A 56,949-nucleotide genomic window follows, 5' to 3' on the forward strand; every position below is an offset into this window, starting at 1 on the left:
CCGACACCGCCTGATCCCTGCCCGAATGGGCGGCATTGGGACCGGAGTCCCGGTTCGGATGGGGACCGCAGGATCTAGTGCGGTCGGCCCGAAACCCCGATTCTTTATCCAGGGTCTCCGGCCACGGCTGGAAGACAGAGGGTCGCGCCGGTCCGGCGGCGCGGCCCTCCTCTGAACTGCGTCAGCCCTCGTCGAAAGAACCGTCCCAGGCCCACGCCAGGGCGCGGGGGAGACCCCAGTGCCCGAGCGGCGTGAGGCGCCGGTGCTGGTCCAGGGCGCCGAGGGCCTCCCAGACGGGGACGATCAGCTCGAACCCCTGCTCGACCGGTTCGCGGTCGTCCGGGTCGTAGGAGCCCTCGATCTCGGGGCAGCCGTCCGCGTACCCGAACAGGTCCGAGGGCCGGGCCGGCGCGCCGACGCCGGCCCTGGCCAGGCCGATCACCGCGCCCGCCCAGTCGGCGTGCTGGAGGTTCATCAGCGCGCTCTCCTCGTGGGTGCCCAGCCCCGACTCGCCGTTCATGGCGATCAGCGCCCCGGCGGCCTGGGTCCACAGGACCTCGTCGTCCGCGGGCGGCCCCCCGCGCCAGCCGGCGGCCGTGGCCAGGTGGCGGTAGGGCCACTCCTTGAGCGCGCCGCGGATGCGTGCGGCGGCCGGGCGGAGGTGCTCGGCGGGAACGGCGGTGGCCACCACTTCGGGCAGTGCCTCCCGTAGGATCTCCACCGCCGCACGGTCGGCCTCCTGCCACTCCCGCAGGAACTCGTCCGCGTCGAATTCGAGGAGGTCGTCGTATCCCTCGACCTCGCTCGTCGGGAGCCGTGTGACGTTGTCGTCCTTGTCGCTCACGACACCGAGGGTATAGGCGTTCGCGAGCGCTGATCGCCGGTTGCGGAAGTCGCCCGCGCCCGGCGCCGGTCCTACGACCCCGGCCGGAGCAGCGGGAAGGTGATCGTTTCGCGGATGTTGCGGCCGGTCAGCGTGATGAGCAGCCGGTCGACGCCCATGCCGAGGCCGCCGGAGGGCGGCATGCCGTACTCGAGGGCACGCAGGAAGTCCTCGTCCAGGTCCATCGCCTCGGGGTCGCCGCCGGCCGCCAGCAGGGACTGCTCGGTGAGGTTGCGGCGCTGGACGATCGGGTCGATGAGCTCGGAGTACGCCGTGCCGAGCTCCAGGCCGAAGACGATGAGGTCCCACTTCTCGGCGAGCCGCGGGTCGTCCCGGTGCGGGCGGGTGAGCGGCGAGGTGGCGGCCGGGTAGTCGCGGACGAAGGTCGGCGCCTGCAGCGTGTGCTCGACCAGGCACTCGAACAGCTCCTGGACGAGTTTCCCCTGCTCCCACGATGGGTCGTAGGCGAGGCCGACCCGGTCGGCGTGCTTCTGCACCGTGCGCAGTGAGGTGCCCGGAGTGACCTGCTCGCCGAGCGCGTCGGACACCGAGCCGTACACCGTGATCTCGCGCCACGGCTCGCCGAAGTCGTACTCCACGCCGTCGCGGACGACGACGGTCGAGCCGTTCGCCGCGAGGGCCGCGTCGGTGACGAGCTCGCGGGTGAGGACGGCCATCGTGTCGTAGTCGCCGTACGGTTCGTACGCCTCCAGCATCGTGAACTCGGGGTTGTGTCGTGGGGACACGCCCTCGTTGCGGAAGTTGCGGTTCAGCTCGAACACCTTGCCGGCGCCGCCGACGAGCAGGCGCTTGAGGTACAGCTCGGGCGCGATCCGCAGGAAGAGGTCCATGTTGTAGGCGTTCATCCTGGTGGTGAACGGCCTGGCCGCCGCGCCGCCGTGCACCGGCTGCAGCATTGGCGTCTCGACCTCCAGGAAGCCCTCCTGCCGCAGGCGGTCGCGCAGGGCCGTGACGACCTCGCCGCGCATCCGCAGCATGCGCCGGCTCTCGTCGTTGACGATCAGGTCGACGTACCGCTGCCGGACCCGGGACTCGTCGGACAGGGCCTTGCCGGGGCCGCTGAAGCCGCTGGGAAGGGGGCGCAGGCACTTGGCGGTGAGGGTCCAGAAGGAGGCCAGCACCGACAGCTCGCCCGTCCGGGACGTCACGATCTCGCCGCGCACGCCGACCTGGTCGCCCAGGTCGATCAGCTGCTTCCACGCCCGCAGGGCCTCGGCGTCGATGACGTCCGCGGCGAGCATCACCTGCAGGTCGCCGGTCTCGTCGCGCAGCCGAGCGAAGATCAGCTTCCCGTGCTCGCGGGCGAGCATGACCCGCCCGGCGATCGCGACCTCCTCGCCGGTGCGGGTGTCCGGGGCCAGGCCGCCGAACCGCTCCCGGACCTCGGCGGCGGTCGCCGTACGCTCGAAGCCGAGCGGATAGGGCTCGATGCCGGCCTCGCGCAGCCGGTCGAGCTTGGCGTGGCGCACCCGCTCCTGCTCGGACAGGCGCCGCGCCGGTATCCGGGCGGCGTCCGCGGACTCCTCGATCTGCTTGATCCGTTCGACCAGCGCCGGGGAGGGGGTCGGCGTGTCGAGGCGGGGCCCGAACGGCGTGGGCAGGAACCCCTCGGCGCGGGCCATGGCGAGGCCGATCCGGATCAGCTCGCGGTTCTGCTCGAAGCACACGAAGCGCGGGGTCCAGACCGGGTTGTACTTGGCGTTCGCCAGGAAGAGCGACTCCAGCTGCCAGAACTTCGAGGCGAAGGACAGCAGCCGGTACGCCAGCCGGCTGACGGGCCCGGCGCCGATCGCCGAGCCGCGTTCGAACACCGACCGCAGCATGGCGAAGTTCAGTGAGACCCGGGTGACGCCGATGACGGCGGCGTTCTCGGCCAGCTTGGCGACCATGAACTCGTTGAGGCCGTTCTCGGCGTCGCGGTCGCGGCGCATCAGGTCCAGGGACAGGCCGGGGCGGCCCCAGGGCACGAAGCTGAGCAGGCCGCGCCGCCGCCCCACGCCGTCGAACGCCTCGACCATGACGCAGCGCTCGTCCGTCGGATCGCCCAGGCGGCCCAGCGCCATGGAGAACCCGCGTTCGGTGTGGCCGTCGCGCCACCGGTCGGCGTCGGCGATCAGCTCGGCCATCTCCTCCGGGTCGATCGCCCCGTGCCGGCGGATGCGGACGGTGTAGCCGGCCCGCTCCACGCGGCGGACGGCCTGGCGCACCTGCCGCATGTCGCGGCCCTCGAGGTTGAACTCGCGCAGGTCGAGGATCGCCTCGTCGCCGAGCTCCAGCGCGTCGAGCCCGCACCGGCCGTACGCGGCGGCGGCGCGCTCGCTGGCGCCGATCACGCCGGGGATCCAGGCGTGCGCGCGGCACTCGGCGAGCCACTCCTTGATGGCGGCGTCCCAGGCCTCCGGGTCGCCGAGCGGGTCGCCGGCGGCGAGGGAGACCGAGCCCTCGACCCGGTAGGAGATGCCGGCCCGGCCGTTCGGGGAGAAGATGATGTCCTTGTCGCGGCGGAGCGCGAAGTAGCCCAGGGAGTCCTGGTCGCCCCACTCGGCGAGCAGGGAGCGGGCGGGCAGCTCCTCGTCGGGCGTGAGGACGGCGTGGCGCTGACCGGGCCGGAACAGCGCCCACACGGTGACGACGAGCAGGCCGCTGCCGAGCACGCCGAGGATGCCGTCGACCCAGCCGGGGACGTCGACGTTGAGCTCGTGGCCGCTGACGCCCGCGCCGAGGAGCGTCTGCAGGCCGGCGTACACCAGGTGCGTCCACTCGGCGCCGCGCGGGTCGCGGTCGGTGAGGAAGACCAGGCTGGTGCCGACCACGCCGCCGACGATCAGCAGCCCGGTGAACACCAGGAGGGCGAGCCGCCGGTTGGCACGGTCCGGCAGGGCGGAGAACTGCCCGCGCGCGGCGACGAGCACCACCACGATGATGCCGAACGCGGCGGCCGTGGCGAGCTCGCCCCCGCCGCCGGCGGTGCTGGCCAGGGCCCAGACCGCGAAGAACAGCAGGAAGAAGACCACGCTGATGCGCCAGGCGGCCCTCTTGCGCCGGCGGACGCCGACCGACAGCAGGATGAGCAGCAGGCCGTACGGGAGGCTGGAGTACCAGCCGAAGTAGTTGATCGAGCGCAGCACCCAGATGCCGGACAGCCACTGGATCAGGCCGGACGACAACCAGGCCAAAACGGACAAAACGCCCGAAACCCGGAGATACCAGAAGAGGGCCGTGGGTACGGCCTCGACGACCCGCTCCCATCCCCGGGCCACCGTGGTCTTCATCGCACCCCCGTCGTCATGCCGCACATTCTTTCTTTGTACCGGGGATTAGGTGAGCGTCAGGCCAAATGAACGCTCCGCCTGTCGGTATCGTGCATGGACTATGCCGGAAAAACCCCTTCTTGCCCAGCGTTACCGCCTGCTCACCGAAGTGGGGCGTGGTGGCATGGGGACGGTCTGGCACGCCCGCGATGAAGCGCTCGGCCGGGACGTCGCCGTCAAAGAGGTGATCCTCCCGCACGGGTTCTCCGACGAGGAGCGGGAGATCCAGCACAAGCGGACCTTCCGCGAGGCGCGCACCGCCGCCCGGCTCAGCCATCCCGGCGTCGTGACCGTCTTCGACGTCGTCGAGGAGGACGGGCGGCCCTGGATCGTCATGGAGCTGATCCGGGCCCGATCCCTCGAGCAGATGATCAAGCAGGACGGCCCGCTCTCGCCCCGGCGCGCCGCCGAGATCGGGCGGCAGATGCTGAGCGCCCTGATGACCGCTCATGAGGCCGGCATCCTCCACCGCGACGTCAAGCCGAGCAACGTCCTGGTCATCGACGGGCGGTCGATCCGGGCCGTGCTGACCGACTTCGGCATCGCCCGGGCGCAGAGCGACGCGACGCTCACCCAGACCGGCATGCTGATCGGCTCTCCGGCCTACATCGCCCCCGAGCGGGCCAAGGGCCGCCAGGCCGTGCCCGCCTCCGACCTGTGGTCGCTCGGCGCGACGCTGTACGCGGCCGTGGAGGGCAAGTCGCCGTTCGAGCGGACCGAGGCGATGGCGAGCCTCGTCGCCGTCCTCACCGAGGAACCCCCGCCGGCCCCGCACGCCGGGCCGCTGGCCCCCGTCATCGCCGGTCTCCTCCGCAAGGACCAGGAGACGCGGCTGACCGCCGCCGAGGCCGGGGTCATGCTCGACCGGATCCTCATGGACACGTCCGGCTCGACCCGGGTGATGGAGACGGCCGGCGCTCAGGCCGCGAGCACCCGGACGGATTCCGGTGATCCCGCGGCCATGCCGATCACCGGCCAGGTCATGACCCCGGCGGATCCCGGCGAGACGGCGACCGACGACCCGGCGGCCCGCGACACGCCGGTCGACCACGCCGGATACGATGCGGCGGTCGCCGAGGACGGACGGCCGGTCTGGCTCTCGGGCCGGCATGGGAATCTGGCGATCGCGGTCGTCCTCGCCGTGATCGTCATCGGCCTGATCATCCTTACTCTCGTGCGGTAACTCACGGCAAACGGTGCCGATCCGTCATCTCCGATCGGTATCGTCCTCAGCTATGCCACTGGGGGAGGGTTCCGTACTCGGCCGTCGTTACCGACTGCTCTCGCACATCGGGCGAGGCGGCATGGGCACCGTATGGCGTGCCCATGACGACCTCCTCGCGCGCGACGTCGCGGTCAAGGAGGTCCTCTTCCCGCCCGGACTGACCGACGACGAGCACAAGGTGCTGTACGAGCGCACGCTCCGCGAGGCGCGCTCGGCGGCCCGGCTCAACCATCCGGGGATCGTCACGGTGCACGACGTCGTCGAGGAGGACGGCCGGCCGTGCATCGTCATGGAGTTCGTACGGGCGCGCTCCCTGCAGGAGGTCATCGACGAGGAGGGCCGGCTCCCGCCCGCCCAGGTCGCCGAGATCGGCGCGCAGGTGCTCGCCGCCCTGCGCACCGCGCACGCCGCGGGCATCACCCACCGGGACGTCAAACCGGCCAACGTGCTGCTCGCCGGGGACTCGGACGAGCCGATCTCCCGCTCCACGCGCGTCGTCATCACCGACTTCGGCATCGCGACGATGGAGGGCGACTCGACGCTGACCCAGACCGGCCTGATCATGGGGTCGCCCGCCTACGTCGCCCCCGAACGGGCGCGCGGCGACAAGGCCTCGCCGGCCTCCGACCTGTGGTCGCTCGGCGCGACGCTGTACGCCGCAGTCGAGGGACAGTCGCCGCACTACCGGCCCGAGGCGATGGCGGCGCTCACCTCGGTGATCTCGGAGGAGGCGCCGCCGCCCCGCCATGCCGGCGCGCTCGCGCCGGTGCTCATGGGCCTGCTCGACAAGGACCCGGCGCGGCGCCTGACGGCGGACCAGGCCGCGGAGGGCCTGACCCGGGCCGCGCAGAGCACCAGACTGCTGCCGACCCCCGCGTCCCCGAACGGCGAGGGATCCGCGACCGGCGACCGGACCGCGGCCGACGACGGAGCGACCGGCGACGAGCCGGGCGATGGACACGACCGGCCGGCGCCTCCCTGGCGCCTGACCGCCGACCCTCCGCCGCCGCATCATCCCTCGGTCGCCATGGCGGAGCCCGGGGCCGGCGGGTGGCCGTACGGCCCGGCCACGGTACGGGATCCGGCGCCGTCCGGCTCCGGCCGTCCGGAGCCGAGCGGACCCGCCCCGTCGATGCCCGGCCCGGCCGCCGGACCGCCGTCCGGACCCGCGCCGTCGATGCCCGGCCCGGCAGGTGGCTCGCCGCCCGGCCCGGCAGGCGGTCCGGCGGGTCCCACGCGCTCCGTCTCCGGCGCACAGGACGAGGCGTGGATGCGGACCTCCGGCCAGCCCGCGCAGGCGACCACCGCGCCCGTGACGGGCGCACGGAGGGGAAGGGCGGTGGCGATCGCCCTGATCCCCGTCCTCGTCGCGGCCGGGATCGCCGTGGCGGCGGTGATCCACAACTCCGGCGGCGGTGGTCGGCCGGCGCCGTACGACGCGGCGACGAAGCAGTCGACCCCGACGCCGCGCCCGTCGCCGACCAGGAGCCCGGCTCCCACCGTTCCGGCGGGCTACCACAAGGTCACCGCACAGGACGGGGCGACGCTCGTGGTGCCCAAGGGCTGGGAGCACCAGACCAACGGTCCTCAGTCCGAGCTCTGGATCGATCAGGCCACCGGGAACCGCGTCGAGGTGGACACGATCCCCTGGGGCACGTCCGACCCGGTGCAGCACTGGGTGAAGTGGGGCCACGACGCGCCGCAGCACCTCCCGGGGTTCCAATGGGTCAGCTCGCCGACCTCTGTGACGGAGCGCGGCTGGAAGGCGGGCGACGCCGAGTACAGCTGGAACGCCGGCAGCCACGGGAAGCTGTACGCCATCGACCGGGGCTTCACCGTCAACCGCACCCAGTACGCCATCATGGCCGCCGCCGGCAGCAGATCCGCCGCCGGCACCTACTTCGGTGCGGCGTTCAAGTTCTTCCGGCCCGCCCCCCGGTGACGCGTACCCGACGATCTGGCCGCCATTTTCCTTACAAGGAGTAATCGATCACCACTCTCTGTCACGATGTAAGGCGCAGATGACGCGAGAGACTTCGTGGAGGGAGTTCCCGTGCATACGACTGTGCGGGCGGCCTATCCGGCGGACCGCACCGCCGTGGCGCAGGCGCGCCGGTTCGTCCGGGACACGCTCACGGCGTGGGGGGCCGAGGACGCGCTCGACGACGCGGTGCTGCTGACCAGCGAACTGGCGACCAACGCCATCACGCACGCGGGAACCCCCTTCGAGGTGATCTGCCGCGTGGACGACTCCTCGGTGCAGGTCGAGGTGGTGGACCACGATCCGGCGCGGCTGCTCCCCGCCCCCAGCGAGGCGGACGACCTCAGCGTCAGCGGGCGCGGACTGCTGATGCCCCTGCTGCTCGCCGCGGCCTGGGGGGTGACCTACGCGGCCGGCTCCAAGACGGTCTGGTTCCGCCTGGCCACCCGGTCGGCGTCGGCCTGGGCGCCGGCGCCCTGCGGCTGCGCCACGCCGGTGCGCTGACCGGCTTTCCGAGCCGCCCTCGCCGCCCGCCGGCCGGAGTCGGTCGGCGCGTCGCCGGGCGGCGCCGCGCGGCGCCGCCCGCCACGAGGTCCTACTGCAGCCATCCCGGCTTGACCAGGCCGGTCTCGTACGCCATCACCACGAGCTGGGCGCGGTCGCGGGCGTGCAGCTTCACCATGGTCCGGCTCACGTGCGTCTTGGCGGTCGCGGGGCTCACGACCAGGCGTTCGGCGATCTCCTCGTTCGACAGTCCCTCCGCCACCAGCGCCATGACCTCGCGCTCCCGGTCGGTCAGGCCGCGCAGTTCCGCCGCGGACCGGGGCTTCCTGGCCTTCGCGGCGAACTCCGCGATGAGGCGCCGTGTCACGCCGGGTGACAGCAGCGCGTCGCCGGAGGCGACCTCCCGTACCCCGCGGATCAGATCGGTCGGCTCGGTGTCCTTGACCAGGAAGCCGCTGGCCCCGCCGCGGATCGCCTCGAAGACGTACTCGTCGAGCTCGAACGTCGTGAGGATGACGACCCGGGTGCCCGCGAGCCGGTCGTCACCGACGATCTCGCGGGTCGCGGCCAGCCCGTCCAGCACCGGCATCCGGATGTCCATCAGCACGACGTCGGGCCGCTCGCGCCGCGCCAGGCGCACGGCCTCGGCGCCGTCTCCGGCCTCGCCGACGACCTCGACATCGGGCTGTGCGTCGAGGAGCGCCCGGAACCCCGCCCGTACCAGGGCCTGGTCGTCGGCGAGCAGTACGCGGATCAATCGTGCTCCTTGTCCCCGGCGGGCATCCCCGCCTCGTCGTGAGCGGAGGTCTCCGCCTCGTTCCGAGCGGGTGTTCCCGCCTCGTCGTGAGCGGCCGTCCCCGCCTCGCCTTGAGCGGGGATCTCCGCCTCGTCGTGAGCGGCCGTCCCCGCCTCGCCCTGAGCGGAGGCCTCCGCCTCCTGAGGAGGGGCCTCCATCGTGTCCCGGCCGGGAGCTCCCGCCCTCGTCGCGTCCGCGGGTACCGGGAGGGTCGCGCGGACCCGGAAGCCGTCGGCGCCCGGCCGCGGCCCCGTGACGATCTCACCGCCGAGGGCGGTGACGCGTTCGCGCATCCCGGGGATGCCGTCGCCCCCGCCGGGCAGGTCGCCGGGGGCGCCGCGTCCGTCGTCCTCGACCTCCAGCCGGAGCTCGCCGGGCCCGTACGCGACGCGCACGGTGGCGGTGACGCCCGGCCCGGCGTGCCGTGTCACGTTCGTCAGCCCCTCCTGGAGGATGCGGAACGCCGCCAGGTCGACCCCCGCGGGCAGTGGGTACGGCCGCCCGGTCACGCGGGTCCGGACGGTGATGCCCGCCGCGCGCGCCCGGGAGACCAGGTCGTCGAGGCGGGCCAGGCCCGCGGTGGGCGCCCGCGGCGCGTCCTCGTCCACCTGCCGCAGCACGCCGAGCACGGAGCGCACCTCGGTCAGCGCCTCCTTGCTCGCCTCCTTGATGGCGGCCAGGGCCGTACGCGCCTGCTCGGGGCGTTCGTCCATGAGGTGCAGGGCCACGCCCGCCTGAACATTGATCATCGAGATGTTGTGCGCCAGGACGTCGTGCAGTTCGCGGGCGATGCGGAGCCGTTCCTCGCTGGCCCGGCGGCGTTCCTCCTCCGCGCGGGTGCGGCGCGCCTCGGCCGCGCGTTCGCTGCGGATGCGGGCCAGTTCGGCCCCGGTGAGCACCAGCAGCAGCCAGGTCAGCGTGACCAGGGCGTGCGTGGCCGACCAGGTACGCAACCGGAACGGTCCGAACGGCGCCAGCTCGCCCAGGAGGGCGAGAAGGCCGGACCCGACACCCGTGGCGATCCAGGCGCCGACGCGACGCCCGGCGCCCACCGCCGCCACGATGGCGACGACCACGCTCAGGAAGACCGGGCCGAAGACGTACCCGCGAAGGACGTAGCAGCAGGTCACGGCGAGCACGACCGCGAGGACGGCGACCGGGAGACGCCGCCGCGCGAGCAGGGCGAGCGGCCCGGCGACGAGCAGCGCGTACGCGAGCGCGTCCAGGTGCCCGGCCTGGTAGCGCATGTGGACGTCGGCGCCCGTCGAGCCCATCACCTGGATGAAACCGACGACCGGCGGAACGACCCACACCGGCAGCGCGCCGGGCCGCCATCGCGTACTCACAAGGGGGACTTTAGGATGCGGCCGCGCGGCAGGCATCCGGTCGCGGTCGGCATCCCGCGTACGCCCCGGGGAGTACCCGTTCCGCTGCACCTGGGTTTACCGGCCGATAGCCATCGAGTCCCGATACTGGCTCGGGCCCGCCTGTTTTGCGCGGTTCTGGCAACTTTTTCGGTGCCTCAGGCATCTTGTGATTAGGGAGTGCGGGTTCGCCGATACCGTAGTCGGCTGAGCGCGGCATTGCGCGATGCTGAGAGCTCGATGAGTTTCAGGCACGTTCCGTCGGCGGACGAGCCGGATCTGAGAGGACACCCAGTGGGACTGACGAGCGGGGGCTTCTTCGGTTTTCTGATCGTGGTGGCCGTGGCGGCGACGGCCGTGATCATCTGGTGGTGGCCGAAGTTCGCCGGGTCCGGCATCGGTCCGTTCCTCGCCCGGATCGGGCTGTTCCTGACCGCCCAGTTCGCGCTGATCCTGGTGCTGCTCGCCGGGGTGAACAACTACTTCCTGTTCTACGCCTCCTGGTCCGACCTGATGGGCACCAACAACCAGGGCGTGAACGTGCAGCTGAACAACAACAGCAGCGGCCCGAGCAGGCCCCAGGGCGCCGGTCAGCCCCTGGCCCGCCAGGTGACGACCATCGGCCAGAAGAAGAAGGCCGACCCCGCCAAGGACGGCCAGATCGAGCAGGTGGAGATCCGCGGTGACCGCACCGGGCTGACCACCCAGGCGTACGTCTACCTGCCTCCGCAGTACTTCCAGAAGAAGTTCGACAAGCGCCGCTTCCCGGTGATGTACGACTTCACGGGCTTCCCCGGCGTCCCCGAGCAGCTCATCACCCGGATGAACGTCCCGGCCACCGCCACCCGGGAGATGAACGCCGGCCAGGTGCAGCCGATGGTCATCGTGATGCTGCGCCCGACGCCCACGTCGCTCATGCCGAAGGACACCGAGTGCACGGACGTGCCCGGCGGCCCGCAGGTGATGTCCTTCTACTCCCAGGACCTGCCCGAGCGCCTCATGTCCACCTACCGGGTGGCGACCGGCGACCACAGCTGGGGCGTGATGGGCGACTCGACCGGCGGGTACTGCGCGGTCAAGCTGGCCATGATGCACTCCGACCGGTTCACCGCGGCGGTCTCGATGGCCGGCTACTTCTACCCGCGGCAGGACTGGCAGACCGGCGACCTGTACGCCGGCAACAAGCAGGTGAAGTCGGACAACAGCCTGATCTGGCGCCTGCAGCACCTGCCGCCGCCTCCCATCTCCGTGCTCGTCACCACCAGCCCGGATGGTGAGAAGGACTACGGCGAGGCGCGCAAGTTCCTTCAGCTCGCCGCGGCGCCCATGGCCACGGACAAGATCCTGGTCCCCGGCGGCGGCCACAACCCGCACACCTGGAAGCGGGTCACGCCGAGCGCCCTGCAGTGGATGAGCGCCCACCTGACCCACGAGGGCCCCTGACCCGCCACAGGACGTACGGAGGACGGCCCTGAGCGCCGCAACGGGGCACGCGCGGCCCCTGAGCGCCGCACAGCCTACGAGCGGCCCCTAGCGCCGCAGGAGGCACGGAGCCGACCCCGACCGCGCGCTCGACGCCTCTTCCGGGCCTCCTACGCGGAGCGCGTCCCGAACGCCTCGGGCGCGCGGCCGCGCGGCTGCCAGCGGATCGGCAGGTGCGTGATGCCGTTGTGGACGCTCGACCGCAGCCGCCGGGCGTCGCCGGCCGGCTCGATCGCGTCGAACCGGTCGAGGACGGCCGCGAACATCGCGCGCATCTGCATCCGGACCAGGTGCGCGCCCAGGCAGGCCCGCGGCCCGCGGCCGAGGGCGACGTGGTCGTTCGGCGCGCGCCCGACGTCGAACCGCGCGGGCTCCTCGAAGACCGGCTCGTCGCGGTTGGCGGAGGCGAGCCAGACGACGAGCCGCTCGCCCTTGCGGACCGGAACGTTGCCGACGACGGTGTCGGCGGTGGCCGTACGCCCGACGCGGATGACCGGGGACCACCAGCGCAGCACCTCCTCGACCGTGCCGTCGAGGAGGCCCGGGTCGGCGCGCAGGCGCGAGACCTCCGCCGGATTCTTCAGCAGGGCGAGCATCCCGCCGGACAGCCCGCCCTGGACGGTGTGGTTCGCCGCCGCCGCGAACATCCGGAAGAGACTCTCGAACTCCTCCGCCGGAACCGGGCCGTTCTTGCCGCCGGAGTGCTGCACGAGGACCGTCATGAGGTCCTCGGCGGGGTGCCGGCGCTTGTACTCGGCGAGCTCACCGGCGTAGAGACGCAGGTCGGGCAGCCCTCCGTCCGTCTCCGCGCCGGACCCGTCCGGCGCGGTCGCTCCCGCATCGGGGCCGCCCTGCGCCGCTCCCGCGCCCTGCCCGCCCCGCGCGGTCGCTTCGGTGCCGGGCCCGCCCGGTGCGGCCGTCTCCGGATCGAGCGGGCCGTGCGGCCGCGCGGCGACCGCCCGGCGGGCCATCTCGGTGCAGGCGGCCGGATCGGCCGTGGTCTCGGGGGAGTACCCGACCGGGTACCCGGCGACGGGACGGCCGGTGACCCGGTCGGACCAGTCGGACAGCAGCCACCGGTCGGAGTCCGGCACCCCGAGGAGGTCGGCGAAGCTCAGGAGCGGCAGATCCGCCGCGATCTCGGTCGCGAAGTCCGCCTCGCCCTTCTCGGCCACCGCGTCCACCAGGGCGTACGCCCGGCGCTCGATGCGCTCGGCCAGGCCCTCGACGTTGCGCGCGCCGAACGCCCGGGGCAGTCGCCGGCGCAGCCGGGAGCGTACGGGCGGGGCCGCGGCGGACGTGCTGCCCCGGCCGTGGCCGGAGTCGTCATCGGCGGACCCGCGCGCGGCGAAGAGCTTGGGATTGTGCAGGACGTGACACGCGTCGGCGTGCCGGAGCACCGCCCAGAACCCGGCGGGCTCGTGGTCGGCCGGTCGCTCCTCGATCCACACGACCGGCGTGGATCCGCGCAGCCGTGCCAGCGCGTCGTACGGCACGCCCCGGACGTAGGTGTCGGGACTGTAGATCAGGTCGGTATCCGAGACCGGTGTGGCGACTCGTCGTTGAGTCATGGATTCCCCTCCCGCGTCTAAGGACCGTATCCCGCACGCCGGTCGAAGACCAAGGGCCGGTTCCGGCCGTCACTTCGATCGCCTCGAGGACCGAGGGCCGCCGACGGGCGAGCCGGGAGGGCCGAGGGCCGTCGACGGGGTCAGCCGGGGGCCGGCCTCAGGCGGGGACGACCTTCACGCCGGCCTCTTCGAAGGCCCGGGTGTCGGCGCTCGCGTCGGTGACGAGGATGTCGATCTCGCCGATCCCGCAGATCTTGGCGAAGGCGCGTTCGCCCAGCTTGGAACTGTCCGCCGCGACGACGACCCGCTCCGCGCGGACCGCCATCTGCCGGTTGATGTTCGCCTCGTCCTCGTTGTGACAGGTGGCGCCGCGCTCCACGTCGAGGCCGCTGACGCCGAGGAACGCCATGTCGAGCGTCACCTGGTCGAACACGCCGTTCGCGAGCGGCCCGACCAGCTCGTACGACTGCGGCAGCGCCACCCCGCCGGTCAGCACGATCTTCACGTGCGGCCGTACGACCAGCTCGTTGGCGATGTTGAGGGCGTTCGTCACGATCGTGATGGCGGGGGCGCCGTTCTCGGCGTGCAGGTCGGCACGGGTGGCGAGGGCCCGCGCGACCTCGGTGGTGGTCGTGCCGCCGTTGACGCCGATGACCGCGCCCGGCTGGACGAGCTCGGCGGCGGCCGCTGCGATCCGCTGTTTCTCCGACGCCTGCCGGGCGCTCTTGTAGCGCAGCGGCAGGTCGTACGTGACCGTGTGGGCGACCGCGCCGCCGCGGGTGCGGGTCAGCATCTGCTGCTGCGCGAGCTGGTCGAAGTCGCGGCGGATCGTCGCCGTCGAGACGGTCAGCTCGGCGGCGGCCTCCTCGACACTGAGCCGTCCCCGGCTCGCCAGCAGCGACAGCAGGTCGTTCCAGCGCTCGTATCTGCTCACCCGCGCCTCCCTCCGCCAGTTGCTCAGAGCGATGGGCAGGGCGCAGGTCAACGATTAGACCACTTGCCACCCCTGAGCTTTGCTGATCGTACATCGCGCGGACCGCGCACGAATGTGCATGTGATCGGAGTGATGCCGGTGACCTGGGCAGGCGGTGGGGAACGAGACGTCTTCCGAGGTGACCGGCCTCAGGGCAGCAGCCACTCGCCGGTGCTCACGCTGACCAGGCCGTGCCGCGCGGCGACGATGACGGCCTCCCGCTGGGAGTGGACGCCGAGCTTGGTGAGCACGCTCTGCACGTGGCTGCGCGCGGTGCTGCGGGTGATCTCCATGCCGCGGGCGAGGGTCGCGGTGTTCTCGCCGCGGACCAGGCGGGTGAGGACCTCGCGCTCGCGGGGGGTGAGGTAGTTGGCGAGCCGCTGGGCCTCGGTACGCGGACGCGCCGGGAGCCGGCCCGCCGTCTCCGGATCGACGACGACCTCACCGGCGTGGACCCGGGCCAGCAGGTCGACGATCTCGCCGGCCTGCTGACCCTTGTGCGCGAAGCCGCGCACCCCCGCGGCCAGCCCCGTCTCGACCGTCCCCGGGTCCGTCGAGCCCGTCAGCACCACGAACCTGGTGCCGGGAACCGCCGCGACGAGCTCCGGCAGGCTGCCTAAGACCGAGCCGGTCGGGAACCTCAGGTCGATGAGGCACACGTCGGCGCGTACGCCCGGCAGCAGCCGCAGCGCGGCCTCGGGGGAGTAGACCACGCCGACCACGTCGTGTCCCTTCTCGCGCAGCACGACGGCGAGCGAGTCGGCGAACACGGCGTGGTCGTCGCAGATGAACACCCTCATGGGCGGTCCGAGGAGGGCAGCAGGATTCGCACGCGCGCCCCGCCGAGCTCGCACCCCCGTATCTCGATCAGACCGTCGTACTCGGACACCAGGTCGGCGACGATCCCCAGGCCGAGGGACGCCAGCCCGCCGGTCCCGGCTCCGAACCCGGGGCCGTCGTCGTCGACCTGGACGACCGTCCAGCCCGCCTCCACGCCCACACGCACCTCGACGCGGTCCCGCGCGATGCGGTGGGCGTTGTCCAGGACGTTGCGGACCGCGCGCCAGAGCGCGAGCGGATCGATGTGCGCCCAGGCCGGATCGCCCGTGTAGGAGACGCGCCGGGGCGAGGACAGCCGCAGCCCGGCGGTGATCTCGCCGACGAGCCGATCCACCCGTACCCGCTCCGGACCGGCCGGGACGGGACCCTCCTCCTCCGCGTCGAGCTGCCGGAGCAGATGGTCGAGCCAGCGCGTCTCGCCGAGCAGCGCCTCGACGCGCTCCCGGCTCACCGGGCCGATGTCGTCGGAGACCGCCACGGCGGACGCGAGCATGATGATCGTGCCGAGTTCGTGGCGGATGTCGTGCCGGATCCTGCGGCGCCACAGCGTGGCGTCGCAGGAGTCCCTGTCGAGCAGCGGTGATTGCGGCGCGCCGGTGGAACCCGCGACGCGGCCCGTGCGGGCGGACGCGTGCGGTGGCGAGGACCTGGCCTGCGCACTGATCATCGAAGACCCCCGTCTTGTGTAGTGACCGACCGTACCGACGGTCACCCTGTACGACGCGGGTGTCCAGGAGAGTGGCCGTAACCAGACCCAACCTGGCCACAGGTGGTCACGTCGTCACCGTGAGTGAACCGTGCTTGAAATCGCGGCGTCGGAAGGGAAACGCGGGTCAGCGCGGGGGGTCATCGCCCGGATCGGTGGGCGCGACCCCGGCGCGCATCGCGATGGTGATGGCCTCCACCGCCGAATGCGCGCCGAGCTTCGCCAGGAGGTTCTGGGTATGAGTGCGGACCGTGTTGGCGGACAGGCCGAGGCGCTCGGCCAGCCGCGTCCGGCTCATGCCGTCCACCATTCCCTGCAGCACCTGGCGTTCGCGGGGGGTGAGGTCGTTCAGCGCCCCTTCGCACTGTTCGCCCGGGGCCACCAGACGGCGCAGCACGTCGCCGAGGACGTCGGGCGGTATCCACCCGCCCCGGCCCGCCGCGCCGCGGATCACCCGCGCGACCAGGTCGGCGCTCTCGGTCTTGGGGACCCAGGCGACCGCGCCGTGCCGCAGGGCGGTCACGATCGGGGGGATGTCGGTGATCGCGCTGAGGATCACGACGCGCGCCTCCGGGCGCCGGCCCCTCAGGAGGTCGAGCGCGTCCAGCCCGCTCTCCTCGCCGAGGACGAAGTCGAGCACCACGACGTCGGGCGACTCGGTGGCGACGAGCGCCGCGGCGCGCCGGACGTCGCCCGCGACGGGGAGCACCTCAAGGTCGGGTTCCGCGGCCAGCCGGGCCGCGAGCGCCTCGGCGAAGAGCGCGTGATCGTCGACGATGAGGACACGGATCGACCTCATGAGAACCTCATGGGCCGAGGATGACGGACGGGACAGCCGCGCAGATCCCCCATTTGACGGAGACGACCCGGTGTTTTCGCCCCATTCCACCGGAGACCGGCTGGGCTTGGCGGCCGGACGCGTGCCCGTACGCCCTGCCCGGGCCGCGGGGTGGTCAGGCGATGGCGCCGCGTTCGCGGAGGGCGGCGATCTCGTCCTCGGTGAGGCCAAGGCCGGCGAGGGCGGCGTCGGTGTGCTCGCCCGGCCGGGCCGGGGGGCGGGGCGTCTCGGCGGCGGTGCGGCCGAAGCGCGGCGCCGGGGCCGGCTGGGGCAGGCCGCCGATGTCCACGAAGCCGTCGCGCGCCTGGTTGTGCGGGTGGGCGGGCGCCTCCCCGAGACCGAGCACCGGCGCCACGCAGGCGTCGGTGCCGTCGAAGATCGCGGTCCACTCGTCGCGGGTGCGCTGCTTGAAGACCTCGGTGAAGCGCGCCCGCAGCTCGGGCCAGCGCTCCTGGTCGAGCTGGGCGGGCAGGTCCTCGTCCTCCAGGCCCAGGCCGCGCAGCAGGGCGGCGTAGAACTGCGGCTCCAGGGCGCCGACGCTGACGTACCGGCCGTCGGCGGTCTCGTACGTGTCGTAGAACGGCGCACCGCCGTCGAGGAGGTTCGTGCCGCGCTCGTCGCGCCAGAGGCCCTGGCCGCGCATGCCGTGGATGAACGAGGTCAGCAGGGCAGCGCCGTCGACCATGGCGGCGTCGACGACCTGGCCCCGGCCGGACCGCGAACGCTCGTACAGCGCGGCGAGGATGCCGAGTGCGAGGAGCATGCCGCCGCCGCCGAAGTCGCCGATGAGGTTGAGCGGGGGGACGGGCCGCTCGCCCGCGTGACCGATCGGGTCGAGCGCGCCGGCGATCGCGATGTAGTTGATGTCATGACCGGCCATGGCGGCCATGGGGCCTTCCTGGCCCCAGCCCGTCATCCGGCCGTACACCAGGCGGGGGTTGCGTTCGTGGCAGACGTCGGGGCCGAAGCCGAGGCGTTCGGCGACGCCCGGGCGGAAGCCCTCGACGAGGACGTCGGCCGACTCGATGAGACGCAGGAGCAGGTCGACGCCGGCCGGATCCTTGAGGTTCAGCCCGATGGAACGGCGACCGCGGCTCAGCGGATCCGCGGTCGCCTCACCGCCGACGACCGTGGCCGCGCCGGCCACGGTGGACGGACGGTCGACGCGGAGCACGTCGGCACCCAGATCGGAGAGCACCATGCAGCCGAACGGCGCCGGCGCCAGGCTCGCGATCTCGATGACGCGAACACCGTGCAGTGGTCCCATGTTCACTCCTCAGGTCGGCCTCGCGGCTCACTCTAGAACGTGGTTCTAGAGGAGCGCGCGGCGGCCTGCGGGGACCGGGCATGAAAAGAACCCCGGACCTCGGCGGTGATGGGGGACCAGCGGGGACGTAGGGCGTGGCGCGAGAGGGCCTCGCGCCGTCAGGGGGTCACAGTGCGTTGACGAACCTCGACAAGGAGTTGCCCGCCGACACCAGCCCGCCGAGTGCGTTGTGCACGACGTGGGCTGCGCCATTGGGGGATGTAAGCAGGTAGAAGATGACAAAGGCTATAAGTGCCCAGGTCAGGTACTTCTTCATTGGCGCTCCCGCCTCCCATCGAACGCCGCTATTGTCGCCCATCTGTGGCGCGGACGGCAGTCATTCGTTGTCCAGTTCTTCCACCGGCCGGGCCGCCCCCGTGGGCGACCGCCCTCGCGGCCGTACGTCTCCTCCAGTTGAGTATCACCGCTTCCCAGTGTTCTGTCGCGTGTCAACTCTGACACAGATGCGTGCATCGAGACGACCCGTAGTGGGCGACCTTTGCCACGTTCCATTCAACGAATCGGACGTACCGGGCATGGTGCTGCTCAAACCCGTATGCAGGCGCGTCGTCCTCGCGGGAGTCCGAAAAGGATCCCGTCCAGATTCCTCCTGAGGGGCAGACGATTCTCTCGTCGCGTGCCGGTTCCCGCAGGTTCCCCGGCCGGCGGCCGGGGTGCGGCGATGTCCGTACGGGCGGCCGACAGTGGCCGTTCGGCCCCGCCGCGTGTACACCGCAGAGTGACGGAATGCATAGGGAGCCCCCCGCTGGGTAGTTGTCCGGTGCTGTGGCATGGCTCAGGGGGCGCCGTGGCCGCGGGGGACAGCCAGTGCGACACAGGGACCAGACGATCCGACAGCGCGCCACCGTCATCGCGATGACGGTGACGGGGGTCGTCGCGGTGTTGGTCTACATCGGGGTGCTCGCCCTGATCCAGTACCAGGTGGCCGACCGGCTCTCGACGGAGCTGACGTACACCACCCGGCAGGTGGCCGCGCTCGCCCGCGCCGGGCACCTGACCAATCCCGTCATCGTCGGCGGCCATCAGCTCGTCCAGGTGCAGAACGACCGGGGCCAGGTCGTCGCGGCGACCCGGAGCGTGTCCGGGCTGCCCGCCCTGCACGCCCGCCGGCCCGCCGACGGCGAGCGCATCGAGCAGCGGGTGTGCGTGGACCGGCGCCACTGCCTCACGGTGGTCTCCCAGCGGGTGACCGGTCCGGGCCAGGCGGTCATCATCCACTCGATCGCGCCGGAGCCGGGACTGTTCCCGCGTCCGGGCCTGGCCGTCCTGCTGGCGCTCGGCATCCCCGTCAGCATCGGCGTGGGCGGCGTCTGGCGGTGGTGGGCCGCCGGGCGGCGGCTGCGGCCGATCGAGGCGCTGCGCGACGAACTCGACGCGATCAACGCCGCGGACCTGCGGCGGAGGGTCTCGATGCCGCAGCGGCGCGACGAGTTCTACTGGCTGGCGATGGCCGTCAACGCGACCCTCGACCGGCTGGAGGCGGCCGTCGAACAGCAGCGCCGTCTCGTCTCCGACGTCTCCCACGACCTGCGCAGCCCGATCGCCGGGCTCCGCGCCGAACTGGAGGTCGCGCTGATCGACCCGGAGGGCACCGACCTGCGGGAGGCGCTCGGCAGGACGCTCACCAACATCGACCGGCTGCAGAACATCGTGACCGAACTGCTCGCGCTCGCGCGCCGCGACGCGGGCCTGCCCAGCCGCAACGGCCCCGTCGAGCTCGGCGACCTGGCCGAACGCGAGGTACGCCGCGTGCCACGGCGGATCACCGCGAAGGTCGTCACCGAGCCGGGCGTGGTGGTCCGGGCGAACCGGCTGGACATCAGCCGGGTGCTCACCAACCTCCTCGACAACGCCGCGCGGCACGCCGAGGCCGAGGTCACCGTGACCGTACGGCGCGAGGGCGGCGAGGCGGTCGTGGAGGTGTTCAACGACGGCAAGCCGATCCCTCCGGCCGACCGCGAACGGATCTTCGAGCGGTTCATCCGGTTGCCGGACGCGCGGCAGCGCGACCCGGGCGGCAGCGGCCTCGGCCTGGCGATCTCCCGCGATATCGCGCACGCCCACGGCGGCACGCTGACCCTCACCGACAACGACAAGGGTGCCTGCTTCGTGCTGACTCTTCCCCTGCTGTCAGAGTTATCCGCATGAATGCTGTGGTCTTCGACCTCGACGGCGTGCTCGTCGACTCCGAACCGGTCTGGGAAGAGGTACGGCGGGCGTTCGTCGCCGACCACGGTGGGCGGTGGCAGCCCGACACCCAGCAGCGCCTGATGGGGATGAGCACCTCCGAGTGGGCCGCCTACCTGAGCGGTGAGCTCGGCGTCCGGATGCCGGCCGACGAGGTCGCGCGCGGAGTCGTCGAGCAGATGGCCCGCCGGTACGAGGACGGCGTCCCGCTGATGCCGGGCGCCGTCGAGGCCGTACGGCGGCTGGCGGCCCGCTGGCCTCTCGGGCTGGCCAGCTCCTCGCCGCGCCTGCTCATCGACGTCGTCCTCGACCGTACGGGACTCGCGGCGTCGTTCCGGGCGACCGTCTCGACCGAGGAGGTCGCCCGGGGCAAGCCCGCGCCCGACGGGTACCTCCTCGCCGCCCGCAGGGTCGGCGTCGACGCCGCCGCCTGTGTCGCCGTCGAGGACTCCAGCAACGGCCTGCGGTCCGCGCACGCCGCCGGGATGCGCGTGATCGCGGTGCCGCACCCGAAGTACCCACCGGCCCCGGACGCCCTCGCCCTGGCGGCGTACGTCGCCGAGGACCTGGGGGACCTCACCCCCGAGCGCGTCGCCGCCACGATGGACGCCGACGCCTGATCAGGGGGCCTCGCTCCCGGGCGCGTCGCCGCCGCGCTGGACGCCGACGCCTGATCAGCGGGCGGCCTGCCAGGCGGTCAGGCCCTCCGGGGTGAGGAAGGCGTCGAAGGCCAGCTCCGAGGCTCCGACGAGGGTCGCGTCCCCGCCCAGCGCGGCCGGGAGCACCTGCGGCGGCTCGTCGCGTCGGAAGGCCATGAGGCCGGTCTCGTAGGCGGCCTGGAAGGTGTGCGCCGCCTGCTCGTGGAGCCGTACGCCCAGGCCGGACAGGGTCACCCGCTGCGGGTCGAGCGCGTTGACGAGGGCGGCGGTGCCGGCTCCGAACGCGCGGGCGACCTCGTCGAGCGCGGCGGCGCAACGAGGGTCGCCCGCGGCGGCGCCGGCGAGGATCCGCAGGGCCTCCGCGCGGCCGCGCGCCGGCTCGACCGGGATCCCCATCGCCCGCAGCAGCGCGTTCGCGCCGACCTGGAGCGCCCAGCACCCGACGGCGCCGCAGTCGCACGGCAGGTCCGAGCCGCCCAGCGGCATGTGGCCGACCTCCCCGGTCGTGCCGCGCGCGCCCCGCAGCGGGCTCCCGTCGACGAGCAGGGTGCCGCCGAGGTCGAAGTCGACGTGGAAGTGCAGGCCGACGGCGACGCCGCGGAGCGCGCCGCGCCGGGCCTCCGCCAGGCCGGCGAGCGCGGCGTCGTTGCCCAGGAAGACCGGCGTGGGGCCCGCCCGCAGGATCTCCGCCGCCGGGACGTCGCGCCAGGACAGGTGCGGGATGTCCACGACGCGGCCGTCCCGGATCGGGCCGGGCAGCGCGACGCCGACGCCGACGACGCGGGAGCCGAGCTCGGTGAGGTGCCGGTCGATCGCCGCGGCCAGGCCGCCCAGGGCGGTCTCCGGTGGGTTCCCGGGATGCGGGCGTTCCTCGCGCACGGTGAGATCCCCGCCGATCTCGGCCGTGGCGATCGTCCAGGCGTCCTCTCGCAGGTCGACGGCCAGGGCGAGGGGGCCCTCGGGGTGCGGGCCGAGGATCGCGGTGGGGCGGCCGCGCGCCCGCTGCGGCGCGGGCCGCTCCTCGGCCAGCCGCGCCTCGGCCAGGTCGGCGACCAGGACGGCGGCCGTTCCGCGCGAGAGTCCCAGACCGCGGGTGAGCTCCGAGCGGGTGGCCCGGCCCGCCCCGTCGTGCGCGGCCCGCAGGAGGCGCGCGAGGTTGTGCGGGCGAAGCTCGCCGCTGGTCGTCGCTCCGGTCACCGTACGCACCCGTCGATTGTGTCAGCCCGCTCTCATCGATTATGTTCTCGGCGAGAGCAAATTAGGAGGGGACCGTGTTCGATTCCGTGGCCAGGCGCGCCCGCGTCGGCGTCTTCGGCTACTTCGGGCTCTGCGGCCTGAACGTCGGCATCTGGGCCGCGAGCCTGCCCGCCCTCGCCGACCGGCTCGACCTGAGCCCCGGGCGGACCGGCACCGCGCTGCTCCTGGTCTCCCTCTCCGCGCTCGTCTCGATGCAGGCCGCGGGACGACTGGCGGACCGCTGGTCGAGCCGGCGGCTCACCTGGGTGGCCGGCCCCCTGCACGCCCTCCTCCTGCTCGGACCGGCGCTCGCGGGCTCCTACTCGGCGCTCCTCGCCGGCGCGGTCGTCTTCGGCCTCGGGTTCGGACTGCTCGAGGTCGGCATGAACGCCCATGCCGTCGAGGTCGAGGTCCGCTACGGCCGGCCGATCATGTCGGCGTTCCACGGCATGTGGAGCCTCGGCGGCGCGGTCGGCGGCGTCGTCACGTCGGCCGGGCTGGGCGGCGGCCTCGGCGTCCAGACCCTGCTCGTCGGCACGGCGTTCACCATGGCGGCGCTGTTCCTCCTCCCCGCCCGCCTTCTCCTCCCCGGCAGCCCGGCGCGCGACGCGGCGGACGCGTCTCCGGCGGCCAGCGCGGAGGCAGACGCGTCTGCGGCGGCGCGTACGGGGCGCGGCCGCGTCCCCGCGGTGATCCTGCTGCTGGGGGTCGTCATGCTCGCCGGCGCGATCTGCGAGGGCGGCGCGATGGACTGGGCGGCGATGCACGCCCGCCGGGTGCTGGGCGCCTCGGCGGACCTGGCGCCGCTGTCCTTCACGGTGTACTCGGTGGCGATGACCACCATGCGGCTTCTCGGCGACCGGCTCCGCGGCCGACTCGGCGCCGGGCGGACCCTGCGCCTGGCGGGCGCCGTCGCCGCCGGCGGCTACGCGCTCGTGCTGCTGGCCCCCTCCGCCGGGGGCGCGGCGTTGGGATGCGCGTGGGCGGGCTGGATCCTCGTCGGGATCGGCCTGGCGACGGTCGTGCCGGTGGGCTTCAGCTCCGCCGGGGCGGACCCGGCCTCGGCCGGCCGGACCATCGCGCTGCTGACCAGCTTCACCTACGGCGGGCTGCTGGCCGGTCCGGCGATCATCGGCCACCTCGCCGAGGCGACCTCACTGCGGACCGCGCTGGCCCTCCCCGGGGTCCTCGCCGTCTTCGTCGCGCTCGCGGGCCCTCCGGCCATCGCGGTCCTCGCCGCCCGCCGGACCCCCGCCCCCGACTCCGCGGCGCCGGCGAGGGCGTCCTGACCGTCAGGCCGTCCAGGGCGCCCCGTACGCCGACCCCTTCCGTCCCGCCTCCGCCGCTGAGGCGAGGGCGGGCCGAAGGGGCCGGTCACGGCGCCGGGCGAGGGGCGGATCCGGTGCTGGCGCGCAGCACGACGGGGGGCGTGAGCAGCCGGTCGCGCGGCGGCGCGCCAGCGTCGGCGACGCGCTCCAGGAGCAGCTCGATGGCGATCCGGCCCATCTCGTGGGCGGGCACGTCGGCCGCGGTCAGCGCGGGGGTCACGGCCTCGGCCCACCGGGCGCCGGCGATGCCCGTGACGGAGACGTCCTGGGGGATCCTGCGACCGGCGTTCGCGAGCCCACGGTAGAGCCCTCCCAGGGACGCCTCGTTCACGGTGACGATGCCGGTGGTCTCGGGATCGTCGGCCAGGATCCGCTCCGCGCACCGCTCGCCCGCCATGGCGTCGTCGTCGCACGGATAGGCGGCACCGGTGAGCCCGAGGTCCCGGACGGCGCGCTCGAAACCGTCCTGGCCGCGGTGGGCCGACTCGTATCCGGCCCGCAGCAGCGTCTCGGACCGGTTGACGAACGCCAGGCGCCGATGGCCGAGGTCGGAGAGGTGCTGGACGCACCGTCGTACGAGCGTCCGGTGGTCCAGGTCGACCCAGGCGGTGCCGTCCGGTTCGCCGGTGCGGCCTATGGTCACGAAGGGGAAGCCGCTCTCCCGCATGCGCTCGACGCGGGCGTCCCGCAGCCGGATCTCCATGAGGATCGCGCCGTCGACGCGCCGCTCGCCGATCAGCCGCTGGAAGGACTGCTCCTCACCCGCGTCGGCGACGGACAGCAGCACGTCGTAGTCGCGGGCGGCGGCGGCCTCCGTGACGCCGCCGATGAAGTTCAGCTGCATGTCGGTGTAGTGGCTGCCCGCCGGAGGGAACACCAGGCCCAGGGTCCTCGTCTCCCCGCGGGCCAGCGCGCGGGCGAAGGCGTTGGGCCGGTACCCCATCTCGTCGATGACCTGCTGGATGCGGCGGCGGGTCGCCTCCGAGACCGGTCGCTTGCCCGACAGGGCGTAGGAGACGGTGCTGCGCGACACCTTGGCGCGGCGCGCCACCTCACGGATGTTCACCGACGAAGATTCGAGCCGACTCAAACATGCCTCCGGAGGAGAGTTCACGAGCGCCCGGCCGGATCCGCGGGCGCGAACCGGTTCGGTACGAGGATCAGTCTAGCGAGCCGCCCTTATTGACCTCTTCTGCCACCGGGCCTAGGGTCTGTCGAACCGAAAGGCGAACCGGTTCGACCCATCGGCCGGGCCGATCGCACGGCACCCCCTGGCGGACCGAGGCCGGCACCGCGTGGCCCGGTCGGCGCTGCACGCGATTCGGCGTGAGAGGAGAAGCCCCGTGAGGACACCACCGTTGAAACGACGCATCGTCGGCTGCGGTCTCGTCACCGTCGCGCTGGCCGGGAGCATGCTCGGCTGCGCGTCGTCCGGCGATGACACGGGGCAGGCGTCCGGCGGCGGCACGTACACGATCTGGGACCCGTACCCGCAGTTCGACGGCGGCTCGGCCTGGGCGCGGCTGCTCGCCAAGTGCGGCAGCGGTGCCGGGGTGACCGTCAAGCGGACCGGATACGACACGAGCGACCTGACCAACAAGGCGCTGCTCGCGGCGCAGCAGGGCAACGCCCCGGACGTGCTGATCGTCGACAATCCGGTCGTCTCGACCCTGGCCCAGGCGGGCGTGCTCACCTCGAACGACGAGACCGGGATCGACACGTCCGCGATCGAGCCGAACCTGCTCGGCGCCGGCCGGATCGGCGGGAAGACCTACGGCACCCCGATCGGCGCGAACACGCTCGCCCTCTACTACAACAAGGCGGTGCTCAAGAGCGCGGGCGTCGACGTCGCGTCGGTGCGGGACTGGGCCTCGCTGACCGCGGCGCTCGCCAAGGTGACCGCGGCGGGGAAGAAGGGCATCACGTTCTCGGCCATCGGCACCGAGGAGGGGAGCTTCCAGTTCCTGCCGTGGTTCTGGGGCGCCGGAGCGCAGCTGACGCGGCTCGACTCCCCGGCGGGCGTCTCGGCGGTGTCGCTGTGGACGGACTGGGTGAAGAAGGGGTACGCCCCCAACTCGGTGCTGAACAACACCCAGACGACGAGCTGGCAGGAGTTCGCGACCGGCAGGTTCGCGTTCGCCGAGAACGGCACCTGGCAGCTGGCGAACGCGAAGAAGGCCGGCTTCGACTACGGCATCATCCCGATCCCGGGCGCGCAGGGCGGGACGGCGCCCGCGCCGACGGGCGGTGAGTTCGTCACGGTGCCGGTGCAGAAGAAGACCGGCCGCTACGCCGCCTCCGAGAAGATCGTGGCCTGCCTGACCAGCACCGACAACCTCTACGCGACCGACACGACGCTGTCGTACATCGCGCCGACCGGCGCGGTCCAGGCCAAGCAGGTCGCCGCGACCCCGGCGCTGAAGGTCTGGGCGGACGCCGTGCACGCGGCGAAGGCGCGTACGGGCGACGATCTCGGCACCAAGTACCCCCGGATCTCCGAGCCGATGTGGACGGCGGTGCAGGCGGCCCTCAGCGGTTCGAAGCAGCCGCAGGCGGCGCTCACCGCCGCGCAGTCCACCGCGGCGACCGCGACCCGGTGAACGCCCGGTCGCGACGAGGGTCCTCCGGCCAGTGGGCGGCCTGGGCGTTCCTCGCCCCCGTCACCGTCTACCTGCTGCTCTTCTACGCCTACCCCCTCTACCGCAATCTCGACCTCAGCCTGCGGAACTACACCGTGCGCTCGTTCGTGCAGGGCGACGCCCCCTTCGTCGGAGGGAAGAACTACGGCACCGTCCTGCGCGACCCGGTCTTCGGGCCCGCGCTCTGGCACACCGTCGTGTTCACCCTCGTGTCGCTGGCGTTCCAGTTCACGATCGGCATGGCCCTGGCGGTGTTCTTCGCCCGGCACTTCCGGCTGTCGGCGACGCTGCGCGCGCTGTTCCTGGTGCCGTGGCTGCTGCCGTTGATCGTGTCGGCGTCGACCTGGTCCTGGATGCTGAACAGCGAGTCCGGCGTGGTGAACGCCGTGCTGCGCTGGGTGGGCGTCGCGCCGGTCGACTGGCTCACCTCGCCCCAGTGGTCGCTGACCTCGGTGATCATCGCGAACGTCTGGATCGGCATCCCCTTCAACCTCGTCGTGCTCTACAGCGGCCTGCAGACGATCCCCGCGTCCCTGTACGAGGCCGCCGCGCTGGACGGGGCGAACGGCCGGCAGCGGTTCTGGCGGGTGACCTTCCCGCTGCTCCGGCCGGTCTCCGCCATCACCCTGCTGCTGGGACTGGTCTACACGCTGAAGGTCTTCGACATCATCTGGATCATGACCCGGGGCGGCCCGGCGGACTCGTCCACCACGTTCGCCACCTGGTCCTACCGCCTCGGCTTCGGCAACCTCCTGCCCGCCTTCGGCCCCGGCGCGGCGGTCGGCGACCTGCTGATCCTGATCGCCCTCGTCTTCGGCCTGATCTACATCCGCATCCAGCGAAGGCGGCAGCTCACATGACCGGCAGGACGACCTGGTGGAAGACAGGCGTGGGTCTCGTGCTGACCGCGCTGATGCTCTTCCCCGTCTACTGGATGATCAACGTGTCCTTCACCCGGGACCAGGACATGCGCAAGGACCCGCCGGACTGGTTCCCGTTCCACGGCACGGTGGAGGGGTACCGCGCCGTCATCGACCAGCAGCTGCCGTACCTGGGCACGAGCCTGCTGATCGGCCTGGGCACGGTCGCGTTGACCGTCGTCCTGGCGGCGCCGGCCGGCTACTCGCTGGCCAAGCTGCGCCCCCGGGGCGGGGGCGCGCTGAGCTTCGTGCTGCTGATCGCGCAGATGATCCCCGGGATCATCATGGCGATGGGGTTCTACGCCATCTATCTCTCCCTGGGCGTGCTCAACTCCCCGGTGGGCCTCGTCGTCGCCGACTCCACGATCGCCGTCCCCTTCGGCGTGCTGATCTTCACGGCGTTCATGTCCGGCATCCCGGATGAGCTCCTGCAGGCGGCCAGGATCGACGGCGCGGGGAGGTTCCGCGTCTTCTGGTCGATCGTCCTTCCGGTGAGCCGGAACGCGATCGTCACCGTCTCGCTGTTCGCCTTCCTCTGGGCGTGGTCCGACTTCATCTTCGCCGGCACGCTCGACGGCGGCGGCGACCGCCGGCCGATCACCCTGGGGATCTACCACTACATCGGCAACAACAACCAGCAGTGGAACGCGATCATGGCGACCGCGGTCGTGGCCTCGATCCCCGCGACGGTGCTGCTGATCGTCGCGCAGCGCTACGTCGCCGCCGGCGTCACGGCCGGAGCGGTGAAGGACTAGTGGACTCCCCGCTCGAGAGGAATGAGAGACCGTTCATGCCGGGCCCGGCCTTCTCCGTCCAGGAGATCCCCTTCAGCCACCACGGTTCGTGGTTCGACGTCTCACCGGTCATCGCGCAGAACGTCCGCGCGGACGATCTGCACCTCGTCTCGCACCAGACCGGCATGCACCCGATCCTGCGGTTCACGCCCACGGCGGGCGGTGCCCCCGTACGGACGACGGTCGAGGCGACGCCGAGCCGGCTCGGCTGGGCCGGTGACGGCGGGCGCGTCGACCTCGCCTACGAGGGGACCGACACGATCCGGCTGCGCGGACGTGGCCTCGGCCTGCGCGTCGGCGCGGCCGAGCCCGAGCTGACGCCCTTCAGCGGCACGTACCTGTACCGCGATCCCGTCGACGGCGCGCACGTCTTCACCACGTACGAGACCGGGCGGCGGTACCGGGTGACGGTGCTGTCCGGCCGCGCCGAGGACGCGGTCGGCGTGCAGTGCCTGGGCCACGGCGAGCGCGGCCTCCTGCTGACCGGTGACGGCGAACGCTGGGAGGCCGCCATCGAGGAGTTCGACAGCGCCCGGCGGCCGTACACGCCCTCCGCCGCCTTCGACGAGGTCGTCGCGGCGGTGGAGAGGGAGTTCGCCGCCTTCGCCGACGCGGTCGCCCCGTGGCGCTCCGCCCGCACCCCGGCCGCCGAACTCGCCGCGTACGTGCTCTGGTCCGCCACCGTACGGCCGGCCGGGTTCCTGCGACGCCCGGCCGTGCTCATGTCGAAGCACTGGATGGACAAGGTCTGGAGCTGGGATCACTGCTTCAACGCGCTCGCGCTGGCGGCGGGCGCCCCCGAGCTGGCCTGGGACCAGTTCCACCTCGTCTTCGACCACCAGGACGACACGGGCGGCCTGCCCGACTCGGTGACCCACTCGGAGGTCCTCTACAACTTCGTGAAACCGCCCATCCACGGCTGGGCCCTCCGCCGTCTCCGGGAACGCCTTCCCGCTGGCCTCGATCCGTCTCAGCTGTCCCTGGCGTACCGGCGGATCGAGGCGTGGACGAACTTCTGGCTCACCGCCCGGCGCGCCCCCGGCGAGTCGTTGCCGCACTACCAGCACGGCAACGACAGCGGCTGGGACAACGCGACGACCTTCGATCCCGGCCACGTCATCCAGACCTCGGACCTGGCGGCGTTCCTCATCCTGCAGATGCGCGAACTCGCCGGCCTCGCCGCCGAACTCGGGCGCGCGGACGACGCCGCCGGGTGGCGGCGGGCCGCCGACCGGATGCACGCCGACCTGCTGGAGCAGCTGTGGACGGGTGAGCGGTTCGTGGCCCGCGCGGTCGGGTCAGGCCGCACGTGGGGCGGTTTCAGCCTGCTCGACCTCATGGCGATCGTGCTGGGCGAGCACCTGCCTCCCGGCCTGCGCTCCGCGCTCGCCGAGCGGATCGAGGCGCACCTCACGCCGTACGGCCTCGCGTCCGAACTCCCCGCCTCCGATCACTACCGGGCCGACGGGTACTGGCGAGGCCCCATCTGGGCGCCCTCCACCGTGCTGATCGAGGACGGCCTGCGCCGGGGCGGGCGCGCCGACCTCGCCGACGAGGTGAGCGACCGCTTCCGCGCGCTGTGCGAGAGGTCGGGCTTCGCGGAGAACTTCGACGCCCTGACCGGCGCCGGGCTCCGGGACCGCGCCTACACCTGGACCGCGAGCGCCTATCTGATCCTCGCCGAGGCCTACGAACGCCGCCGCGCCGCGGGCTCGTGACCGCGCCGGGCGGAAGGAGCGGTGCGGGTCCGGACTCGGGGACGGTGGGCTGATTCGTCCCGAGGTGGGTGTTCCGTGCGACGATCGTGTCGTGAAGATCCTGATTCGAGTGGTCATCACCGCCGTCGCCCTCTGGGTGGCGACGCTGGTGGTCAACGGCATCGACGTCACGGCCGCCACGACACCGCGAAAGGTCGGCACGCTGATCGTCGTCGCGGTGGTGTTCGGCCTGATCAACGGATTCCTCAAGCCGATCATCAAGACCGTCGGCTGCGCGTTCTACGTCCTGACCCTGGGACTGTTCGCGCTGGTCGTCAACGGCCTGCTGCTGTGGCTGGCGAGCTGGGCGGCGGGCAGGATGCACCTGCCGTTCCACGTGTCCGGCTTCTGGGCGGGGTTCTGGGGCGCGATCGTCGTCGGCGTGATCAGCTGGCTGCTCAACCTGTTCGTCCACGACGACGAGGACTGAGCCCGCGGGACGTCCGTCAGAGGAGGCCGGCGTCCTTGAGGTGACTCGTGTCGTTGAACGTCACGAGGCGCAACTCCTCGTCCTCACGGGCCCAGACGGTGAGCGAGGCGTTGGCCACGACGCTGCGCTCGATGTCGAGCAGCTCCTCCTCGGAGAGGCGCTCGATGATGTACCGCGTCAGGACGACGATCGCGTCGTGCGCGACGACGAGGACCCGGCCGCCGGGGTGCTCCCGCTCGATGTCGGCGAGGACGCTCCGCAGCCGCAGGGCCACGTCGGCCCACGACTCCCCGGCGGGCGGCCGGTAGTAGAACTTCCCGAGCCTGCGCTTGCGCTCCGCCTCCTCGGGGTGGCGCGCCTGGATGCCGCGCTGCGTCAGCATGAACAGCACGCCGAGCTCGCGGTCGCGCAACCGCTCGTCCAGGACGACCGGTGGCGGGTCGGCCAGCTGCTCCAGGGCGAGCCGCGCGGTGTCCCTCGCCCGCAGGTACGGCGAGCAGACCACGGCCGTCGGCCGCTCCTCCGGGGGCAGCGCGGCCAGCCGGCGGCCGAGCGCGGTCGCCTGCTCCCGCCCGAGCGGGGACAGGGGGACGTCGGCGTCGCGCAGGGTCATGTCGACCGCGTCGAGCCCGCGGGCCGCCGCGTCGTGCGCGGCGACGTTGCCGGTGCTCTCGCCATGCCTGGCCATGCCCAGCCACTGGAGTGACCTCACAGCACCGTGACCTTACCCGGACATCTCAGGACGCGGGACAGGTCTCCCCGCACGTGAGGCGGATCAGCATCTGCAGGAACACCTGCTGGACCTGCCGTGGGTCGAGGGTCACGAACGCCTGCCCGCCGGTCGCCGCGGCGATCCGCTGCAACGGGCCCGGGTCGACGTCCGGCCCGAACGCGATCGGAACGATCGCCACCGGCCGCATCGGGTCCCCGGCACGGGCGAGCTCCTTCACGAGGGTCTGCAGCGAGATCGTACGGCCCGGGTCGTAGTTCATCCCGTCGGTCAGCACGACCACGACGTTGTTGTGATCGGGCTGGTAGGTCCGAACCGCCTCCTGGTAGGCGGCCAGTACCGAGTCGTACAGGCCGGTGCGGCTGCCCGGCACCGGCGCCGCCGCCCCGAAGGAGCGTTCCAGCAGGTCGCGCTGGGTGCCCGCGCCCACCTTGTCGCTGAGCGTGCGGTACGGCACGATCCGGCGGTAGTCGCGGGCGCCGTCGAGCCCGGTGGAGAACTCCCAGAGCGCGACCTGGGAGTTGTCACTGAGGATCTTGATCCCGCCGGTGGCGACCTTGGCGGTGGCCTGCATGCGCGTGTCCCGGGTCCCCGGGACCGGGTCGCTCATGGAGGGCGAGACGTCGAGGAGGATCAGCATGCGCGCGCCGAGCACCGTACGCTGCCACATCTGCAGGACCCGGCCGGCGTTGACCGGGTCGGGCGCCGGCAGCCGGGCCGGAGCGCGGGCCACGACGCCGTACCGCTCGTCGAAGCCGGTGCCGGCCACGCCGTCGGGAGTGCGCAGCCCGAGCCCCTGCAGCGCGACACGGGTCTGGGACTGGGCCAGTGTGGTCTGGAAGTCCTCGACCGTCTGAGAGCGTTGCCGGTCGGTCGTCGTGGAGACGTAGGGGAAGTCGAGCGCGATCGTGCCGCCGCCCGGGTACAGCGCGGCGACGGGTGGGGCGTCGCCGGCGTGCGCGTGCCGCCAGACCGACTGTTCGGACAGGACGACCGCGGTCGGCGGCCGGGAGGGCGAGGCGATCTGCGCGTACGCGGCCCGCTCGTCGGGGAGGGCGGCGCCGAGGTCGGAGTAGAGGGTGACGGCGAAGGTGGACAGCCCGCTCCGGCCCGAGCCCGCGGCGTGCTGCGCGAGCAGCAGCGCGCCGAGACCGGCGGCGTCGCCGGCGGGGTCGAGGAACCGGACCCGGAGGGCGGGCGGCGGGCCGCCGGTCCCGGGCAGCCGGGGGGACAGCAGGAGCCGCCAGGTGGCGGTGGTGGGCGCGTGACCGCGCGGCACCGCGAGGACGAGCGGCGACATCGCGACCGACGCGCCGGACGCCCGTACGGCGGCGGCGCCGGCGGCGGTGCGGCGGGCGATCGGGAGCCACAGGGACGAGTCGGGGATCCACGCATCGGGGCGGGGCGCGCCGGGCTCGGATCCCTGACCGGACAGGGCGGCCGCGACGTCGGAGGGCCGCTGCCGGGTGATCGTGACACGGCACGCGTCTCCGGAGTCGTACCGGCGTGCGGCCTGCTCGATCGCCGGGGCGATCGACGGGGCGACCGCGACGGTGATCGCCCGGCCGTCGCACCGGCTCGGGCCGGAGCCGAGCGAGCACGCGGCCAGGGCGGGCAGCATCACCAGCAGCGTGCCCAGTGCCTTGGTCCCGGTGGCGCGGCGAGAATAAGGCATCCGCGGTGTCCGTCCGCTCATTGACGGCTTCCCGTCACCCGTCGGAAGAATTATCCAGTCGGCACCTGCGAATAACGCTCACTTCCGGACATTCCGCCTGAGGGGTCTCGACGGGCCGCATCCCTTACGCCACCGGCGTCCCGGACGTCGCATGATGAAACGCCAAACACACGACGGCGACCGTTTCCGGACATAACAGAATGAGATGACTGAAGTGCGGAATAACGGCTGACTAGACTCTTCGCCGTGGGACGTCATGTCTCGCCGCAGCGCATGCGGTCGCTCCGCGGGGTGACGGTCCTCGCCCTCGTCGGGATCGTCGTCCTGACCGGCGTCCTGGCCTTCGCCGGCCACTCCATCTGGGTGCGGGCCCGTGAGCCGGCACCGCCGCGGCGGACGACCGCGGCCGTCCCCGCCGCGACGCTCGCGCTGTCCGTCACCGGCCCGCGGTGCCGCGTCTTCGTCGGCGTTCCCGGCGGGGACATCCTGGTGAACCGCACCCTCGTGCGCGGGCAGACCCTCTGGTTCGCCGACGCGCGCCTCAACGTGGTGCTGAGCGACGCCGGGGCGGTCGACGTGTACGTCAACGGCGTCCGGCGCCCGCCGGGCGAGCAGGGCCGACGCGTCGCGTTCACCGCCGTGCGCGGCTGACGCCCCCTGGGCGAGCAGGGCGGGGCGCATCGGCTACCACCGTGCGCGGCCGACGCCCGCCGCGCTCGCGCCGGCCGTTCCCGTGCCGGTGAACGCCCTCGTCCGAGACCGCCGTGGGCGGTCTCGGACGAGGGCGCGGACCGGTCAGTTACGGGAGGCGCGGCGCTTGCGGGAGAGCTCGGCGCCGCCGACCGCCGCGACGACGAGGACGGCGCCCAGGCCGACCCACCACCAGCCCGCGCTGGAGGTCTTCGCGGTCTTCTGCGCGGCCGGGGTGCTCGACGGCGTGGCCGCCGCCGACGGGTCGCTGTCGGCCGTCGACACGGCGGGCGCGGATCCGGCCGGGGCGGGCGCCGACGCGCCCCCGCCCACGACCGTGAACTTGTACTCGCCCGTGACCGGGTGCCCGTCCTCGGCGACGACGCGCCAGCCGACCGTGTAGACGCCGGCGGGCAGGACGCCGGCCACCCGCTCGGTCACGTTGGCGCCCGCCGCGTGCGCCTTGCCGGACTCGTGGTGGCCGCCCTTGGCGTCCAGCAGGACGACGCCCGGGAACCGCACCGGCCCGGCGTAGGTCAGCTTGATCTGGGCCGGCGACGCCACCTTGGCGCCCTTGGCGGGCTTCGCCGCGACGAGCGTGGTGTGGGCGGACGCGGGCGGCGCCGTGAGGAGGCAGCCGGCGGCCACGGCGGCGGTCGCCGCCGCCAGCCGGGTGAGGGACCTCCGGCCCGCCCGCGAGAGGCGGGGGAGTCGCGGGATGTGCATGGGATCTCTCCGTTCGTGATGCTCGCTGAGCGTGCGGGGTGACCGGATCGGCCGGACCCGGGAGGAGGAGGAACGTGCGGCCCGGTGTTCAGCCGGACGCCGGGCACGGAGCGGGCGGTCCGCGCCGGGTGAGGACGTGGCGCAGGCCCCGATCCGGTGGACGGGCGGCAGAGCCGGTGGCCGCGTGCCGCCGGTACGGGGCCGGCGGCGGGGGAGCGGGCGTCGCCAGCAGCGCGCGCAGCGGTCGTACGGCGGCGGCCGCGGCCCTCCTGGCGAGCCGCCACACGGCGCGCTCGCCGCGCCGCAGCCACCAGGCGGAGACGACGGCCGCGGCCACGTGCGCGAGCGTCATCGCGGGGGCGCCGTGGGAGCCGTGGACCCCGGCATGGTGGGTCAGGTGCTGGCCGTGCTGTGCGGCGGCGAACAGCACGTGCAGCATGAACTGCCCGCCGAGCAGCCCGGCCAGGATCGTGCCCAGGGACCGCTCGGTGCCCGCGAGGACGGCGGCGACGACGGTCAGCCCGGCGAGCCCCGCGCCGACCGCCGCGGACGGAACCGGCCCGTGCGAGGCGACGGCGTGTCCGGCCACGGCGAGGGCCGTGCAGACGGCCGCGAAGACCACCGCGCGGGCCAGACGGAACACCGGATCGTTGGGCATGACCCCTCCATCCTCCCATCGCCGCGCTCCCGGGGACGGTTCGGCGAGGCTATTGACGTTGGGGATCATCCGTATCTAATTTTCATTAGGCCGAATCCGTCCGTTGATTCTTTACAACCCACGAACGCGGCAGGAGAGTCCATGCCCTCGCTCGTCCGCCGGTCCGCCCGTACGCGCCCTCGGGTCGTCACCGGGCTCGCCCTCTTCGTCGCCGCGCTGGCCGCCGGTCCGCCCGCGCACGCGGCCGGCGCCGGAGGGGCGTCGCTGCGGGTCATGACGTACAACCTCCAGGCCGGCGCGGGCGCCGACCACGTCTTCGACCTCGAACGCCAGGCCCGCGCGATCGAGGCGCAGCATCCCGACGTCGTCGGGCTGGAAGAGGTCGACGTCCATTGGGGGACGCGCAGCGACTACGCCGACGAGGCGTCCTGGCTCGCCCGGCGGCTGCACATGCGGGTGTTCTTCGCGCCGATCTACACGCTTCCGCCCGACCGGGCCGGCGCGCCCGACCGGGAGTTCGGCGTCGCGGTGCTGTCCAGGTTCCCCATCCTGCGCGCGGAGAACCACGAGATCACGCGGCTGTCCACGCAGGTGGCGAACCCCGTACCGGAGCCGGCCCCCGGCTTCCCCGAGGTGCTGATCAAGGCGCGCGGAAAGCGGATCTGGGTCTACGACACGCACCTCGACTACCGCGCCGACCCCTCCGTACGCCGGGCGCAGGTCGCCGACATGGCGGCCATCATGGCGCGGCGGCAGGGTCCTAAGCTGCTGCTGGGGGACTTCAACGCCGAGCCGGACGCGCCCGAGCTCGCGCCGCTCTGGACGCGGCTGAACGACGCGCTGACGGTCGCCGGGCAGTCCGCGACGCCCACATTTCCGGCCGACGCCCCGGTCAAGCGCATCGACTACATCACCTTCACCCCGGGCCCGCGTGTCACCCGCGCGTTCGTACCGGACACGCTCGCCTCCGACCACAGGCCCGTCGTGGCCGACCTGAGGGGAATTCGCTGATGACGACACGACGTGGAGTGCTCCGTGGCATCGCCGCCGGCGGCGCGGCCGTCCCGCTCGCCGCGCTCGGCTCGACGGGCGCCCAGGCCGACCCGGCCGCACCCGCCGCACGAGGCGGCGGGGTCCGTACGGGCTTCGAGATGCTGCGCGCCGGGGGCTACCGCGAGCTGCGCGGCCAGAAGGTCGGAATGGTCGCCAACCCGACGGCGGTGATCCGTGACCTGAGCCACGAGGTGGACGTCATGCACGGGTCCTCCGGGGTGGACCTGGCCGCGGTGTTCGGCCCGGAGCACGGGTTCCGGGGCTCGGCGCAGGCCGGCGGATCGGAGGGGTCCTACAAGGACCCGCGCACCGGCATCCCCGTCTACGACGCGTACGCCAAGACCCCGGAACAGATCGCCGACTACTTCACCAAGTCCGGCATCGACACCGTGGTCTTCGACATCCAGGACGTCGGCGCGCGCTTCTACACCTACATCTGGACGATGTTCGACTGCATGCGGGCGGCGATCCAGGCGGGCAAGCGCTTCGTCGTGCTCGACCGGCCGAACCCGCTCGGCGGCGTCGAGGCGACCGGCCCCGTGCTGCACACCGAGTACGCCTCCGGCGTGGGCCGCGAGCCGATCGCCCAGCAGCACGCCATGACCGTGGGCGAGCTCGCCCGCCTGTTCGACGGCGAGTTCCTGGGCGGGAAGGCGAAGCCGCAGGTCGTCCAGATGCGCGGCTGGCGGCGCGGCATGACGTGGGAGGAGACGGGCCTGCCCTGGGTGCTGCCCTCGCCGAACATGCCGACGATCAACACCGCGGTGGCCTACCCCGGCATGGGCCTGTTCGAGGCGGTGAACCTCTCGGAGGGGCGCGGCACCACCGTGCCCTTCGAGATGGTCGGCGCGCCGTACGTCGACTGGCACTGGGCCGACGACCTGAACGGCCTGGGCCTGCCCGGCGTGCGGTTCCGCGAGGCCTACTTCGCGCCCACCTTCAGCAAGTGGGTCAACCAGAACTGCGGCGGCGTGCAGCTGTTCGTCACCGACCGGCGGCGCTTCGACCCGATCCGCACCGCCCTCGCCATGATCATCAGTGCCCGCCGGCTCTACCCGAAGGACTTCGCCTGGCGGGAGAGCAAGGCGCCCTACTGGATCGACCTCCTGACCGGATCCGACCAGGTCCGCACCGCGATCGACGGCGGCGCGACCATCGACCAGGTCGTCGCCGGGTGGCAGGCCGACCTGGCGCGGTTCCGCGCCCAGCGGCAGCGCTACCTGCTGTACCGCTGAACCCCTTCCGCTCCCGTACCGCTCTCCTCCCTGCCCCCGCATCCCCCAGGAGATACGATGCGCCGTGCCCTGCCGATCTTCCTCGCCCTCGCGGGCCTGTGCGCACCCGCAGCGGTCGCACAGGCCGCCCCGCCACCGGCCGCCCCGGTGAAGGGCGCCTCGGCCCCCGCGCGTACGACCACGGACGGACCGCCGACCGTCACCGCCGCCGACCTGAGGTTCACCCCCGGCCGGGTGCTGCGGGACGGCACGCCGCAGCAGGCGGGCCTGTCGCCCGACGCGGTCGCGGCGATCGGCAAGGACGCCGCGAGCTACATGAACCCCTCGCCGACGATGCCGTACTACCCGGGCGCCGTCGTGCTGGCCGCCCGCAACGGCGTGGTCGCGGCCCAGGACGCGATGGGGTACGCGCTGCGGTACTCCGACGACAAGCCCACCGAACTGCCGCGGGACCAGTGGATCCCGATGCGCAACGACACGATCTTCGACCTGGCGTCCATGTCGAAGCTGTTCACGACCGTCGCGGCGATCCAGCAGATCCAGCGCGGCCGCATCGACCTGAACCAGACCGTCGCGCACTACCTGCCCGCCTTCGGGCAGAACGGCAAGGACACGATCACCATCCGGGAGCTGCTCACCCACACGAGCGGCCTGCGGCCGGACCTGCCCTTCTACAACTATCCGGACCGTGCCTCCCAGGAGGCGGCGCTGTTCGCGGACACGCCGCAGGCCACGCCCGGCACCGCGTACATCTACTCCGACCTCAACATGATCACGATGCAGTTCGTGCTGGAGAAGGTGACCGGCAAGACGCTGGACGTGCTCGTACGGGACGGCATCACGCGGCCGCTCGGCATGCGCGACACCGGCTACAACCCGCCGGCGTCGGAGAAGCCGCGGATCGCCGCGACGGAGTACGAGCACAAGCCGTACGCCGCCCTCGACCGCGGCCTCGTCTGGGGCCAGGTCCACGACGAGAATTCCTACGCCCTCGGCGGCGTCGCCGGCCACGCCGGAGTCTTCTCAACCGCCCACGACATCGCGATCTTCGCCCAGATGATCCTCGACGGCGGCCGGTACGGCCACGCGCGCGTCCTGGACGAGGACTCGGTCCGGCTGCTGTTCACCGACTTCAACACGGCGTTCCCCGGCAACGCGCACGGGCTCGGCTTCGAGATCGGCCTGCGCTGGTACGAGGACGCGATGACCTCGCCGGTCACCATCGGGCACACCGGCTATACCGGCACCAGCATCGTGATCGACCCGATCTCCCGGTCGTTCGTCATCCTGCTCACCAACCGGGTCCACCCCACCCGTAACGGCCCCAGCATCAACCCGGCCCGCCGCGCCGTGGCCCGCGACCTGGGCCGCGCCGTCCCCGTACGGCCCGCCGAGGGCCGGGACGCGTGGTTCTCCCAGATGGCGGACGGCAAGACCGCGACGCTGACCGCGCCGATGCCGGCGGGCGCCACCAAGCTGTCCTTCGACCTCTGGTACGACACCGAGGAGACCGACCTCGGCGTGCTGGAGACCACCACCGACGGTACGACCTGGACACCGGCTCCGCTGTCCCTGCGGTCCGGGCGCAACAGCTGGACCGTGAACGGGTCGTTCTCCGGCTTCTCCGGTCGGCGCTGGGCCAAGGCCACCGCGACGCTCCCGGCCGGCACGACCGCGGTCCGCTGGCGCTACACCTCCGACCCGGCCTACCAGGGCCGCGGCGTCTACGTCGACGGCGTACGGGCCTGGAACGCCGACGGCCACGTGGTGTTCAACGGCGAACGCCCCGCCGACGCCGCCCGCTTCCAGCCGGCGGGCTGGGTACTGAGCTCCAACTGACCCCGGGCGGCGCCCGCGCCGGCAACGGAGCCGGCGCGGGCGCCGTTTCCTTCGCTCAGTGCCGAGGATCGTGGTGCCTCCAGCAACGACGATCCTCGGCACTGACGCCCGCGCAGCCCGCGCCTGAGTCCGTCCGGCGCGGGCGCCGCTTTTCCGGCGCTTTTCTGACGCCGTGTCCGCCTGGAAGCATCACTTGGTTCTCCTGCGGGCGTCCGCTCCACTGTCACATTCGGTCCAGGGCGGCGGCCATGAGCATTACCGCGGATGAGAGACCGCCGAAGAGAACGACCGCCGAGGCGGCAAGAGCGAGGCCGGGCTTGAGCAGGCGGCGCATTACCAGATAGCCCACCATGGTGGCCAGAAAGGCGAGCAGGGGAAGCCAGGGAACGAACAGCGACGTCGCACCCACAAGGAAGGCGCTGAGCAGAGAGGCCGCCACCCTGGCAGGTCCCTTGAGGTCACGGCCGGTGAGCGCGTAAGTGACGGCCCCGGCGAGCACGGGGCTGCCGACGAGCATCGCGATCATGATCAGGTCATCGAGGTTCATGGGGAGTCTCCGGTCCGGTGGATTCGCTGAAATGCGTTGGCTGCTCTGTATGATCCTGACCCGAGGCAAAAAAGTTTGATCCAGGCAGGTCCTGCCACGGTGCGCCGGTGGCCGGCTTCCACAACGTCCCGTTCAGCACGGTGCGGTGATCCAGCCACCGCCCACCCTGGGCCGGTTGAGCAGGCAGCAACGGCTCGATCCGTTGCCAGGCCGCATCGGTTAACTCGTGTCGCCGGACCATGACCACCATCAAAGCCCGTTACAAGATCAGCCTCAGGCGAGCGTCAAGATCTACCGGACAGGCCCTAGCCGAGACCTCACGATCCCAGCGCCGCGAGAACGACCTTGCCGCCGTTACCGGCGAGGGGACGACGGCCGTCCGCGCCGGCATCCCGATGACGCGTCAGGCTTGGCCGGCGCGGCGCTGGGCGATCCATGCGGTGACGACGCCTGTCATGACCAGGGCGCCGCCGGTGACGCTTGCGGGTGTCAGGTGTTCGCCGAGGAGTGCCAGGCTCCCCGTGACACCGACCAGGGGTTCCAGGAAGAGCAGGAGGCCCGCTCGGGTGCTGCCGATGCGGGCGACGGACAGGTTCCACATGAGCATGCCCACCACGCTGGTGCCGACGGCGAGGAAGATCAGTTCGCCCCAGGCGCCGGGGGGAAGAGCGGCCAGACGGTGCGGGGCGAGTGTGCCGACGAGCGCCAGGTACGGGACGGCGCCGATCGTGGTGGAGATGGCGGTGGCGGTGCGGGGGCCGTGCAGGGTGCTGAGCGGACGCAGGACGATCGTGTAGGCGCCGAACAGCAGCGTCCCGAGTAGGACGAGTCCGAGTCCTTCAAGGGGCCGGGCGCCGGAGCCGCTGGGTACGGCCTCCGGTCCGGCGATGACGGCGACTCCGCCCAGGGAGACGGCGGATCCGATCCAGGCCCGGCGGGGAGTGCGCCGGCCGAGGAACAACCGTGCCAGGGTCAGGATCCACACCGGCTCCGTGGCCAGGACGAGGGCTGCCGTCGAGGCGGGAAGCCACTGGACGCCGAGGGCCACGGGCAGGTTGTAACCGACCATTCCGAGCAGGCCGGCCGCGATCGCGCGCAGAGCGCCGGCCCGGTCCAGGCGCCGCAGCCCGCTCACGCACCAGGGCAGGCACGCGAGCCCGGCCATCATCGCGCGCAGGACCGTCAGGGGGAGCGGTGCCAGCTGGGCGACCGCCGCTCGGGTCGCCACCGGAGCGAGCCCCCACATGAACACCGCGGCCATGCCGCTGAGCGTCGCGATGATGACCGGTCGTGCCGCATCGGCGGCATGCCCGGCCTCGGCGGTGTCCATCGTGTCCGTGCTGGGGGACGGGTTCATGGACCCACGGTGCTGTAATGGCCTTGTGCAGTTCAACACTTACACGGTGGCCGGGGCTCTCGTCGCGGCGGAACTCGTCAACGAACCGTCGGCCTCGGCGACGCGGCTGTCCCTCCTGCTGGAGCGCCATGAGGTCCACCGGCCGAGCATGGATCAGGCCGCAGCGGCCGAACTGCACCGCTGGGCCGACGAACTGCGGCCGGCCTTCGAGACGACCGGGACCGAGCAGGCCGCCGTGGTCGACGCACTCTTCGTCGCCGCGGACTGCCGCCCTCGGCTGGTCACCCACGACGGGCTGCCCCATCACCTGCACTACGCGCCCCTCGATGCGAAGGTGACCACTCGGGTCAAGGCCCTCACGACGGCCGGACTGGCTCAGCTGATCGCGGACGGCGCCGCCGGACGGCTCGGCCGCTGCATGCGAAAAGGATGCACCGTCGTCTTCGTGGACACCTCGCGCAACGGCCGGCGTACGTTCTGCGGTGTGCGATGCGCGAACGCGGTCAACGTCCAGCGTCACCGGGCGAGGCGACGGTACGGCGAGCCACGCCGGTAGCCGGCCGGCGGGGATGGCCGCACATCATCGCGAGGGCCGGCCCGCGAGCGGGTCTCCCTCGATAGGGGGAGGGCACCGTGCCAGCCCCGCTCCGCCGGGGGAGTCGGACGGTACCGGTTCAACGAGATGTTTGCCGTGGCCGAGACACCCGCTCTTCGGTCCGCTGAGCCGGTTATCCCTGGAGATCGCCATGCCCATGTCGCTTGCCCGTCCGACGGATGCGGACACGTATGTGAGCCTGTCGTCGGGGCGCACGGTGCCGGGCGTCCCCCGTTGGGCCTTCTGGGCCGCGCACGGAGCGGCGCTGGTGAACGTGCCGTCCGGCCTGTGGCGGGTCGGACTGGCCGCCGGATTCAACCTCGGGCTGGCCGACTTACGCGCCGCTGGTGCTCTGGGGGCCCTTGCTCGCCCTGGTCACCGTCCAGTACCACCTGCGCCGCCGTCGCTCCGCTCAATGAAACGCCTCGTTCGAATCCGGAGGGATTCCATGCACCTGAAAGAAATCGTCACGCTGTTCACGGTGGCCACCGCCGCCACCGTGGGAACCGCGACCGCGGTCGGCGCCGTTCCCGAACACGAACACGGTCGGCCCGAAGTCGCGAGCGTCGCTGGAACCGCGCAGGTCCGGCTGACCTATCTCGCCGACAAGGACATCCGCACGTTCAGCATCAACGCGCACGGCGTGCCGTACACCCACGGTCCGGTGCCCGGGGCCGACGGGCGTACGCTCCCCGGATCCCCGAACGATGCGACCGGAACAGTGAAGGTCTCGCACTATTCCGCAGAACGTAATACGACCTACACCGCCATCGGGCGGGTCGACTCGTTGATGACCGCCCCGGGGGTCGCGACCCTGACCGCGGTCATCACTCAGGTCAGCCCCGGCGGACCTCCGTGGGTGGGCATGCGGCTGGGGTTCAGTGTGTACGACGGCGGCAAAGACGCTCCAGGTCACTCCCGCGACCGTGTCGGATTCTCATGGGAGTACGCCGACATGGTGAAACACGACGGCATGTGGGGTGGCAACGAGGCCGAGATCGGAACCAGCATGGCACCGGCTCCGTTCGCCCCCGTGACCGAAGGTGGCTTCACCGTCGAGCACGCCGATCTGCTGCCGCTGCCCTCCGACACCGATCGTTCCTGACCGGACGGTCGCTGCCTCGACCGGCTGGTGGAAGCCGGTCATGGCACCGGATCGCTCGAACCGGATATGGTGGGACAAGAGGGGAGTACTTCCCAGCGCCCACCCGGTCAGTACGGGCCTCCCACGAGGTCCCCGGGCGGCGGTCCGCCGCGTGACGGCGGGTGAAGGAGACCTCGGCCGTATCGACGTGCCGGGAGTTCCCCGTGTCTCAATCCGTCGCATCGCCGCTGTTGTGGGCGATCACCATCGCCGGGGTCATCGCGCTGTTCGCAGTCGACCTGATCATGACCCGCCGGCCGCACACCCCCTCGCTGCGGGAGTCGCTGGCGTGGTCCGGCTTCTACATCGCCCTGCCGTTCCTGTACGGCGTCTTCGCCTGGAAGTGGTTCGGGGCGCGGACCGGGACGGAGTACTTCACCGGCTACCTGGTCGAGAAGTCGCTGTCCGTGGACAACCTGTTCGTGTTCATGCTGCTCCTCGCCGCGTTCGCCGTGCCACGGGCGCTCAGCCAGCGCGTCCTGCTGTACGGCATCGCGGGAGCCCTCGTGCTGCGCGCCGTCTTCATCGCGGTCGGCGCGGCGGCGTTGCAGGCGGTGGACTGGGCGTTCCTGCTGTTCGGCGGGGTGCTGCTCGTCACCGCGGTGAAGATCCTCAAGGACGCGGTCAAGGACACCGACCACGCGGTCGACGTCTCCTCACTGCGGTCGGTCCGCCTGCTGCGCCGCCTCATGCCGGTGACCGACGACTATCAGGGGCCGCGGATGTTCGTGCGACAGGGCGGCCGGCGGGCGCTGACGCCGTTCGCGCTGGTCGTCGTGGCGGTGTTCGCCGCCGACATCGTGTTCGCCGTGGACTCGATCCCCGCCGTCTACGGTGTCACCCAGGACCCGTACCTCGTCTTCACGGCGAACGCCTTCTCCCTCTTCGGCCTGCGCGCGCTGTACTTCGTCCTGCAGAACACGCTCAGCAAGCTCGTCCACCTGGGCTACGGCCTCGCCGTCATCCTCGCGTTCATCGGCGTGAAACTCGTGCTGCACTGGGCGCACGGCCCCTGGCCGCAGGTCCCGGAGGTCCCCACGCCGCTGTCCCTGGCCGTCATCGTCGTGACCCTGCTGACGGTGACCGCGACGAGCCTGTACGCCCGGCGGCGCGCCCCCGCGCGGCTGAGGGCCGCCGAGGATTGAGTAAAGGATCATTAAAAGGTCCAGGAACTGGTATCACCACTGGCATGCGCAACAAAGCCGACCTGACGGCCGCCATCAGGAACGGCGGCCCGGCCGTCCTCGTGATCAACACCCGGGCCCGTACCGGCGCGGCCCTCCTCCGGCACGCCCCCCGGCGGCTGGCCGAGCAGGGCATCGCCGTCGCCCGGGTGATCAACGTGCGGCGGCCGGACCGCCTTCCGCAGGCCCTCGACGAGGCGGTCGCCGAGAAGCCCGACCTGCTCATCGCCGCCGGCGGCGACGGCACGCTGAGCACCGCGGGCAAGCGCGTGGCCGATCTGGACCTGGCGCTCGGCGTGCTGCCCGTCGGGACCACCAACAACTTCGCCCGCAGCATCGGCTGGTCCGGGGACCTGGAGAGTGCAATCAAGACCCTCGGGTCCGGCAAGGTCGCCGACGTGGATCTCGGCCAGGCAGGTCCGGACGCCTTCACGAACATGGTCAGCCTGGGCGTGTCCGTCCAGGTGGCGGGCCGGGTGCCGCATCGCCTCAAGCGGCACCTCGGCCGCACCGCCTACCCGCTGACCGCGCTGGCGGCTCTCCCCGGGCACCGGCCCTTCCAGGCCCGCATCACCGCCGGCGACACCGAGCTGGAGTTCGAGACGCACCAGCTCAACATCGCCAACGGCGCCTTCCACGGCGGCCGCCGCATCGCCCGCGACGCCGACATCGACGACCGGCTGCTGCTGGCGTACCGCTTCGGCGCGGCCGGCCGCCTGCACCTGATCGGCTCCGCGGTCCGGCACGCCCTCGCCGGGTCGTACCTGAGCATGGAGGACGAGCCGTTCCTCACCGCCGGCGACCTGCACCTGGAGACCGACCCCGTCCTGCCCCTCGACGTCGACGGCGAGATCCGCGGCAGCACCCCGGTCGACATCCGCGTCCGCCCCAACGCCCTGCGCGTCATGGTCCCCCAGGACTTCACCGACCGCTGATCCACGGGTTCGAGGGTGTCCGGCAGCGGCCACGGCGGTCTCGGGAGTGACCGATCACCGGCATGCTGGCGGACATGACTGGACCGAAGGGTTCCCGGGCCGCGGGTATCGGTCTGCTCGTCGTCGTGCTCGCGGCCGGTTGTGGCGGCGGCCATGGGAGGCGGGACGACCGGCCGGCGCAGGTGAAGGCGGCGTGCGAGCGGTCCGTTCAGGATCGGCTGAGGGAGTTCCGGGCGGAGTTCTCCGGTGAGCAGGTGAACGTCGATTCCGGTCACGGCCGTGCGACGGTCCGGGGGTCCGTCCTCGCGGTCTTCCGATCTCCGGGTCCGCCCGGTGCGCCGACCGCGCTCGCGGGCTACCCGTTCCGGTGCTCGGCCGAGCGGCGGAAGGGCGGCTGGCAGGTCGTAGCGCTCACCGGCCTGCCAAGGCTCCCCGGCTGAGACGTCCTCTGATCACTGACGGTCGCTGCTCCCAGAGCGCAGCGACCACCAGTGCTCCGGCGTTCAGCGGCCGCGCGGGGCGTACATGATGACGACCACGCCGACCAGGCAGATCAGCGCGCCGATCACGTCCCAGCGGTCGGGACGGAAGCGGTCGACGACCACTCCCCAGGTGAGTGAGCCGGCGACGAAGACACCGCCGTAGGCTGCCAGGATCCGGCCGAAGTGCGCGTCGGGCTGCCCGCAGGCGACGAACCCGTAGACGCCGAGCGCGATGACGCCGGCGCCGATCCAGATCCACCCGCGGTGCTCTCGGACGCCCTGCCAGACCAGCCACGCACCGCCGATCTCGAACAGCGCGGCGAGGACGAACAGGGCGATGGAGCGGGCGACGAGCATGGCGGTACGCGGTCCTTCCGGAGGGCAGGTGGGCGGTCAGGTCGCTGCGCCGAACAGGTCGGTGAGCAGTGCGGCGCCGTCGGCGGGGGCGCGGACCTCCAGGTGCGCGACGGCGCCGTTCAGGTGGAGGCGGAAGTCGAAGAACGGGCAGCACCGCTGTTCCTCGGCGGCGAGCGCGGCCAGTTCAGCCGCGTGCTCGGCGGGCAGCGTGAGCCGTACGCCGTCGTCGATGGGTTCGTGCTCGGCGCCGGTCAGGACCCGCTGCCAGTGCGCGGCGCGCTCGGTCACCTCCGGGCCGGTGAGCGAGCAGGCCACCGGGGCGCCGCGCCAGTGTTCCGCCTCCGCCTCCGGACGCGGAGGCCGTTCCTCCTCCGGCGCCGGGCGTGGGAACGGTTCCGAGGGCGGCGGTGCGGTCGGTGCCGCCGGGCCGAGGAAGCCGCATCCGGGATCGCACCGGCCGGCCCGGTCGGGCAGGGCGTCCAGGTGGGCCAGCGCCCGGTGGAGCGTCCCGGTGAAGGCGGTGAGTTCGGCGATGCGACGCTCGGCCTCGGCGAGGCGGGCGGCCACCCGGGGTCGCAGGCCGGCCTTGACGTCCGCGCACGCGCCGGACTCCCAGACCGCGAGCAGTCCGGCGATCTCCTCCAGCGGCAGGCCCAGGTGCTTGGCGGCATCGATGAACGACAGCCGCTCGATCGCGTCCTGACCGTAGACGCGGTATCCGGCCGGGGTGCGATCGGCCGGCAACAGGCCCGCGGTCTCGTAGAACCGCAGCGTGGTGGCCGGGACGCCGGAGCGTTCGGCGAGCTGGGAGATGCGCATCGAGGTCACGGGACCGACGGTAAACGTTCGAGTCGGCTCGAAGGTCAAGCCCGCCCGGCGGCCGCGGTTCCTGGCGGTCGTGTGCAAAGCGTCTTTGCAAAGAGTCTTTGCAACTGTTTATGATCTGGGGGTGGCAGATCGTCCTCCGGCTCAGGAGATCAGCGATGTGGCGGCGCTCCGGCTGCTCGTGCACCCGCTGCGGCACAAGATCGAGAGGTGCCTGCGCGACGGGCCGATGAACTCCGCGACCCTCGCCCGGGCGCTCGGCGAGAGCACCGGATCGACCAGTTACCACCTCAGGCAACTCGCCAAGCACGGGTTCATCGAGGAGGTTCCCGAGCTGTCCAAGGGACGGGAACGCTGGTGGCGTGCCGTGCCCGGCGACCGGCGGTTCCCGCCCTACAGCCGCCAGACGCCGGAGATGCGCGTGGCGCTCTCGGAGATGGCGCGGCAGAACATCGCGGAGTTCGTCGAGTTGTTCTCACGCTTCGCGGACGACCCTGAGGCGCTGGGCGAGTGGGCGGACGCGTTCCTGTTCTCCCGCGCCACCGTTCGTCTCACGCTCGATGAGGTGAAGGAGTTCTTCGAGGAGTACATCGCGCTGGTCTACCGCTTCTCCCGGCCGGCGGAGGAGACGCCTCCCGGCGCACGCCCGGTGCATTTCCGGCTGCTCGGCATTCCCGAGGCGGCGGCCACCGAACCCGAGGCGGGCTCCGCGGAATGATCCGGGCCGCCGAGCGGCAACTCGGCGACCCGGTGTGCGGAGTCCGTGTCACCACGTCCATGCGGCGTGTCTTCGCGTACACGAATCCCAGAGAAAGGAGAGCACGTCATGCTGCTCTCGTTCAAATCCCGGCGCGTCCGCGCGGTCGGGTGGGCGATCGGCCTGCTGGTGCCGTCGTTGCTCGCGCTCGCGCCGTCGCCGGTGACGCCGGCCCGAGCCGCGTACGCCGCCGCGCCGCGCGCCGCCCGCGACGGTCTGACGCGCACCGACGTCTCCTTTCGCGGCGGCGACGGCCTGATCCTGCACGGGACGGTCGTCGCGCCGAGCAGGACCACGGGCCGCGTTCCGGGCATCGTCCTGGTGGGCGGCTCGGGTCCGGGGCCCCGGCAGGAGTACGCGCAGGAGGCCGAGGCGTTCGCCCGTGGCGGCGTCGCCACGCTCGTCTACGACAAGCGGACCATCGGCTATTCCAAGATGCACCGCGACTTCTCCCTCCTGGCCGCCGACGCGCTCGCCGGCGTACGGACCCTCCGGGCCCGTCCGGGCGTCGACCCGGCGAAGGTCGGGTTGTGGGGGTTCAGCGAGGGCGGCTGGGTGGCGCCGCTGGCCGCGTCACGGTCCTCGGACGTCGCCTACCTGATCACGATCGGCGGCCCCGGCCGTACGCCGCTTCGCACGCAGACCTGGAACCTCGCCGTGCATCTGCGGCATGACCACGTCTCCGGATCACTCCTCGACACGATCATGGGGCCGGCGGCGCACCTCGTCGACGGCGCGGGCCTGTTCCCGGAGGGCGGGCACGACCCGGTGCCCGTGCTCCAGCGCCTGCGGCAGCCGGTGCTCGCGCTGTGGGGCGAGCATGACACCCAGGCGGCGCCACGGGAGAGCGCGCAGATCTTCCAACGCGTCCTCGCCCGCGCGGGGAACGACCACGTGACCATCCGGTTCGTCGCCGGTGCCGGCCACAACGGCCACCGTACGAGCGACGGGTTCGAGAATCTCGGCGGCCCGCTGCTGGGCGGTCACCCGCTGGGTGCCCTCCCGCCCGGCTACGCGGACACGATGACGTCGTGGATCCACCAGGTCGCCGCCGGTCACCCGCCGATGTCCAGCGCCGCCACGCCCCCGCGGCAGGCGCTCACCAGCCGTGCCGCGTCGAACGGCGCCTGGTACGAGGCCAACGGCCTTCAGTGGGCCGCGATCGCGTTCTTTCTGCTGGCGTTCGCCGGATACCCGGTCACCGGGATCGCGCGCCGGATCCTCGGGCGCACCGCAGCGGCCCCGGCCCGCCGACCGGCCCGCCTGCTCGCGGCGACGGGTCTGGTGACCGTCGCCGGAACCCTCCTGTACACGGTCGCGATCTTCGCGACCGGCGGGCGGCTGGGCGACCCGGTCCTCGCCGGTCGCCCGATCTCCTGGCTGATCCTCCAGCTCCTCGCCGTCATCGTCGCCGTCGCCACGGTCGTCACCGCCGTCTCCGCCTGGCGGGACCGGCGTACGCCGGCGGCCGGCGGGCGGGTCCGCGTCGCCGTGGTGGCGACGGCAGGAGCGATCTTCATCCCGTGGGCGGTGTACTGGGGCCTTCTCGCCTGGTGACGAACACCCCGGTCGCGCCATCGGACCGGATCGGTCGCGGGGCGGCCCGGCGACCGGCTCGTACGGACGTCCCACACCGGGTGATCACCGGTGGTCGCTGCGCCACGGCAGGCAGCGACCGCCGGCGATCTCGTCTCAGCGGCCGCCCAGGCCCTTGTCCAGGCCGGCGCGGCGCAGCGCGTCGGCCATCGCGCCGCCTCCGCCTCCGCCTCCGCCGCCGGAGCCGCCGCGGTCGCGCCGCTGCCGGCCGCCCGTACGGTCGCCGCCGTCGCGACGGCCGCCCTGGCGGTTGCCGCCGCCCTCGCGGCGGCCGGCGCCGCCCTGCGGACGGCGCTCGACGTCGTCTTCGAGGCGGAGGGTCAGCGAGATCCGGTTGCGCGGGATGTCGACGTCGAGGACCTTCACGCGTACGACGTCACCGGACTTGACCACGTCGCGCGGGTCCTTGACGAACGTACGGGACATCGCGGACACGTGGACGAGGCCGTCCTGGTGGACGCCGATGTCGACGAACGCGCCGAAGGCCGCGACGTTCGTGACGACGCCTTCCAGCACCATGCCGGGCTGGAGGTCCGCGACCTTGTCGACGCCCTCCTTGAACGTCGCCGTCTTGAACGCCGGGCGCGGGTCACGGCCCGGCTTGTCCAGCTCCTTGAGGATGTCGGTGACCGTGGGCAGGCCGAAGGTGTCGTCCACGAACTCCTGCGGCTTGAGCGAGCGCAGCGCCGTGCTGTTGCCGATCAGCGACTTCAGGTCGCCGCCGGTCCTGCTCAGGATGCGGCGCACGACCGGGTACGCCTCGGGGTGCACGGCGGAGCTGTCCAGCGGGTCGTCGCCGCCCTGGATGCGCAGGAAGCCCGCGCACTGCTCGAACGCCTTCGGGCCGAGCCGGGGCACGCTCTTGAGCGCCTCACGGGTGCGGAACGGGCCGTTGGCGTCGCGGTGGGTCACGATGTTCTCGGCGAGCCCGGACCCGATGCCCGACACGCGGGTGAGCAGCGGGACCGACGCGGTGTTGACGTCGACGCCGACGGCGTTCACGCAGTCCTCGACGACCGCGTCGAGCGAGCGGGACAGCTTCACCTCGGAGACGTCGTGCTGGTACTGGCCCACGCCGATCGACTTGGGGTCGATCTTGACGAGCTCGGCGAGCGGGTCCTGGAGCCGGCGGGCGATCGAGACCGCGCCGCGCAGGGAGACGTCCATGTCGGGCAGCTCGCGCGAGGCGTACGGCGAGGCCGAGTACACCGACGCGCCCGCCTCCGAGACGACGATCTTGGTGACCTTGGAGTACTTCTTGATCAGGTCGGCCGCGAGCTGGTCGGTCTCGCGGGAGGCCGTGCCGTTGCCGATCGCGACCAGGTCGACGTCGTGCCGCTCGACCAGGCGGCCCAGGCTGTCGAGGGCCTCCTTCCAGCGGCCGTGCGGCTTGTGCGGGTAGATGGTGTCGGTCGCGACCACCTTGCCGGTGGGGTCGACCACCGCGACCTTCACGCCGGTGCGGTACCCCGGGTCCAGGCCCATCGTCGTACGGGTGCCGGCGGGCGCGGCCAGCAGCAGGTCGCGCAGGTTCGCGGCGAACACGCGTACCGCCTCGTCCTCGGCCTCCTGGCGGAGCCGGAGCCGCAGGTCCAGGTCGAGATGGACGAGGATGCGGGTACGCCAGGCCCAGCGGACGGTGTCCATCAGCCAGTTCGCGCTCGACGGCACGCCGAAGCGGTGCGCGATGGCCAGCTCGTACGGGTTCGGCCGCGCCGGGTCGGGCTCCTCGGAGTCGGGCTCCAGGGTGAGGTCGAGGACGTCCTCCTTCTCGCCCCGGTACAGCGCCAGGATGCGGTGCGAGGGCAGCTCCGACAGCGGCTCGGCGAAGTCGAAGTAGTCGGAGAACTTCGCCCCCGCCTCCTCCTTGCCCTCCCGGACCTTCGCGACCATCCGGCCCCGCGACCAGACGCGCTCGCGCAGGTCGCCGATGAGGTCGGCGTCCTCGGCGAAGCGCTCGACGAGGATCGCGCGGGCACCGTCCAGCGCCGCGGCGGCGTCGAGGTCGGCGCCTGCGTACTTCGCCGCCTCCGCCTGCGGGTCGAGGCCGGGGTCGGCGAGCAGCGCCTCGGCGAGCGGCTCGAGACCCGCCTCGCGGGCGATCTGCGCCTTCGTACGCCGCTTCGGCTTGTACGGGAGGTAGATGTCCTCCAGCCGGGCCTTGGTCTCGGCGGCCATGATCTGGGCGCGGAGGGCGTCGTCGAGCTTGCCCTGCGACTCGATCGACTCCAGGATCGCCGCGCGGCGCTCGTCCAGCTCCCGCAGATAGCGCAGCCGCTCTTCGAGCGTGCGCAGCTGCGCGTCGTCGAGCGCGCCGGTCGCCTCCTTCCGGTACCGGGCGATGAACGGCACGGTGGCGCCGCCGTCGAGCAGCTCGACGGCGACCTGGACCTGTCGCTCGCGCACGCCGAGCTCTTCGGCGATCTTCTGGTGAATCGACGTCGACACGATGTGACCTCTCACTGAGCTTCGGGAAGCATTGTGCAGGCAACGGCCGCCGTTGTCGCGCCGTGTGCCGGACACGGCAGTGGTTCCGACCGGCGGAAAAGCCCATGGATCGAACCGGAGGCCGGGGTTACGCTGAGGATCTCATGATCGTTACGGGGAGGCGGGATGACGGAAGTGACGGCGCTCACGGAGAACACCTCGGCGGGGGAGTACGCGGAGATCACCTCGGCGGAGGAGCTGCGCGACCTGCTCGGTGAGCCGATGCCGCGCGCCCTCGCCAAGGAGCGGGTCCGGCTGCACGCGCGGGACCGCGAGTGGCTCGCGGCCTCGCCCTTCTGCCTCATCGCGACCGCCGACGCGACCGGCGCCTGCGACGTCTCCCCGAAGGGCGACCCGCCCGGATTCACCCACGTCATCGACGACGTCACGATCGCCATTCCGGACCGTCCCGGCAACCGGCGCGTGGACGGGTTCCACAACATCCTGGCCAACCCGCACGTCGGCCTGGTCTACGTGGTCCCCGGCCGGACCGAGACGCTGCGCATCAACGGCCGCGCCCGGATCGTCCGCGAGGCGCCCTTCTTCGACGCGATGGTGGTCAAGAACCACCGTCCCCGCCTCGCGATCGTCGTGGAGATCGAGCAGATCTTCTTCCACTGCGCCAAGGCGTTCCTCCGCTCGGAGCTGTGGAAGCCCGAGACGTGGAACCCGGACGCCCTCCCTCCGCACGCGCGGATCGTCAAGGACGTCCAGTACACCGAGGAGACGTTCGAGGAGCTCGACCGCTACTACAGCCCGGAGCACTACACCAAGCGCCTCTACGGCTGACCGGGTCCCGCCGCCGTCAGGTGCGGGAGCGGGCGCCCCGGATCTCCAGGTCGGCGAGGAGGGCGGCGGTCGCGCGCGCCACCTCGTCGACCGCCCGGTCGAAGACGGCCTGGTTGTGCGCTGCCGGGCTCCGGAAGCCCGACACCTTGCGGACGTACTGCAACGCCGCCGCCCGGATGTCCTCGTCGGTGACGTCTTCGGCGGCCGGCGGCCGCAGCGTCTTGATGCTCCTGCACATGGGGCCATCCTGCACCCGGGGTCGGACAACCGGTCCCCGCGGTGATCGACTCGCCGTAGGCTGCTGTCCGGTTCGTCCGAGGTGATGGGGGATCGTGGTGGCGCTGCCGGAACATCTGGAGCTCTTGCTCACGGACGAGCCGGTCCTCGACGTCTACGCGTACGGCCCGTGGCGGGTGCCCGACGGGCTGTTCGAGGAGATCGCCGCCCGCATCGACGATCTGCTCGCCGACCCGCGCTGCGCCGACCTCACCACCGACGATCACAAGCTGCTGACGCTGCCCGCCTCGCTGGTCGCCGCGGACCTGTACCAGATCATCGGCTTCCTGCCCGGGGTGAGCGCGATCCGCGCGGGCTCCCAGTGCCAGCTGACCGACCGGCTCCTCCGCCGCCACCTGAGCGATCCCGCTCCGCTGACCACGTCGAACACCTGGTGGGGCACCTCGACCAACCTCTGGCGGCCGCCGCTCGACTGGCTGATCGAGGTGCCGGACCGCGAGCTCGCGATCCGGCTCGCCCGCGACTGCCTGGCCGTGCTGGAGGGCATCGAACCGCTCGAAGGCCGGCGGCGCGCGCTGCTGCGGCTGTACGACGCCCCGCCGGACTGCGACGTGAACCTCTCGAAGAGCGGACTGCGCGCGCGATGGGCCGCGCACGCCGACGACCAGATCCTCGCGGAGCTGCCCGAGCTGGCCGGACCGGTCGGCTACCTGGAGTGGGTGTGGTCCGGGTTCCGTGCGGCGACCGACCACCTGTCCGGGGTGGTGCCGAACTCCCGGCTCGTGGGCACCCACCTGAGCCGGCTGCTGCTGCAGTGCGGCCTGGACCGGGTGCCCGTCGAGCTGTCCGTCGTGCTCGGCGAGGACCTGTACAAGGAGGTGTCCGCGCGGTTCCGGCGGGAGCGGAGCGGATTCCGGGCCTCCGCGTGGCAGGAGGAGACCCGGCTGTGGCTGGCCGAGGCGCTGGTCGAGGGCGCCGCCGACGTCTGCCGTGCCTGGCTGGACATGGCGACCCGGATGGTGGCCTGCGCCCAGGGCCTGCCCGGCGAACCGCAGCGCACCGGCGCGCGGGACCACACGCCGATCGACGAGTTCCAGCGCGACCTGCGGAGGCTGTACGGCAGGCGGCGCCGCGTCGTCAACCCGCTCGTGGACAGGCTCGCGGACGACCGGAAGGACCGGGAGAACCGGCCCGCGTCCCGTCAGGACGGCACCGCGTCCTCCGACGTGGCCACCGGCCTCGTGGGGCAGCCCGAGGTCACCGCCCTGCTGGGGGAGGTCACCGAGGAGAGCGGGACCGTGCGCGTGCTCCTGTCCGGGCCGGAGGGCACCGGCCGGCGCCTCGCCGTGGAGGAACTGGCGACGGCGCTGCGGCTGCCCCGCGAACCGCTCTGGCTGACCCACACCCTGTTCGCGGGCCGTCCCCTGTACGAGGCGGCCGCCAGGCTGCACGCCGACGTCCGCGACTCCGCCGGGGAGCGGCTGCTGGTCATCGACGGCCTGGACGAGTTCGCCGACGAGGCGGGCAACGGCCGGGAGCTGCTCGGTGAACTGCACCGCCTCCTGACGGTGCACCCGGACCTGCACCTGGCCGCGCTGTGCGGAGAGGACGGGGCCGAGCGGATCCGGGACGCCGACCCGGCGCTGCTGCACCGGTTCCGCGTCGCACGTACCCGGCCCTTCACCGCGGAGGAGTACGCCGAGCTCTTCGACCGCGAGGTGCGCCGGCGCGGGATGCGGACGTACAAACGCGCCCGCGACGCCGCCGGTGAGCTGCTCGCCGCGACCCCGCCGACGCAGACGCTCCGCAACGCCCGTCTCGTCCCGGACCTGGCGGACCGGGCCGTGGCGGCCGCGCGGAGCCGTACGGAGCCGGGCGCCGAGCTCATCGTCAAGCGCGCCGACGTGCCCCGCGCGTTCGGCACGTCGGCGACCGAGGACGACCCGCTGGCCGAGCTGGCGGCCCTGACGGGGCTGGAGACGATCAAGCGGGAGATCGGCCTGCTCGTCGCGATGACGCGCGCGGACCGGCTGCGCCGGGAGCGGGGGCTGCCCGGTACGGCTCCGACGCGGCACATGGTGTTCACCGGCGATCCCGGCACCGGCAAGACCATGGTGGCCCGGCTGCTGGCCCGGATCTACAAGCACCTCGGGGTGCTGTCCTCCGGTCACCTGGTCGAGGCGTCGCGGGCGCACCTGGTGGGGGAGTACATCGGGCAGACGGCCCCGAGGACCCGCCGGCTGGTCGAGCGGGCCCTCGGGGGCGTGCTCTTCATCGATGAGGCCTACACGCTCACGCAGCCGTCGTTCAAGAGCGACTACGGCCTGGAGGCCATCGCGGAGCTGGTGAAGCTGATGGAGGACCACCGGGACGACCTCGTCGTCATCGTCGCCGGTTACGAGCGGGAGATGGCGGACTTCCTGACCGCGAATCCCGGGCTGGACTCGCGATTCGCCCGGCAGCTGCACTTCGCCGGCTACACCGACGAGGAGCTGTGCGCCGTCTTCGAGCGGCTGGCCGCCGACGAGGGTCTCGTCCTCGCGCCGGGCGTCGGCGACGCGCTGCGGGCGGTGCTCCGTCGTACGGCGCGCGGACCGTCGTTCGGCAACGGGCGGTTCATGCGCAACCTGATGGACGCCGCCGTCGCCCGCCAGGCGCAGCGCGTCACCGGCCTCGACCGGCCCTCCCGGACGGACCTCGTCACCCTGCGCGCCGAGGACCTGCCGCCCCGCTCCGTCCCGGAGGCCGAGACGTACGGCCACTATCTGTGACGGCGCGGGGCGGCCGGTCCGGGGCCGCCCGGAGACGGGTCCGGATCAGGAGAGGCACTCCGCGAGGAACCCCGCCATCGCGGCCCAGGCGCGCCCGGCGGTGCGGGCGTCGTACTGGATGCCGCGCTCCGGGCTGTTCGCGAACGTGGCCATGAAGGCGTGCTTCGCGTGACCGAACGCCTCGATCCGCCAGTCGGCGCCGGCCTCGGTCAGCTCGGCGGCCAGCGCCACGACGTCCTCCGGCGGGGCGAACGGATCCTCCCAGCCGTGGTAGACGGCGACCGCGCAGTCGATCGGCCGTACGGGCCGGCCGGGCGGAGGCTTCAGCACCCCGTGGAAGGACGCGACGCCCCTGACGGGCACGCCGGTCCGGGCCATGTCGAGCACGCAGAGCCCGCCGAAGCAGAACCCGATGGCGGCCATGCGGGAGGGGTCGACCTCGGGCAGCCCGGCGGCGACGGAGACCACCGTGGCCAGCCGGTCCGCGAGCATCGCGCGGTCCGCCAGGAACGGCGCCATGTTCGCGTCGAACCCCTCATGCGTGGACGCGCTGACGCCCTTGCCGAACAGGTCGACGGCGAACGCCTGGTACCCCAGCGGAAGGACGCGCTCCCGGCCGATCTCGATCACGGCGTCGCTGAAGCCCTCCGCGCCGTGGCAGATCAGGACGGTGGGCGCCGGAGCGGGGACCGCCTCGCTCGTGATGAGCACGCCCTCCAGGGCGGCGGAGCCGTGACGGTACGGGACGGGCCTCGTCACCACGGACGGCGCGCCGGTCATGGGATTGATGCCCTCACTCCGCTCGGTCATCGGGGGAGCACCTGGTCCGCGGAGTGCACCACGTGGTCGACGAAGCCGTACGCGCGGGCCTCCTCGGCGGTGAAGTAGCGGTCGCGGTCCGCGTCGGCCTCGATCCGCTCGACGGGCTGTCCGGTGTGCTGGGCGATGCGCTCGAACATGAGGCGTTTGACCGCCCGCATGTGCTCGGCCTGGATCCGGATGTCGGCGGCCACGCCACGGATCCCGCCGGACGGCTGGTGCATGAGGATGCTGGTGTGCGGCAGGGCGTACCGCTTGCCCGCGGTTCCGGCGCAGAGCAGGAACTGCCCCATCGAGGCGGTGAAGCCCATCGACAGGGTGGCCACGTCGTTGGGGATGAACTGCATGATGTCGTAGATCGCCATGCCGGCGGTCACCGAGCCGCCGGGCGAGTTGATGTAGAGGTGGATGTCGCGGTGCCGGTCCTCGGCCGACAGCAGCAGCATCTCGGCGCAGATCCGGTTCGCGATCTCGTCGTCGACCTCCTGCCCGAGCACGATGATGCGTTCGCGCAGCAGCCGCTGGAAGACCTGCTCGGTCGTGGGCGGCGCGGGAGCCTCGGCGGTACGAAGGGTCGGTTCGAGGAGTATCTCCGGGTAGACGGTCATGGCGTCAGGAAAACGGCGGCTCAGACGCCGCGTCCAACAACTTCTGCGGCCGTTTGACAACCGGCGGTTGTCGATCGAGGCTCTCTCGGGTGGAACCCGATCTGCAGGGGATGCGGGCCTTCGTCGCCGTCGCCGATGAACTGCACTTCGGCAGGGCGGCCGCGCGGCTGTTCCTCACGCAGCAGGCGCTGTCCAAACGCGTCCGCCGGCTGGAGAACGCCCTGGCAGTGCCGCTGTTCGACCGCACCACGCGCCGGGTCGCCCTCACGTCGGCCGGCCGGCGGTTTCTGCCGCTCGCCCGGGACGCCGTCGCCGCGTACGACACCGCCGTCGCCGCGGTCCGCGAGCCGACCGGGCCGCTGCGCGTCGAGGTGTTCGCTGAGCGCTTCACGCCGCTGCGGATTCTGCGGGAGACGGTCGGCCGCCTTCCGGGCCTGCGGGTCGAGCCGACGATGCGCCAGGGACTGGCGACGGCGCTGCCGGCGGTGCGGAGCGGGGAACTGGACGCGGCGTTCGGCCGCGTGCACGACCTCGGCCTGCCCTGGCCCACCGATCTCGACCACCGGCCCGTGCACCTCGAGCCCCTGCACGCGTTCGTCGACGCGGACCACCCGTTCGCCGGCCGTCCGGTGCTGCGGCTGGCCGACCTCCGGGCGGCGGGCATCGCGATGCCGGACGCCGGCGGCGCCGAGGAATGGCGCGGCTACCTGCTCCGGCTCCGCGACGAGCTCCAGGTCCCGGTGCGCTTCAATGAGCCGGCGATCGGGGTCCGCGGGTACGGGGAGCAGATGCGCGGGGAGAGGAAGGCCGTCATGCTCAGCGAGGCGGGCACCGACCTGCCCGACGACCCGCGCATGCGGCGGATTCCGATCATCGAGCCGGTGGTGATGCACGTGTGGTCCATCACCTGGCGCCGGGAGAACCGCGATCCCCGGCTCCGCGGCCTGCTCGCCGCGCTGCCCGTTCCGCCCGTCCCCGACCCCGGCGACGATCGCCTGTGGATCCCCGAGCCCGACCGCGCCGCCCTCGCCTGATGATCAGCCGTGCTCGGTCAGCAGCTCCAGGACGGCCCGTTCGGCGG

General features: G+C 72.5%; 54 protein-coding genes (2 of these 54 only partly in view). 27 read left to right on the forward strand and 27 right to left on the reverse strand.

The annotated features are described in order from the left end of the window. On the forward strand, nt 1–14 hold the end of the coding sequence (locus NE234_RS30805; protein WP_252784353.1) for a TIGR02679 family protein. The gene continues 1,183 nt to the left of window position 1, outside the view; only the last 14 of its 1,197 coding nucleotides appear in the window; its start codon lies beyond the left edge, outside the window; its stop codon occupies nt 12–14. 167 nt (nt 15–181) lie between these two features. On the opposite strand, the gene NE234_RS30810 is transcribed toward NE234_RS30805, so the two are convergent. Beyond that, the gene (locus NE234_RS30810) at nt 182–844 is read right to left on the reverse strand and encodes a hypothetical protein (protein ID WP_252784355.1); all 663 of its coding nucleotides are present in this window, start codon (nt 842–844) and stop codon (nt 182–184) included. A 71-nt stretch (nt 845–915) separates the two neighbouring features. Beyond that, a complete protein-coding gene (gene lysX / locus NE234_RS30815) occupies nt 916–4,176 on the reverse strand; it encodes a bifunctional lysylphosphatidylglycerol synthetase/lysine--tRNA ligase LysX (protein ID WP_252784357.1) in 3,261 nt (1,086 codons plus the stop codon). Between the two features lie 100 nt (nt 4,177–4,276). Between lysX and NE234_RS30820 the strand changes: the two genes are divergently transcribed. The 3 genes from NE234_RS30820 to NE234_RS30830 all read left to right on the forward strand — a co-directional run bounded on the left by NE234_RS30820 (nt 4,277) and on the right by NE234_RS30830 (nt 7,925). After that, complete coding sequence (locus tag NE234_RS30820) at nt 4,277–5,398, forward strand: serine/threonine-protein kinase (RefSeq protein ID WP_252784359.1); 1,122 nt, start codon at nt 4,277–4,279, stop codon at nt 5,396–5,398. Nucleotides 5,399–5,450: 52 nt separating this feature from the next. Continuing rightward, nucleotides 5,451–7,382, forward strand: coding sequence for a serine/threonine-protein kinase (locus tag NE234_RS30825; RefSeq protein ID WP_256529666.1), 1,932 nt, complete (start codon nt 5,451–5,453; stop codon nt 7,380–7,382). Between the two features lie 111 nt (nt 7,383–7,493). Beyond that, entirely contained in the window at nt 7,494–7,925 is a 432-nt protein-coding gene (locus NE234_RS30830; protein ID WP_252784362.1) for an ATP-binding protein, read from the forward strand. Between the two features lie 91 nt (nt 7,926–8,016). Here NE234_RS30830 and NE234_RS30835 read toward each other — a convergent pair whose 3' ends face one another. Next, complete coding sequence (locus NE234_RS30835) at nt 8,017–8,682, reverse strand: response regulator transcription factor (protein WP_252784363.1); 666 nt, start codon at nt 8,680–8,682, stop codon at nt 8,017–8,019. Continuing rightward, entirely contained in the window at nt 8,679–10,067 is a 1,389-nt protein-coding gene (locus tag NE234_RS30840; protein WP_252784365.1) for a sensor histidine kinase, read from the reverse strand. Before NE234_RS30840 ends, NE234_RS30835 begins: the two co-directional genes overlap by 4 nt. A 312-nt stretch (nt 10,068–10,379) precedes the next feature. On the opposite strand from NE234_RS30840, the gene NE234_RS30845 reads away from it, so the two are divergent. After that, nucleotides 10,380–11,528 (forward strand): alpha/beta hydrolase, encoded by a 1,149-nt coding sequence (locus NE234_RS30845; RefSeq protein ID WP_252784367.1) that lies wholly within the window; start codon nt 10,380–10,382, stop codon nt 11,526–11,528. A gap of 149 nt (nt 11,529–11,677) precedes the next feature. Here NE234_RS30845 and NE234_RS30850 read toward each other — a convergent pair whose 3' ends face one another. From NE234_RS30850 to NE234_RS30880, 7 genes are all read right to left on the reverse strand, one after another. Then, nucleotides 11,678–13,138: a cytochrome P450 gene (locus NE234_RS30850; RefSeq protein WP_252784368.1), complete on the reverse strand. Its 1,461-nt coding sequence runs from the start codon at nt 13,136–13,138 to the stop codon at nt 11,678–11,680. A 157-nt stretch (nt 13,139–13,295) separates the two neighbouring features. After that, nucleotides 13,296–14,072 (reverse strand): DeoR/GlpR family DNA-binding transcription regulator, encoded by a 777-nt coding sequence (locus NE234_RS30855; protein ID WP_252784370.1) that lies wholly within the window; start codon nt 14,070–14,072, stop codon nt 13,296–13,298. Nucleotides 14,073–14,260: 188 nt separating this feature from the next. Next, nucleotides 14,261–14,911, reverse strand: a complete 651-nt coding sequence (locus tag NE234_RS30860) for a response regulator (RefSeq protein WP_252784372.1) — start codon at nt 14,909–14,911, stop codon at nt 14,261–14,263. Continuing rightward, on the reverse strand, nt 14,908–15,618 hold the full coding sequence (locus NE234_RS30865; RefSeq protein WP_252784374.1) for an ATP-binding protein: 711 nt from the start codon (nt 15,616–15,618) through the stop codon (nt 14,908–14,910). Before NE234_RS30865 ends, NE234_RS30860 begins: the two co-directional genes overlap by 4 nt. Nucleotides 15,619–15,784: 166 nt before the next feature. After that, on the reverse strand, nt 15,785–16,456 hold the full coding sequence (locus tag NE234_RS30870; RefSeq protein ID WP_252784376.1) for a response regulator transcription factor: 672 nt from the start codon (nt 16,454–16,456) through the stop codon (nt 15,785–15,787). 154 nt (nt 16,457–16,610) lie between these two features. Then, nucleotides 16,611–17,762: a CaiB/BaiF CoA transferase family protein gene (locus tag NE234_RS30875; RefSeq protein ID WP_252784378.1), complete on the reverse strand. Its 1,152-nt coding sequence runs from the start codon at nt 17,760–17,762 to the stop codon at nt 16,611–16,613. A 166-nt stretch (nt 17,763–17,928) separates the two neighbouring features. Next, nucleotides 17,929–18,078 carry a hypothetical protein gene (locus tag NE234_RS30880; protein WP_252784379.1) on the reverse strand — a complete coding sequence of 50 codons (150 nt, stop codon included), beginning with the start codon at nt 18,076–18,078 and terminating at the stop codon, nt 17,929–17,931. A gap of 551 nt (nt 18,079–18,629) precedes the next feature. Here NE234_RS30880 and NE234_RS30885 point away from each other — a divergent pair. Together NE234_RS30885 and NE234_RS30890 are read left to right on the forward strand one after the other, a co-directional pair. Then, nucleotides 18,630–19,970, forward strand: a complete 1,341-nt coding sequence (locus NE234_RS30885; protein ID WP_252784381.1) for a sensor histidine kinase — start codon at nt 18,630–18,632, stop codon at nt 19,968–19,970. Next, a complete protein-coding gene (locus NE234_RS30890; protein WP_252784382.1) occupies nt 19,967–20,629 on the forward strand; it encodes an HAD family hydrolase in 663 nt (220 codons plus the stop codon). Before NE234_RS30885 ends, NE234_RS30890 begins: the two co-directional genes overlap by 4 nt. Nucleotides 20,630–20,683: 54 nt before the next feature. Here the strand turns inward: NE234_RS30890 and NE234_RS30895 are convergent, their stop codons facing one another. After that, the gene (locus tag NE234_RS30895; RefSeq protein WP_252784383.1) at nt 20,684–21,874 is read right to left on the reverse strand and encodes an ROK family protein; all 1,191 of its coding nucleotides are present in this window, start codon (nt 21,872–21,874) and stop codon (nt 20,684–20,686) included. A gap of 65 nt (nt 21,875–21,939) precedes the next feature. On the opposite strand from NE234_RS30895, the gene NE234_RS30900 reads away from it, so the two are divergent. After that, nucleotides 21,940–23,193, forward strand: coding sequence for an MFS transporter (locus NE234_RS30900; protein WP_252784384.1), 1,254 nt, complete (start codon nt 21,940–21,942; stop codon nt 23,191–23,193). Nucleotides 23,194–23,278: 85 nt separating this feature from the next. On the opposite strand, the gene NE234_RS30905 is transcribed toward NE234_RS30900, so the two are convergent. Then, nucleotides 23,279–24,298 (reverse strand): LacI family DNA-binding transcriptional regulator, encoded by a 1,020-nt coding sequence (locus NE234_RS30905; RefSeq protein WP_252784385.1) that lies wholly within the window; start codon nt 24,296–24,298, stop codon nt 23,279–23,281. Nucleotides 24,299–24,575: 277 nt separating this feature from the next. Between NE234_RS30905 and NE234_RS30910 the strand changes: the two genes are divergently transcribed. The 5 genes from NE234_RS30910 to NE234_RS30930 all read left to right on the forward strand — a co-directional run bounded on the left by NE234_RS30910 (nt 24,576) and on the right by NE234_RS30930 (nt 29,772). Beyond that, nucleotides 24,576–25,832, forward strand: coding sequence for a sugar ABC transporter substrate-binding protein (locus NE234_RS30910; RefSeq protein ID WP_252784386.1), 1,257 nt, complete (start codon nt 24,576–24,578; stop codon nt 25,830–25,832). After that, complete coding sequence (locus NE234_RS30915; protein WP_252784387.1) at nt 25,829–26,731, forward strand: carbohydrate ABC transporter permease; 903 nt, start codon at nt 25,829–25,831, stop codon at nt 26,729–26,731. The genes NE234_RS30910 and NE234_RS30915 overlap by 4 nt, the downstream gene beginning before the upstream one ends. Beyond that, nucleotides 26,728–27,546 carry a carbohydrate ABC transporter permease gene (locus NE234_RS30920; protein ID WP_252784388.1) on the forward strand — a complete coding sequence of 273 codons (819 nt, stop codon included), beginning with the start codon at nt 26,728–26,730 and terminating at the stop codon, nt 27,544–27,546. The genes NE234_RS30915 and NE234_RS30920 overlap by 4 nt, the downstream gene beginning before the upstream one ends. A 35-nt stretch (nt 27,547–27,581) precedes the next feature. After that, a complete protein-coding gene (locus NE234_RS30925; RefSeq protein ID WP_252784389.1) occupies nt 27,582–29,303 on the forward strand; it encodes an amylo-alpha-1,6-glucosidase in 1,722 nt (573 codons plus the stop codon). Nucleotides 29,304–29,394: 91 nt separating this feature from the next. Then, nucleotides 29,395–29,772 carry a phage holin family protein gene (locus tag NE234_RS30930; protein WP_252784390.1) on the forward strand — a complete coding sequence of 126 codons (378 nt, stop codon included), beginning with the start codon at nt 29,395–29,397 and terminating at the stop codon, nt 29,770–29,772. Between the two features lie 16 nt (nt 29,773–29,788). Here NE234_RS30930 and NE234_RS30935 read toward each other — a convergent pair whose 3' ends face one another. Next, nucleotides 29,789–30,460, reverse strand: a complete 672-nt coding sequence (locus NE234_RS30935) for a histidine phosphatase family protein (RefSeq protein ID WP_252784391.1) — start codon at nt 30,458–30,460, stop codon at nt 29,789–29,791. 49 nt (nt 30,461–30,509) lie between these two features. After that, nucleotides 30,510–32,177 carry a substrate-binding domain-containing protein gene (locus tag NE234_RS30940; RefSeq protein ID WP_252784392.1) on the reverse strand — a complete coding sequence of 556 codons (1,668 nt, stop codon included), beginning with the start codon at nt 32,175–32,177 and terminating at the stop codon, nt 30,510–30,512. Between the two features lie 246 nt (nt 32,178–32,423). Between NE234_RS30940 and NE234_RS30945 the strand changes: the two genes are divergently transcribed. Further along, a complete protein-coding gene (locus NE234_RS30945; protein WP_252784393.1) occupies nt 32,424–32,828 on the forward strand; it encodes a DUF4115 domain-containing protein in 405 nt (134 codons plus the stop codon). A gap of 144 nt (nt 32,829–32,972) precedes the next feature. Here NE234_RS30945 and NE234_RS30950 read toward each other — a convergent pair whose 3' ends face one another. Then, nucleotides 32,973–33,593 (reverse strand): copper resistance CopC family protein, encoded by a 621-nt coding sequence (locus NE234_RS30950; RefSeq protein ID WP_252784394.1) that lies wholly within the window; start codon nt 33,591–33,593, stop codon nt 32,973–32,975. An 88-nt stretch (nt 33,594–33,681) separates the two neighbouring features. After that, nucleotides 33,682–34,251 carry a hypothetical protein gene (locus NE234_RS30955; protein ID WP_252784395.1) on the reverse strand — a complete coding sequence of 190 codons (570 nt, stop codon included), beginning with the start codon at nt 34,249–34,251 and terminating at the stop codon, nt 33,682–33,684. Between the two features lie 141 nt (nt 34,252–34,392). Between NE234_RS30955 and NE234_RS30960 the strand changes: the two genes are divergently transcribed. From NE234_RS30960 to NE234_RS30970, 3 genes are read left to right on the forward strand one after another with little or no spacing between them, the layout of a single operon-like run. Then, the gene (locus NE234_RS30960) at nt 34,393–35,262 is read left to right on the forward strand and encodes an endonuclease/exonuclease/phosphatase family protein (RefSeq protein ID WP_252784396.1); all 870 of its coding nucleotides are present in this window, start codon (nt 34,393–34,395) and stop codon (nt 35,260–35,262) included. Beyond that, entirely contained in the window at nt 35,262–36,539 is a 1,278-nt protein-coding gene (locus NE234_RS30965) for an exo-beta-N-acetylmuramidase NamZ family protein (RefSeq protein WP_252784397.1), read from the forward strand. Before NE234_RS30960 ends, NE234_RS30965 begins: the two co-directional genes overlap by 1 nt. A gap of 57 nt (nt 36,540–36,596) precedes the next feature. After that, on the forward strand, nt 36,597–38,378 hold the full coding sequence (locus NE234_RS30970) for a serine hydrolase (protein WP_252784398.1): 1,782 nt from the start codon (nt 36,597–36,599) through the stop codon (nt 38,376–38,378). 223 nt (nt 38,379–38,601) lie between these two features. Here NE234_RS30970 and NE234_RS30975 read toward each other — a convergent pair whose 3' ends face one another. The 3 genes from NE234_RS30975 to NE234_RS30985 form a co-directional block, all read right to left on the reverse strand. Beyond that, nucleotides 38,602–38,925 (reverse strand): hypothetical protein, encoded by a 324-nt coding sequence (locus NE234_RS30975; RefSeq protein WP_252784399.1) that lies wholly within the window; start codon nt 38,923–38,925, stop codon nt 38,602–38,604. Beyond that, complete coding sequence (locus NE234_RS46120; RefSeq protein WP_406567093.1) at nt 38,912–39,175, reverse strand: transposase; 264 nt, start codon at nt 39,173–39,175, stop codon at nt 38,912–38,914. The genes NE234_RS30975 and NE234_RS46120 overlap by 14 nt, the downstream gene beginning before the upstream one ends. A 153-nt stretch (nt 39,176–39,328) precedes the next feature. Beyond that, nucleotides 39,329–40,282 carry a DMT family transporter gene (locus NE234_RS30985; protein ID WP_252784400.1) on the reverse strand — a complete coding sequence of 318 codons (954 nt, stop codon included), beginning with the start codon at nt 40,280–40,282 and terminating at the stop codon, nt 39,329–39,331. Nucleotides 40,283–40,307: 25 nt separating this feature from the next. Between NE234_RS30985 and NE234_RS30990 the strand changes: the two genes are divergently transcribed. From NE234_RS30990 to NE234_RS31010, 5 genes are all read left to right on the forward strand, one after another. Beyond that, nucleotides 40,308–40,838 (forward strand): CGNR zinc finger domain-containing protein, encoded by a 531-nt coding sequence (locus tag NE234_RS30990; RefSeq protein WP_252784401.1) that lies wholly within the window; start codon nt 40,308–40,310, stop codon nt 40,836–40,838. A gap of 190 nt (nt 40,839–41,028) precedes the next feature. Then, entirely contained in the window at nt 41,029–41,982 is a 954-nt protein-coding gene (locus NE234_RS30995) for a hypothetical protein (protein WP_252784402.1), read from the forward strand. A 203-nt stretch (nt 41,983–42,185) separates the two neighbouring features. Continuing rightward, entirely contained in the window at nt 42,186–43,166 is a 981-nt protein-coding gene (locus tag NE234_RS31000) for a TerC/Alx family metal homeostasis membrane protein (RefSeq protein ID WP_252784403.1), read from the forward strand. 44 nt (nt 43,167–43,210) lie between these two features. Further along, complete coding sequence (locus tag NE234_RS31005; protein ID WP_252784404.1) at nt 43,211–44,140, forward strand: diacylglycerol/lipid kinase family protein; 930 nt, start codon at nt 43,211–43,213, stop codon at nt 44,138–44,140. 74 nt (nt 44,141–44,214) lie between these two features. Further along, nucleotides 44,215–44,580 carry a hypothetical protein gene (locus NE234_RS31010; RefSeq protein ID WP_252784405.1) on the forward strand — a complete coding sequence of 122 codons (366 nt, stop codon included), beginning with the start codon at nt 44,215–44,217 and terminating at the stop codon, nt 44,578–44,580. A gap of 63 nt (nt 44,581–44,643) precedes the next feature. On the opposite strand, the gene NE234_RS31015 is transcribed toward NE234_RS31010, so the two are convergent. Together NE234_RS31015 and NE234_RS31020 are read right to left on the reverse strand one after the other, a co-directional pair. After that, nucleotides 44,644–44,979: a YnfA family protein gene (locus NE234_RS31015; RefSeq protein ID WP_252784406.1), complete on the reverse strand. Its 336-nt coding sequence runs from the start codon at nt 44,977–44,979 to the stop codon at nt 44,644–44,646. Nucleotides 44,980–45,015: 36 nt separating this feature from the next. Beyond that, nucleotides 45,016–45,798 carry a MerR family transcriptional regulator gene (locus tag NE234_RS31020; RefSeq protein WP_252784496.1) on the reverse strand — a complete coding sequence of 261 codons (783 nt, stop codon included), beginning with the start codon at nt 45,796–45,798 and terminating at the stop codon, nt 45,016–45,018. 130 nt (nt 45,799–45,928) lie between these two features. On the opposite strand from NE234_RS31020, the gene NE234_RS31025 reads away from it, so the two are divergent. Next, nucleotides 45,929–46,522 (forward strand): winged helix-turn-helix domain-containing protein, encoded by a 594-nt coding sequence (locus NE234_RS31025; protein ID WP_252784407.1) that lies wholly within the window; start codon nt 45,929–45,931, stop codon nt 46,520–46,522. A gap of 108 nt (nt 46,523–46,630) precedes the next feature. Beyond that, entirely contained in the window at nt 46,631–48,118 is a 1,488-nt protein-coding gene (locus NE234_RS31030; RefSeq protein ID WP_252784408.1) for an alpha/beta hydrolase family protein, read from the forward strand. A 135-nt stretch (nt 48,119–48,253) separates the two neighbouring features. On the opposite strand, the gene NE234_RS31035 is transcribed toward NE234_RS31030, so the two are convergent. Next, nucleotides 48,254–50,605: a Tex family protein gene (locus tag NE234_RS31035; protein WP_252784409.1), complete on the reverse strand. Its 2,352-nt coding sequence runs from the start codon at nt 50,603–50,605 to the stop codon at nt 48,254–48,256. Nucleotides 50,606–50,770: 165 nt separating this feature from the next. Here NE234_RS31035 and NE234_RS31040 point away from each other — a divergent pair, with 165 nt between their 5' ends. After that, nucleotides 50,771–51,433: a pyridoxamine 5'-phosphate oxidase family protein gene (locus tag NE234_RS31040; RefSeq protein ID WP_252784410.1), complete on the forward strand. Its 663-nt coding sequence runs from the start codon at nt 50,771–50,773 to the stop codon at nt 51,431–51,433. Nucleotides 51,434–51,449: 16 nt separating this feature from the next. Here the strand turns inward: NE234_RS31040 and NE234_RS31045 are convergent, their stop codons facing one another. Beyond that, entirely contained in the window at nt 51,450–51,671 is a 222-nt protein-coding gene (locus NE234_RS31045; RefSeq protein WP_252784411.1) for a DUF2277 domain-containing protein, read from the reverse strand. Nucleotides 51,672–51,768: 97 nt separating this feature from the next. Between NE234_RS31045 and NE234_RS31050 the strand changes: the two genes are divergently transcribed. Beyond that, nucleotides 51,769–54,441 (forward strand): AAA family ATPase, encoded by a 2,673-nt coding sequence (locus NE234_RS31050; protein WP_252784412.1) that lies wholly within the window; start codon nt 51,769–51,771, stop codon nt 54,439–54,441. Nucleotides 54,442–54,486: 45 nt separating this feature from the next. Here the strand turns inward: NE234_RS31050 and NE234_RS31055 are convergent, their stop codons facing one another. Then, nucleotides 54,487–55,251, reverse strand: coding sequence for a dienelactone hydrolase family protein (locus tag NE234_RS31055; RefSeq protein ID WP_252784413.1), 765 nt, complete (start codon nt 55,249–55,251; stop codon nt 54,487–54,489). After that, complete coding sequence (locus NE234_RS31060; protein ID WP_252784414.1) at nt 55,248–55,868, reverse strand: ClpP family protease; 621 nt, start codon at nt 55,866–55,868, stop codon at nt 55,248–55,250. Before NE234_RS31060 ends, NE234_RS31055 begins: the two co-directional genes overlap by 4 nt. Before the next feature lie 89 nt (nt 55,869–55,957). Here NE234_RS31060 and NE234_RS31065 point away from each other — a divergent pair, with 89 nt between their 5' ends. Then, complete coding sequence (locus tag NE234_RS31065; RefSeq protein WP_252784415.1) at nt 55,958–56,902, forward strand: LysR family transcriptional regulator; 945 nt, start codon at nt 55,958–55,960, stop codon at nt 56,900–56,902. Between the two features lie 3 nt (nt 56,903–56,905). On the opposite strand, the gene NE234_RS31070 is transcribed toward NE234_RS31065, so the two are convergent. After that, nucleotides 56,906–56,949 carry the 3' portion of a DNA topoisomerase IB gene (locus tag NE234_RS31070; protein ID WP_252784416.1) on the reverse strand. It continues 991 nt past the right edge of the window, so 44 of the gene's 1,035 nt are visible here — the last part of the coding sequence; its start codon lies off the right edge, out of view; it ends in the stop codon at nt 56,906–56,908.

Origin of the sequence: Actinoallomurus rhizosphaericola (assembly GCF_024055675.1) — a bacterium.
GTDB lineage: Bacteria > Actinomycetota > Actinomycetes > Streptosporangiales > Streptosporangiaceae > Actinoallomurus > Actinoallomurus soli.

Coding starts and splice junctions, on each gene's coding strand:
- NE234_RS31055 (WP_252784413.1), bottom strand. CDS start 55,251: ATGACCGAGCGGAGTGAGGGCATCAATCCCATGACCGGCGCGCCGTCC.
- NE234_RS30825 (WP_256529666.1), top strand. CDS start 5,451: ATGCCACTGGGGGAGGGTTCCGTACTCGGCCGTCGTTACCGACTGCTC.
- NE234_RS31005 (WP_252784404.1), top strand. CDS start 43,211: ATGCGCAACAAAGCCGACCTGACGGCCGCCATCAGGAACGGCGGCCCG.
- NE234_RS30920 (WP_252784388.1), top strand. CDS start 26,728: ATGACCGGCAGGACGACCTGGTGGAAGACAGGCGTGGGTCTCGTGCTG.
- NE234_RS30975 (WP_252784399.1), bottom strand. CDS start 38,925: ATGAACCTCGATGACCTGATCATGATCGCGATGCTCGTCGGCAGCCCC.
- NE234_RS30970 (WP_252784398.1), top strand. CDS start 36,597: ATGCGCCGTGCCCTGCCGATCTTCCTCGCCCTCGCGGGCCTGTGCGCA.
- NE234_RS30925 (WP_252784389.1), top strand. CDS start 27,582: ATGCCGGGCCCGGCCTTCTCCGTCCAGGAGATCCCCTTCAGCCACCAC.
- NE234_RS30995 (WP_252784402.1), top strand. CDS start 41,029: ATGCCCATGTCGCTTGCCCGTCCGACGGATGCGGACACGTATGTGAGC.
- NE234_RS31015 (WP_252784406.1), bottom strand. CDS start 44,979: ATGCTCGTCGCCCGCTCCATCGCCCTGTTCGTCCTCGCCGCGCTGTTC.
- NE234_RS31040 (WP_252784410.1), top strand. CDS start 50,771: ATGACGGAAGTGACGGCGCTCACGGAGAACACCTCGGCGGGGGAGTAC.
- NE234_RS30820 (WP_252784359.1), top strand. CDS start 4,277: ATGCCGGAAAAACCCCTTCTTGCCCAGCGTTACCGCCTGCTCACCGAA.
- NE234_RS30870 (WP_252784376.1), bottom strand. CDS start 16,456: ATGAGGTCGATCCGTGTCCTCATCGTCGACGATCACGCGCTCTTCGCC.
- lysX (WP_252784357.1), bottom strand. CDS start 4,176: ATGAAGACCACGGTGGCCCGGGGATGGGAGCGGGTCGTCGAGGCCGTA.
- NE234_RS30940 (WP_252784392.1), bottom strand. CDS start 32,177: ATGCCTTATTCTCGCCGCGCCACCGGGACCAAGGCACTGGGCACGCTG.
- NE234_RS30850 (WP_252784368.1), bottom strand. CDS start 13,138: ATGACTCAACGACGAGTCGCCACACCGGTCTCGGATACCGACCTGATC.
- NE234_RS31045 (WP_252784411.1), bottom strand. CDS start 51,671: ATGTGCAGGAGCATCAAGACGCTGCGGCCGCCGGCCGCCGAAGACGTC.
- NE234_RS31030 (WP_252784408.1), top strand. CDS start 46,631: ATGCTGCTCTCGTTCAAATCCCGGCGCGTCCGCGCGGTCGGGTGGGCG.
- NE234_RS30880 (WP_252784379.1), bottom strand. CDS start 18,078: ATGAAGAAGTACCTGACCTGGGCACTTATAGCCTTTGTCATCTTCTAC.
- NE234_RS31010 (WP_252784405.1), top strand. CDS start 44,215: ATGACTGGACCGAAGGGTTCCCGGGCCGCGGGTATCGGTCTGCTCGTC.
- NE234_RS46120 (WP_406567093.1), bottom strand. CDS start 39,175: ATGGTGGTCATGGTCCGGCGACACGAGTTAACCGATGCGGCCTGGCAA.
- NE234_RS30950 (WP_252784394.1), bottom strand. CDS start 33,593: ATGCACATCCCGCGACTCCCCCGCCTCTCGCGGGCGGGCCGGAGGTCC.
- NE234_RS31020 (WP_252784496.1), bottom strand. CDS start 45,798: ATGCGCATCTCCCAGCTCGCCGAACGCTCCGGCGTCCCGGCCACCACG.
- NE234_RS30985 (WP_252784400.1), bottom strand. CDS start 40,282: ATGAACCCGTCCCCCAGCACGGACACGATGGACACCGCCGAGGCCGGG.
- NE234_RS30935 (WP_252784391.1), bottom strand. CDS start 30,460: ATGGCCAGGCATGGCGAGAGCACCGGCAACGTCGCCGCGCACGACGCG.
- NE234_RS30965 (WP_252784397.1), top strand. CDS start 35,262: ATGACGACACGACGTGGAGTGCTCCGTGGCATCGCCGCCGGCGGCGCG.
- NE234_RS30955 (WP_252784395.1), bottom strand. CDS start 34,251: ATGCCCAACGATCCGGTGTTCCGTCTGGCCCGCGCGGTGGTCTTCGCG.
- NE234_RS30875 (WP_252784378.1), bottom strand. CDS start 17,762: ATGGGACCACTGCACGGTGTTCGCGTCATCGAGATCGCGAGCCTGGCG.
- NE234_RS31060 (WP_252784414.1), bottom strand. CDS start 55,868: ATGACCGTCTACCCGGAGATACTCCTCGAACCGACCCTTCGTACCGCC.
- NE234_RS30860 (WP_252784372.1), bottom strand. CDS start 14,911: ATGAGGGTGTTCATCTGCGACGACCACGCCGTGTTCGCCGACTCGCTC.
- NE234_RS30890 (WP_252784382.1), top strand. CDS start 19,967: ATGAATGCTGTGGTCTTCGACCTCGACGGCGTGCTCGTCGACTCCGAA.
- NE234_RS30960 (WP_252784396.1), top strand. CDS start 34,393: ATGCCCTCGCTCGTCCGCCGGTCCGCCCGTACGCGCCCTCGGGTCGTC.
- NE234_RS30865 (WP_252784374.1), bottom strand. CDS start 15,618: ATGATCAGTGCGCAGGCCAGGTCCTCGCCACCGCACGCGTCCGCCCGC.